The sequence below is a fragment of the Streptomyces sp. Act143 genome (genome assembly GCF_003143935.1).
In the GTDB taxonomy this organism is placed as follows: domain Bacteria; phylum Actinomycetota; class Actinomycetes; order Streptomycetales; family Streptomycetaceae; genus Streptomyces.
In genome coordinates, this window is record NZ_QFRX01000001.1 from 6,708,977 (window position 1) to 6,766,647 (window position 57,671).

At 71.2% G+C, this 57,671-nt stretch carries 45 protein-coding genes and 1 other RNA gene (1 of these 46 cut by a window edge); 22 read left to right on the plus strand and 24 right to left on the minus strand.

All coding sequences use genetic code 11. From position 1 onward, the window contains the following. Positions 1-239: 239 nt before the first annotated feature. From DI272_RS30735 to DI272_RS30750, 4 genes are all read right to left on the minus strand, one after another. Complete coding sequence (locus DI272_RS30735; RefSeq protein WP_109498446.1) at positions 240-1,109, minus strand: IS5 family transposase; 870 nt, start codon at positions 1,107-1,109, stop codon at positions 240-242. A gap of 54 nt (positions 1,110-1,163) precedes the next feature. Then, on the minus strand, positions 1,164-2,144 hold the full coding sequence (galE, locus tag DI272_RS30740; RefSeq protein WP_109498447.1) for a UDP-glucose 4-epimerase GalE: 981 nt from the start codon (positions 2,142-2,144) through the stop codon (positions 1,164-1,166). Between the two features lie 87 nt (positions 2,145-2,231). Next, complete coding sequence (locus tag DI272_RS30745; protein ID WP_109501135.1) at positions 2,232-3,491, minus strand: glycosyltransferase family 87 protein; 1,260 nt, start codon at positions 3,489-3,491, stop codon at positions 2,232-2,234. Between the two features lie 84 nt (positions 3,492-3,575). Beyond that, positions 3,576-4,052 (minus strand): MarR family winged helix-turn-helix transcriptional regulator, encoded by a 477-nt coding sequence (locus DI272_RS30750; protein ID WP_109498448.1) that lies wholly within the window; start codon positions 4,050-4,052, stop codon positions 3,576-3,578. 114 nt (positions 4,053-4,166) lie between these two features. Here DI272_RS30750 and DI272_RS30755 point away from each other — a divergent pair, with 114 nt between their 5' ends. Then, positions 4,167-4,580: an organic hydroperoxide resistance protein gene (locus tag DI272_RS30755; protein ID WP_109498449.1), complete on the plus strand. Its 414-nt coding sequence runs from the start codon at positions 4,167-4,169 to the stop codon at positions 4,578-4,580. A gap of 294 nt (positions 4,581-4,874) precedes the next feature. Here the strand turns inward: DI272_RS30755 and DI272_RS30760 are convergent, their stop codons facing one another. The 5 genes from DI272_RS30760 to DI272_RS30780 all read right to left on the minus strand — a co-directional run bounded on the left by DI272_RS30760 (position 4,875) and on the right by DI272_RS30780 (position 15,083). Next, a complete protein-coding gene (locus DI272_RS30760; protein WP_109498450.1) occupies positions 4,875-7,139 on the minus strand; it encodes a bifunctional glycosyltransferase family 2 protein/CDP-glycerol:glycerophosphate glycerophosphotransferase in 2,265 nt (754 codons plus the stop codon). Positions 7,140-7,305: 166 nt separating this feature from the next. Next, complete coding sequence (locus DI272_RS30765; protein WP_109498451.1) at positions 7,306-8,187, minus strand: carbohydrate ABC transporter permease; 882 nt, start codon at positions 8,185-8,187, stop codon at positions 7,306-7,308. Next, positions 8,184-9,464, minus strand: coding sequence for a carbohydrate ABC transporter permease (locus DI272_RS30770; RefSeq protein ID WP_375138080.1), 1,281 nt, complete (start codon positions 9,462-9,464; stop codon positions 8,184-8,186). Before DI272_RS30770 ends, DI272_RS30765 begins: the two co-directional genes overlap by 4 nt. Before the next feature lie 77 nt (positions 9,465-9,541). Next, positions 9,542-10,915 carry an ABC transporter substrate-binding protein gene (locus tag DI272_RS30775; protein WP_109498453.1) on the minus strand — a complete coding sequence of 458 codons (1,374 nt, stop codon included), beginning with the start codon at positions 10,913-10,915 and terminating at the stop codon, positions 9,542-9,544. Between the two features lie 223 nt (positions 10,916-11,138). Continuing rightward, on the minus strand, positions 11,139-15,083 hold the full coding sequence (locus DI272_RS30780; protein WP_109501136.1) for an FHA domain-containing protein: 3,945 nt from the start codon (positions 15,081-15,083) through the stop codon (positions 11,139-11,141). 378 nt (positions 15,084-15,461) lie between these two features. Here DI272_RS30780 and DI272_RS30785 point away from each other — a divergent pair, with 378 nt between their 5' ends. From DI272_RS30785 to DI272_RS30800, 4 genes are all read left to right on the plus strand, one after another. Further along, the gene (locus DI272_RS30785) at positions 15,462-17,117 is read left to right on the plus strand and encodes a serine/threonine-protein kinase (protein WP_109498454.1); all 1,656 of its coding nucleotides are present in this window, start codon (positions 15,462-15,464) and stop codon (positions 17,115-17,117) included. Positions 17,118-17,250: 133 nt separating this feature from the next. Then, positions 17,251-18,489, plus strand: a complete 1,239-nt coding sequence (locus DI272_RS30790; RefSeq protein ID WP_109498455.1) for a serine/threonine-protein kinase — start codon at positions 17,251-17,253, stop codon at positions 18,487-18,489. 70 nt (positions 18,490-18,559) lie between these two features. Further along, positions 18,560-19,663 (plus strand): peptide chain release factor 2, encoded by a 1,104-nt coding sequence (gene prfB / locus DI272_RS30795; protein ID WP_109498456.1) that lies wholly within the window; start codon positions 18,560-18,562, stop codon positions 19,661-19,663. 310 nt (positions 19,664-19,973) lie between these two features. Further along, positions 19,974-20,615: a hypothetical protein gene (locus DI272_RS30800; RefSeq protein WP_109498457.1), complete on the plus strand. Its 642-nt coding sequence runs from the start codon at positions 19,974-19,976 to the stop codon at positions 20,613-20,615. 96 nt (positions 20,616-20,711) lie between these two features. Here DI272_RS30800 and DI272_RS30805 read toward each other — a convergent pair whose 3' ends face one another. After that, positions 20,712-20,903: a hypothetical protein gene (locus DI272_RS30805; protein WP_059192144.1), complete on the minus strand. Its 192-nt coding sequence runs from the start codon at positions 20,901-20,903 to the stop codon at positions 20,712-20,714. A 231-nt stretch (positions 20,904-21,134) separates the two neighbouring features. On the opposite strand from DI272_RS30805, the gene ftsE reads away from it, so the two are divergent. The 7 genes from ftsE (at position 21,135) to DI272_RS30840 (ending at position 27,649) form a co-directional block, all read left to right on the plus strand. After that, positions 21,135-21,824 carry a cell division ATP-binding protein FtsE gene (ftsE, locus tag DI272_RS30810; RefSeq protein WP_059192143.1) on the plus strand — a complete coding sequence of 230 codons (690 nt, stop codon included), beginning with the start codon at positions 21,135-21,137 and terminating at the stop codon, positions 21,822-21,824. Positions 21,825-21,860: 36 nt separating this feature from the next. Then, positions 21,861-22,778, plus strand: a complete 918-nt coding sequence (gene ftsX / locus DI272_RS30815; RefSeq protein ID WP_059192142.1) for a permease-like cell division protein FtsX — start codon at positions 21,861-21,863, stop codon at positions 22,776-22,778. 67 nt (positions 22,779-22,845) lie between these two features. Continuing rightward, positions 22,846-24,015, plus strand: coding sequence for a S41 family peptidase (locus DI272_RS30820; protein WP_109498458.1), 1,170 nt, complete (start codon positions 22,846-22,848; stop codon positions 24,013-24,015). 81 nt (positions 24,016-24,096) lie between these two features. Beyond that, a complete protein-coding gene (gene smpB / locus DI272_RS30825) occupies positions 24,097-24,639 on the plus strand; it encodes an SsrA-binding protein SmpB (protein ID WP_109498459.1) in 543 nt (180 codons plus the stop codon). Between the two features lie 122 nt (positions 24,640-24,761). After that, positions 24,762-25,167: a transfer-messenger RNA gene (gene ssrA, locus DI272_RS30830) on the plus strand. 93 nt (positions 25,168-25,260) lie between these two features. Next, complete coding sequence (locus DI272_RS30835; protein ID WP_109498460.1) at positions 25,261-26,568, plus strand: hypothetical protein; 1,308 nt, start codon at positions 25,261-25,263, stop codon at positions 26,566-26,568. 67 nt (positions 26,569-26,635) lie between these two features. Beyond that, complete coding sequence (locus tag DI272_RS30840; RefSeq protein WP_109498461.1) at positions 26,636-27,649, plus strand: DUF4232 domain-containing protein; 1,014 nt, start codon at positions 26,636-26,638, stop codon at positions 27,647-27,649. On the opposite strand, the gene DI272_RS30845 is transcribed toward DI272_RS30840, so the two are convergent. The 6 genes from DI272_RS30845 to DI272_RS30870 are packed head-to-tail and all read right to left on the minus strand — an operon-like array spanning position 27,636 to position 36,913. Then, a complete protein-coding gene (locus DI272_RS30845; RefSeq protein ID WP_109498462.1) occupies positions 27,636-30,536 on the minus strand; it encodes a glycoside hydrolase family 3 protein in 2,901 nt (966 codons plus the stop codon). The genes DI272_RS30840 and DI272_RS30845 overlap by 14 nt on opposite strands. Before the next feature lie 44 nt (positions 30,537-30,580). Next, complete coding sequence (locus DI272_RS30850; RefSeq protein ID WP_181387368.1) at positions 30,581-31,591, minus strand: LacI family DNA-binding transcriptional regulator; 1,011 nt, start codon at positions 31,589-31,591, stop codon at positions 30,581-30,583. Next, positions 31,591-33,840, minus strand: coding sequence for an alpha-xylosidase (gene yicI, locus DI272_RS30855; protein WP_109498463.1), 2,250 nt, complete (start codon positions 33,838-33,840; stop codon positions 31,591-31,593). The genes DI272_RS30850 and yicI overlap by 1 nt, the downstream gene beginning before the upstream one ends. Positions 33,841-33,852: 12 nt before the next feature. Beyond that, entirely contained in the window at positions 33,853-34,677 is an 825-nt protein-coding gene (locus DI272_RS30860) for a carbohydrate ABC transporter permease (protein ID WP_109498464.1), read from the minus strand. Further along, positions 34,674-35,621, minus strand: a complete 948-nt coding sequence (locus tag DI272_RS30865; protein WP_109498465.1) for a carbohydrate ABC transporter permease — start codon at positions 35,619-35,621, stop codon at positions 34,674-34,676. Before DI272_RS30865 ends, DI272_RS30860 begins: the two co-directional genes overlap by 4 nt. Then, on the minus strand, positions 35,618-36,913 hold the full coding sequence (locus tag DI272_RS30870) for an extracellular solute-binding protein (protein ID WP_181387369.1): 1,296 nt from the start codon (positions 36,911-36,913) through the stop codon (positions 35,618-35,620). Before DI272_RS30870 ends, DI272_RS30865 begins: the two co-directional genes overlap by 4 nt. Positions 36,914-37,089: 176 nt before the next feature. Between DI272_RS30870 and DI272_RS30875 the strand changes: the two genes are divergently transcribed. Next, positions 37,090-38,457, plus strand: coding sequence for a cytochrome P450 (locus DI272_RS30875; protein ID WP_109498466.1), 1,368 nt, complete (start codon positions 37,090-37,092; stop codon positions 38,455-38,457). On the opposite strand, the gene DI272_RS30880 is transcribed toward DI272_RS30875, so the two are convergent. After that, positions 38,441-39,787: an MFS transporter gene (locus DI272_RS30880; RefSeq protein ID WP_109498467.1), complete on the minus strand. Its 1,347-nt coding sequence runs from the start codon at positions 39,785-39,787 to the stop codon at positions 38,441-38,443. The genes DI272_RS30875 and DI272_RS30880 overlap by 17 nt on opposite strands. 102 nt (positions 39,788-39,889) lie before the next feature. Between DI272_RS30880 and DI272_RS30885 the strand changes: the two genes are divergently transcribed. The 5 genes from DI272_RS30885 (at position 39,890) to DI272_RS30905 (ending at position 48,125) form a co-directional block, all read left to right on the plus strand. After that, positions 39,890-40,861 carry a LysR family transcriptional regulator gene (locus DI272_RS30885; protein ID WP_109498468.1) on the plus strand — a complete coding sequence of 324 codons (972 nt, stop codon included), beginning with the start codon at positions 39,890-39,892 and terminating at the stop codon, positions 40,859-40,861. 220 nt (positions 40,862-41,081) lie between these two features. After that, positions 41,082-42,002, plus strand: a complete 921-nt coding sequence (locus DI272_RS30890; RefSeq protein ID WP_258314733.1) for a hypothetical protein — start codon at positions 41,082-41,084, stop codon at positions 42,000-42,002. Continuing rightward, positions 42,002-44,191 (plus strand): glycosyltransferase, encoded by a 2,190-nt coding sequence (locus DI272_RS30895; RefSeq protein ID WP_109498470.1) that lies wholly within the window; start codon positions 42,002-42,004, stop codon positions 44,189-44,191. The genes DI272_RS30890 and DI272_RS30895 overlap by 1 nt, the downstream gene beginning before the upstream one ends. A gap of 62 nt (positions 44,192-44,253) precedes the next feature. After that, positions 44,254-45,498, plus strand: coding sequence for an acyltransferase (locus tag DI272_RS30900; RefSeq protein WP_109501139.1), 1,245 nt, complete (start codon positions 44,254-44,256; stop codon positions 45,496-45,498). A 254-nt stretch (positions 45,499-45,752) separates the two neighbouring features. Further along, positions 45,753-48,125 (plus strand): proprotein convertase P-domain-containing protein, encoded by a 2,373-nt coding sequence (locus DI272_RS30905; protein ID WP_109498471.1) that lies wholly within the window; start codon positions 45,753-45,755, stop codon positions 48,123-48,125. Positions 48,126-48,194: 69 nt separating this feature from the next. Here DI272_RS30905 and DI272_RS30910 read toward each other — a convergent pair whose 3' ends face one another. The 5 genes from DI272_RS30910 to DI272_RS46045 all read right to left on the minus strand — a co-directional run bounded on the left by DI272_RS30910 (position 48,195) and on the right by DI272_RS46045 (position 53,366). Then, on the minus strand, positions 48,195-48,737 hold the full coding sequence (locus DI272_RS30910; protein WP_109498472.1) for a GNAT family N-acetyltransferase: 543 nt from the start codon (positions 48,735-48,737) through the stop codon (positions 48,195-48,197). A 126-nt stretch (positions 48,738-48,863) separates the two neighbouring features. After that, a complete protein-coding gene (locus tag DI272_RS30915; RefSeq protein ID WP_146238406.1) occupies positions 48,864-49,610 on the minus strand; it encodes a hypothetical protein in 747 nt (248 codons plus the stop codon). Positions 49,611-49,981: 371 nt separating this feature from the next. Further along, entirely contained in the window at positions 49,982-50,215 is a 234-nt protein-coding gene (locus tag DI272_RS30920) for a helix-turn-helix transcriptional regulator (RefSeq protein ID WP_109498474.1), read from the minus strand. Beyond that, entirely contained in the window at positions 50,215-50,829 is a 615-nt protein-coding gene (locus DI272_RS30925) for a hypothetical protein (protein ID WP_109498475.1), read from the minus strand. The genes DI272_RS30920 and DI272_RS30925 overlap by 1 nt, the downstream gene beginning before the upstream one ends. A gap of 134 nt (positions 50,830-50,963) precedes the next feature. Continuing rightward, complete coding sequence (locus DI272_RS46045; RefSeq protein WP_109498476.1) at positions 50,964-53,366, minus strand: proprotein convertase P-domain-containing protein; 2,403 nt, start codon at positions 53,364-53,366, stop codon at positions 50,964-50,966. 522 nt (positions 53,367-53,888) lie between these two features. Here DI272_RS46045 and DI272_RS30935 point away from each other — a divergent pair. The 4 genes from DI272_RS30935 to DI272_RS46050 are packed head-to-tail and all read left to right on the plus strand — an operon-like array spanning position 53,889 to position 56,833. Continuing rightward, positions 53,889-54,545 (plus strand): hypothetical protein, encoded by a 657-nt coding sequence (locus DI272_RS30935; protein WP_146238407.1) that lies wholly within the window; start codon positions 53,889-53,891, stop codon positions 54,543-54,545. Continuing rightward, a complete protein-coding gene (locus DI272_RS30940; protein WP_109498478.1) occupies positions 54,530-54,832 on the plus strand; it encodes a hypothetical protein in 303 nt (100 codons plus the stop codon). The genes DI272_RS30935 and DI272_RS30940 overlap by 16 nt, the downstream gene beginning before the upstream one ends. A gap of 19 nt (positions 54,833-54,851) precedes the next feature. Next, complete coding sequence (locus DI272_RS30945) at positions 54,852-56,243, plus strand: hypothetical protein (RefSeq protein ID WP_109498479.1); 1,392 nt, start codon at positions 54,852-54,854, stop codon at positions 56,241-56,243. 5 nt (positions 56,244-56,248) lie between these two features. Continuing rightward, positions 56,249-56,833, plus strand: coding sequence for a hypothetical protein (locus DI272_RS46050; protein WP_109498480.1), 585 nt, complete (start codon positions 56,249-56,251; stop codon positions 56,831-56,833). Here DI272_RS46050 and DI272_RS30955 read toward each other — a convergent pair. Both DI272_RS30955 and DI272_RS30960 read right to left on the minus strand, forming a co-directional pair. Then, on the minus strand, positions 56,816-57,346 hold the full coding sequence (locus DI272_RS30955) for a hypothetical protein (RefSeq protein WP_109498481.1): 531 nt from the start codon (positions 57,344-57,346) through the stop codon (positions 56,816-56,818). The genes DI272_RS46050 and DI272_RS30955 overlap by 18 nt on opposite strands. Before the next feature lie 60 nt (positions 57,347-57,406). Beyond that, a protein-coding gene (locus DI272_RS30960; protein ID WP_109498482.1) for a DNRLRE domain-containing protein crosses the window boundary here: on the minus strand, positions 57,407-57,671 show its 3' end. It continues 3,200 nt past the right edge of the window; the window shows 265 of its 3,465 coding nt (coding positions 3,201-3,465); its start codon lies beyond the right edge, outside the window; its stop codon occupies positions 57,407-57,409.

Sequence of the window (57,671 nt, forward strand, 5' to 3'; positions counted from 1 at the left end):
GACGGCCACGGAGGCGAACCAGACAGGATCGTCCTCGTCCGGCTGGACGACCACGAACGTGTTGTCGGAGTCGTTGAGGTCGCTGATCATCATGAACAGCGCGTCCTCGGAGGGGTCGTCGATGCGGTCGCCGTTCTCGCTGTCGGCGCCGTAGTACTGAGCCCCCATCGTTGCCTCTCCCTCACCCTGAGCACCTGGTCGCGGTCAGCATGGCACGTGGCACCGACGGTTCAGGCCGGTCATAACCATTCGCCGATGGCGGCGATCAGAACGGTGGCTTCGAAGCGGACGGCGAGTTTGTCGAACCTGGTGGCGACCGCGCGGTTGCGCTTGAGCCGGTTGATTCCGCACTCGACCGCGTGCCGGGCTTTGTAGTCCTCGCGGTCGAACGCTGGAGGCCGCCCGCCGGCTTTGCCGCGCCGTCTGCGGTTGGCGGCCTGGTCGGCGGGCTCCGGGATCGTGCAGCGGATTCCGCGCTTTCGAAGGTAGGCCCGGTTGGCGCGGGAGGAGTACGCCTTGTCGCCCCGTACCCGCAGCGGCCGGACACGAGGACGGCCGGGTCTGGTGCGGGGCACCCGGATGCCTTCCAGGACGGCGGCGAACTGAGGACTGTCACCACGCTGACCGGCGGTGACCAGCAACGACAGCGGCCGTTGGCCTTGCTCGCAGGCCAGATGGATCTTGGTGGTGAAGCCTCCCCGTGACCGGCCCAGACCGTGGTCGTCGGGCTCGGGGCGGGTTCCGCCCGGCGGTTCCTTCTGGGCCTGTCCGTCACGGCGGGCGCCTGCGGCGTGTTGATGGGCTCGGCAGATCGTGGAGTCCACGTTGACCTCCCACGTGATCAGCCCGTCCGCATCCGCCCGGGCCTGCAGCCGGGTCAGCAGTTCGGGCCAGGTGCCGTCACGTTGCCAGCGGCGAAAGAGCCCGTAGACGGTCTGCCACGGCCCGTACTCCGACGGCAGATCCCGCCACGGAGCACCGGTCCGCACCCGCCAACGGATCCCGTCGATCAGTCTCCGCCGACCCAACGATGGCCGCCCCAGCACCGCGACCGGCAACAGCGGCTCCAGCACAGCCCACTGCCCGTCAGAAAGATCCCCTCGCCCCACACCGCGATCATCACGGCACAGGGCAAGGGGCGAGGCCCACTTCTAAAACACGGCCTAGTCGCGTGCCGCCTCCGGATGCAGGCGTACCCAGCCCTCCCACGCCGACGTGATCATGTCCTGGACGTCGTGCTTGGCCTTCCAGCCGAGTTCCGTGGCGATGCGGTCGGCGGCGGCGACGACCCGGGCCGGGTCGCCCGGGCGGCGCGGGGTGACGGTCGGGGGGCGGTCGTGACCGGTGACGGCGTTGATGCGGTCGATCATCTCGCGGACGGAGACTCCTTCGCCGCGGCCGATGTTGAGGGTGAGGTCGCGGCCGGGGGCGGAGCGCAGGGCGCGGGCCGCCGCCACGTGCGCCTCCGCCAGGTCGACCACGTGGATGTAGTCGCGGACGCAGGTGCCGTCGGGGGTCGGGTAGTCGTCGCCGAAGATGCGCGGGGGCGCGTTCTCGGTGAGCTTCTCGAAGACCATGGGGATCAGGTTGAACACGCCCGTGTCGGCGAGGGCGGGGGCCGCCGCGCCCGCCACGTTGAAGTAGCGGAGCGAGGCCGTGGCGAGGCCCGTGGCCCGGCCGGTGGCACGGACCAGCCACTCCCCGGCCAGCTTCGTCTCGCCGTACGGCGACATGGGCACGCACGGCGTCTCCTCCGTCACCAGCTCCACGTCCGGCATGCCGTACACCGCCGCCGACGACGAGAACACGAAGGACGGCACCCCGGCCGCGGTCACCTGCTCCAGCAGGACGCGCAGGCCCTCCACGTTCTCCCGGTAGTAGTGCAGCGGCCGGTCGACCGACTCGCCCACCTGCTTCTTCGCCGCCAGATGCACGACCCCGCTGATCCGGTGGTCGGCCAGGGCGCGCGCCACCCGCTCGGCGTCCAGCGTGGAACCGACCACCAGCGGCACCCCGTCCGGCACGCGCTCGGCGATGCCCGTGGACAGGTCGTCGTACACCACCGCGTGCTCGCCCGCCTCGGTCAGCGCCCGTACGACGTGCGCCCCGATGTATCCGGCGCCGCCGGTGATCAGCCAGGTCATCTACGGCCGTCCCCTCGTGAGGTGGAGCGTGGTGGTGCGTCCGGCGCTGCTCGGACAGCGGCATCAGCTGCTGCTCGGACAGCGGTATCAGTCAATCAGGCGGCGCAGCCCACCGGGGACAGTCAGGGCGGCGTCCTGCGCGCGGGCCGGGGCGGGAAGTGGCTCCGGGCGGGCGCCCGTCGTGCGCCACAGGCGCGTGAAGGACAGCGCCGCCGCCGTCGCCAGCAGGCCGTTGCGTACGAGCATCAGCGCGCAGCCCGTCCAGGTCGCGGCCGCCACCTCGGCGTACAGCACCGGGTACACCACCGCGCTGACCGCCGTCGCGGCCACGATCAGCGCGGCCACCGGGCGTTGCGCGGTGTGCCGGGAGGTCAGGCACATCGCGGCCAGGCCCAGCAGCCAGATCATGTACTGCGGGCTGATCACCCGGCTGGTCGCCGTGAAGAGGAGGACGGCCGTCAGGGCCGCGTCGTACGCGGTCGCCGGCGTCCGGTGCCGGGCCCGCACCCGCCACCACAGCAGGAGCCCGAAGGCGACCGCCGTGGCGGCCAGCGAGGCGTGGGCGACCAGGGACACGTACGGGCCCGTGTACTCCAGCGCGCCGTACTGGTAGCGGACCGTGCCCGGCCAGCCGGCGTGGGTCGCCAGACCCAGTGCCGTGCCGCCGAGGGACTCGATCTGCACACCCCGGCCGCCCTGCTGGCGCAGGAACGCGAAGGGGTGGTCGAAGAGGGCCGCCAGGACGGCGAGGGCCGCCGTCGCCGTCAGCGCCGCTCCCGTCCATGCCGAGCGGGTCGCGCGGCCCCGTGCCACGCCCAGCAGCACCAGCACCGGCCACCCCTTCACCAGCGCGCCCAGGGCCGCGAACGCGCCGCACGCGCGCGTGGAGCGCTCCGACGTCAACAGGGCGATGACGGCCAGGGCGGTGGCCTGCACGTCGTAGCGTGCGAGCGGCACGTGCAGGAGGAGCGGGAGCCCGCCGGTCCACAGGGCCGCGCCGCGCAGGCTGCGGCCTGGGCGGCTGCCCGCGCGGGACAGCGCGTACGTGATCGCCGCGTCGGCGAGCAGGGTCAGGGCCACGAACGCCCGGAAGTACGTCAGGCCCGGCAGCAGCGCGGGGGACAGCAGGACCGGGGCCGCGCCCGGCGGGTACTGCCAGAGCGGGTCGTCGGCGGGAAAGGCGCCGGCCGACAGGACGCCGTACCAGTGGGCGTACAGCCGCCACACCTCACGGGCGACGCCGCCTCCGCCCAGCGGCGGCAGCGTGTCGTGGGCGAGCAGCCACAGCATCAGGGCGCGGGTGGTGAGCCAGGCGGCGGCCACCAGGAGGAGCGGACGTCGTGTCATCACGGCGGATCGTAAGGGGTGCGAATGCCGTGTTTCTCGTTCAAAAATGCCGTGTTTCTCGTTCAAAGGGGGTGTGCCGGGCGGTTACTCCTCCGTCGCCGCCCGGGAGGCCGCCAGGTCCAGCGCCGTCGTCAGCTCGTCCAGCCGGGTCCGCAGCTCCCGGATCTCGTCGACGTCGAACCCGGTCGCGGCGGCGATGCGCCGGGGCACCTGGAGCGCGGCCTCGCGCAGGGCCGTGCCCTCCTCGGTGAGCCGCACCTCCACGGACCGCTCGTCGCGCGCGCTGCGCTCCCGGCGCACCAGGCCGGCCGCCTCCAGGCGCTTGAGCAGCGGGGAGAGCGTGCCGGAGTCGAGGCGCAGGTGCTCCCCCAGCTTCTTGACCGGCAGGTCGCCCTGTTCCCAGAGGACCAGCATCACCAGGTACTGGGGGTACGTGAGCCCCAGGTCCTTGAGGATCACGCGGTAGACGCCGTTGAAGGCGCGGGACGCGGCGTGCAGGGAGAAGCAGATCTGCTGGTCCAGGCGGAGCCAGTCGCTCGTGGGGCTCGTGGGCGTGGTCATGGTCCCAGGGTAGCTCGTGAAGGCAATTTAGTTGTGCACAACTTAATTGTGTGCTCTACTTGTGGTCATCGGGTTCACGACCCGAGTCACGACCTCCGAGAGGACTGGTTTTCCATGGACGCGCTCTACACCGCAGTCGCCACCGCCACCCACGGCCGCGAGGGTCGCGCCGTCTCCAACGACGGCAAGATCGACCTCCCGCTGAGCTTCCCGGTGGAGATGGGCGGCAACGGTCAGGGCACCAACCCCGAGCAGCTCTTCGCCGCCGGTTACGCCGCCTGTTTCGGCAGCGCCCTCGGGCTGGTCGGCCGCCAGGCCAAGGTCGACGTCAGCGACGCCGCGGTGACCGCCGAGGTCGGCATAGGCAAGCAGGGCGAGGGCTTCGCGCTCGCCGTCACCCTCCGCGTCGAGCTGCCGGACAGCGTCGACGAGGCCACCGGCCGCAAGCTCGTCGAGGCCGCCCACCAGGTCTGCCCGTACTCCAACGCCACCCGCGGCAACGTCCCGGTCGAACTCGTCATCGAGTAGGCGTCAGTCGTCGGACCGTTGTCACCCATCGGCGGACCGTCGTCACACAGGGGCGAAGGCCGGTGCTTCCCGCACCGGCCTTCGCCCCTGCTCGTGCGTGCGGGAGCGGTCAGCGGCCGGGGCGCCCGGCCGGACGCCAGGTGGACGGGCGGGTCGGGGTGGGCCGGGACGGGCTGGACGGCATGCGGACTCCGGGGGCGAGGGCGCGGCGGTGGGGGGGGTGCTGACCAGGGTTCGGTGGCGAGGGCGCGGCGGTGGGGGGTTGCTGACCAGGGTTCGGTGGCGAGGCTTTGGTCAGATGCTTTCGACGGCAGGGGCCGCGGGCGACGCGGGAGCCGCCGGTCGCGGCACCGTGGCCAGCGGGGAGTGCGCGAGGGCCGCCGCCGCGGACGGCACCGGGAACCGCTCGGCGAGCGGCACCACCGGCGGCAGCTCGGTCTCGCCCAGCACCACACGGCGTACGACCCGCTCGGCGGCGCGGCCGTCGTCGTACGGGCAGAAACGCTCACGGAACGCCGAGCGCAGCTGGGTGGAGCGGGAGCCGCGCCAGTGGCCGGTGGCGAAGATGTCGATCAGCTCGTCCTCGCTGCGCGCGACCGCGCCCGGCGGGAAGGAGCGCAGGTCGAAGTAGGTGCCGCGGGCCGCCTCGTACGCCGCGTGGTCGTCGTCGGCGGCGTGGATCACGATCGGCCGGTCCAGGTTGGCGTAGTCGAACATCAGGGACGAGTAGTCGGTGACCAGGGCGTCCGAGGCGAGGCAGAGCGACTCCACGCTCGGGTGGTCGGTGACGTCGACGACCCGGGCCGAACCGGAGGCGAGCGGACCCCCGTGCCGGTGGTGGGCGCGGGCGAGGACGACGAAGCGCGGGCCCAGGCGGCGCAGGACGCGGTCCAGGTCGAGCGCGGAGCGCTGGGTGCGGCGGTAGTCGCGGTGGGTCGGCGCGTACAGGATCGCCACCGTCCCCTCCGGGATGCCGAGTTGCTCGCGGTGTCGCCGCACGTCCTCCGAAGTGGCCCGCAGGAACACGTCGTTGCGGGGACTGCCGTACGGGAGCGTGGTGTAGCCGCCGGGGAGGGCCCGCTCCCAGGTCAGGGTGGCGTGACGGTTGGCGGACAGGACGTAGTCCCATTTGTCGACGTCGTCGAGGAGCGCCGCGAAGTCCAGGTCGCGGGCGGCGGCGGGGCGTTCGAGGAGGTCCAGGCCCATGTGCTTGAGCGGAGTGCCGTGCTGGGTCTGGACGAGGACCTGGCCGGGGCGCTTGACCAGGCGGCGGTCGAACTCGACGTTGCTGACGAGGTACTTGGAGCGGGCCAGCGCCGTCCAGTGGGCGGCGGTGCCGGGGCGCAGTCGGCGGGTCGCGGTGGGGATCGTGTGGTGGTGCTCGGGGGCGGCGATCCACGCCGTGCGGATGTGCGGGGCGAGGTCGCGGAATGCCGCCTCCAGGGCGCCCGGGTGGCAGCCGTGGCCGCGGTCCCGGTACGCGGCGAAGACCGCGCGGTCCTCGTGCAGGGGGAGGCGCAGCTGGACGCGGTAGTGGAGGCGCAGGGCGACCGTGTGCAGGGAGCCGGCCAGGCGGGCGGCGAGGGCCTTGGTCCGGCGGCCGAGCCGCTTGGCCCACTCCAGCGCGCGGTACGTGCGCGGCAGGTTCAGGCGGACCAGCGTGTGGCGCAGGCGGGAGCGCAGCGGGACCGGGTGGCCCGGGGTGCGGTACCGGCGGTAGTGGTCACGGGTCCGGCGCAGGAACTCGGCGTGCGTGCCCCGCGGCAGCCGGTGCCGCTCGGTGAACACCGTGGTCAGGCAGTCGACCATGCGGCGGAACAACTCCGGCCGCCACCGCGCGAGTTCGGGGTGCTGGTCGAGGAACGCGAAGAGCCGGTCGTACTGGTCGAAGACATCGAAGGGGCGGAAGGTGCCGGTGCCGCGGCGCTGCCGGTGGTGCACGCTCACCCGGTCCAGCGTCGCGATCGTGTCCGCCGTCATCAGCACCTGGTACGTCCAAGGGGCGTCCGCGCGGGAGCCGGGCGGGAAGCGGAAGCCCGCGCGCTCCACGAACTCCCGGCGGTACGCCTTGTCCCACGCCGCTGTGGGTGACCGCAGCAGTCCGGGGCGGTCCTCCAGTCGGAACGGCGCCGGTCCCTGCTCGGTGAGCTGCGGGGCGAAGGGGTTGGGGGCGGCGTCGCCCCGCCAGTCGGTGCGCGCGTGGCCGTAGACCAGCACGTCCGGCTCGCCCGTCTCCTTCAGCCGGTCGGCGATCGCCTGGAGCGCGTCCGCGGTGAGGGTGTCGTCGCCGTCCAGGAACACCACGTAGTCGCCCGTCGCCGCCGCGAGACCGGCGTTGCGGGCCGGGCCGAGCCCCCGGTTCTCCGCCAGGTGCACCGGCCGCACCCGGGGGTCGCGGGCGGCGAACTCGTCGACGATCGCCCCGCAGGCGTCCGGCGAGCAGTCGTCGACGGCGATCAGTTCCAGGTCCGGACACGACTGGGAGAGCACCGACTCCAGGCACTCGTGCAGATACGCCTGAACCTGGTACGCGGGGACGATGACACTGAACCTGGGCAAGGCACATCCATGGGGGAGGGGTCGGCGCGGGCGTTCGGCCCGGCAACGGCCGGTGGAGTGACTTGGTTACGTCGCTTACGGCATACGGGGGATTCCAGGCGGACCCGAGGGGACGGACCGCCCTCGGCCCGCCCCCTCGGAAGCGCCAATCCCCTTGCCGTAAGCGCTACTTGACCGCGCCCGCCATCACGCCGGACACGAACTGCCGCTGGAACGCGAAGAACACGATCAGCGGGATGACCATCGAGATGAAGGCGCCGGTCGCCAGGATCTCGATGTTGCTGCCGAACTGCCGTACCTGCTGCTGCAGGGCGACCGTCAGCGGCTGCGAGTCGGCGTTGGTGAACACCAGCGCCACCAGCATGTCGTTCCACACCCACAGGAACTGGAAGATGCCCAGCGAGGCGAGTGCGGGTGCCGCGAGGGGGAGCACCACCGTCGCGAACAGCCGTGCCTCGTTCGCCCCGTCGAGACGCGCCGCCTCCAGGAGCTCCCGGGGGATCTCCGCGAAGAAGTTGCGCAACAGGAAGATTGCGAACGGCAGTCCGAAGCCGACGTGGAACAGGACCGCGGCGATGATGTCGCCGAAGATCCCGAGCTCCCGGAACAGCACCGTCAGCGGGATCAGCGCCACCTGCACCGGCACCACCAGCAGCCCCACCACGACCATGAACCAGGCGTCGCGGCCCTTGAAGTCCATCCACGCGAAGGCGTAGCCCGCCATCGCGCCGATGAGCACCACCAGCACGGTCGCCGGGACCGTGATCCAGACGGTGTTGAACAGGGAGTCGGTGATCGTCTCGTTCTTCAGGAGCGTGTCGTAGCTGTGCGCGGTCAGCTGGCCCGGCGCGCTGAACACCTTCCACCAGCCCGAGGCGGCGATGTCGGTCGGGTCGCGGAACGACGAGACCAGCAGCCCGAAGGTCGGCACCAGCCAGACCAGCGCGACGACGATCAGGAAGACCCGCAGGACGCCGCCGCCCGCCGCGCTCGCCACCCGGGCTGGGAGGGAGCGCCTGGCGCGCACGGTCGTGTCGAGAGTGGTCACCGCTCACGCTCCTTCCGCAGCCGGCGCAGATTGACCCACATCACCGGCAGTACGAGCAGCAGCAGGATGACGCCGATCGCGCTGCCGATGCCGTAGCTGGCGCCGCCGCCGAAGGACGACTGGAACAGTTGGAGCGCCAGCACGTTGGCGTCGTCCATGGTGGGCTGCGGGGCGATGATGTAGACCAGGTCGAAGATCTTCATCACGTTGATCATCAGCGTGACGAGGACGACGACCAGGACCGGCGCCAGCATCGGCACCGTGACCTTTCTGAACACCTGCCACTCGTTGGCGCCGTCCACCCGGGCCGCCTCCAGGAGATTGCGGTCCACGCCCGCGAGACCGGCCGCGATCAGGATCATCGCGAAACCCGCCCACATCCACACGTACGCCCCGATGATCGCCGGGGTGACCAGGGTCGGGCCCAGCCAGTCGATGCCGTTGTAGGCAGCCGCGAAGTTCGAGCCGGGCAACCGGAGTTGGGCCCCGTCCGCCTCGCCGGGCAGATGGAAGGTGCCGTCGGCGCCGCTCTTCGTCGAGGCGACGACCTCGCCGTCCTTCACCGCCTCGATCTTGACGCCCTTCAGCGCCTTCTCACCGGCGTCGATCTGACCCTTCGTACCGCCGCCGCCCAGCTTGAAGTCCAGCCACACCGTGCCGTCGATGCCCGCGCCGGTGGCCGCCTTGGCGTCCTCGGGGGTGCCGGGGAGCCGGTTCGGGGCGATGCCGACCAGCGGCAGCAGGGCCGGGGTGCCCGCGTGCACGGTGCCGGTCGACGTGAACGAGCCGCCGCCCGAGGGCTTCAGATCGCTCACCGCCGCGTTCGGCCGGGCCTTCGGATACACCGAGGAGTCCACGAACGCGTCGTGCACGCTCGTCACCACCGCGTTCGCGACACCCTGATCCGGGTCCGCCGCGTACACCAGCCGGAAGATGATGCCCGCGGCCAGCATCGAGATCGCCATCGGCATGAAGACGATCAGCTTGAACGCCGTGCCCCAGCGCACCCGTTCGGTCAGCACCGCGAAGATCAGACCCAGCGCGGTGACCACGGCCGGGGCGACCGCCACCCAGATCGCGGTGTTGCGCACGGCGGTCAGCGTGGCGTCATTGCTGAAGATGTCGCCGTAGTTGTCCAGGCCGACGAAGTGCGAGCCGTCGGCGTCGTAGAGGCTGCGCCAGATCGAGTACCCGATCGGGTAGACCACGAGCGCGCCGAGCAGGACCAGCGCGGGCAGCAGGAACAGCGCCGCCACCCACAGTCTGGTCCGCGTCACGCTCTTGTGCGGAGACGCGGAGGGCGTCGGCAGTGCGCCGGCGCCCTCCGTCGAGTTCGCCACCGAGGCCATCGGTGTCAGCTCGACCCGTACGCCTTGGCCGCGTCGGCCTCCAGCTTCTGCTGGGCGCCGGCCACATCACTCGGGTTGCTCAGGAAGTCCTGGAGGTCCTTCCACTCACCGGTGCCCTGCGTGCCGCCGAACGCCGCCGGGGCCTGGTCGGACATGTCGAACCGGAAGTCGTCACCGGCGGCGATCAGCGCCTTGGCGATCTGCCCCGTCACATCGTCCTTGTACTTCGCCTGGTCCATCTCCTTGTTCGGGGAGATGAAGCCGCCCTGCGCCGCCCAGATCTCGGCCGCGTCGGTCGAGGCGAGGAACGTCAGCAGCGCCTGGGCGCCCTTGCCGTCCTTGAGCGCCACGGCCACGTCACCGCCGCTGACCACGGGGGAGTCGGAGCCGACCGCCGGGAACGGGAAGACCTTGGCGTCCGTGCCCACCTTCGCCTTGGTGTCGGCGTTGATGTTCGCGGTGACGAAGTCGCCCTCGTAGACCATCGCGGCCGGGGTGTCACCGGTGAAGGCCTGGGTGACCGACTTCGGGAAGTCCGTGTCCAGTGCGCCCTTGCGTCCGCCCGCGAGCAACTCGTCCCTGCCCCACAGCTCGGCGAGGGTGGTGAGGGCCTGCTTGACCGAGGGATCCGTCCACTTGATCTTGTGCTGGGCCAACTGGTCGTACTTCTCCGGGCCCGCCTGGGACAGATAGACGTTCTCGAACCAGTCCGTGAGCGTCCAGCCGTCGGCGCCGCCGACGGAGACGGCGGGCGAACCGGCGTCGGACAGGGTCTGCGCGGTGGAGATGAACTCCTTCCACGTCTTCGGCGTGTCCGTGATCCCGGCCGCGTCGAAGGCCGCGGTGTTGTACCAGATCAGGGACTTGTTGGCGGCCTTCGCGTACACGCCGTACTGCTGGCCGCCGACCGCCCCCAGGTCACGCCACCCCTGCGAGAAGTTCTTGTCCAACTGGGCCTTGGCCTCCGGCCCGAGGGGCTTGAGCCACTTCTTCTCCGCGAACTGCTTGAGCACGCCGACCTGCGGCAGGAACGCCACGTCCGGTGGCTGACCGCCCTCGATCTTGGCGCCGAGGAAGGTGGAGGTGTTGTTGCCGGTCGGCACGAACTTGACCTTGGCGCCGGTGCGTTTGGTGAACTCCTTCAGGACCTGGGTGAAGTTCTCCTGCTCCGCCCCGGTCCAGACGGCGGCGACCTCCAGGGTCTGGCCGTCGAGCTTGGGAAGGGTCACGGAGGTGCCGGTCCCCGTGCCCTTGCTCTCGTTGTCGCTTGCGTTGTCGTCGTCTCCGCCGCACGCGGTGAGCACGAGTGCTCCCGCGAGGAGGGCGGCGGTCGCCGCGGCGGTCCTGCGTGTCCGGTGTGTGCTGCTCGTGCTGCGCATCACTGCCCCGTTCTTCGTCCTCGTCGAACGTCGAGCGCTGTCCCGTGGGCTCTGGTCTACGCCGGGGGCATGGGGTCGGCAAGACCGCGTGCGGTGTCAACCGGACGATCGTTGCGGCGTCGTAACGCTGCGTCCAGGACAGGGCCACAGCCCAAGCCGTGACGCAACGGCTTCGGCCCCAGGGCCTGTTGCGAAAGTCCCGCCTGCCCCGCGACGCCCGGCACTAGAGGAGAGAGGGCACCTCGGTGGCCGCGACCTCGCGTGCCGCCCGCTCCAACGCGCTCGCCAGCAACGCCAAGTCCGTCGGCCCGTTGCCCAGTTCGCGTACCGGACGGCGGGCCGGCGGGTCGCCCATCCGCTCCCAGTCCAACGGCACCACCGTCGGCCGCAGCGTCGCCGTCCGCGGGATGCGGCCGGTGACCCGGCCGCCCTGGAACGCGGTCGTCCGGCCGTCCGCCCACGTCAACCGCCCACGCCCCGGCGCCGGTTCGTCAGGTCCCGCCGCCACCGCGTCCAGCACGACCCGCAGCGTCGCCCGCCGGGCGGCCTCCGACTCCGCCGTACGGCCGCCGGAGGTCGCCGCGGCGACCAGATGGACGCCCAGCCGCTCGCCCTCCCGCGCCACGGCCTCCAGCGCGCGCACGACCGAGCCCGCCGACGGTCTGCCGGGGGAACCCAGCGGCGGCTGCACCAGCGCGTCCAGGTCGTCGACGACCACGACGAGACGCGGCAACGGCGGCGCCGGCTCCGTCCGCTGACGGGCCGCACCGGGGCGCAGCCGCATGGTCGAGCTGGGCGGGGAGTCGAGGTCGCCGGTCCCGGCGGCACCCCGCTGGGCGACCATACGCCCCGACAGCTCACGGCCCGTGTGCCACTCGGCGAAGTCGGACCGGCCCAGCAGCTCCGCCCGGCGCTTCAGCTCGGCGCTCAGGGATTGCGCGAACTCCCGCATCCGGACCGGGTCGTTGGCGGCGAGATGGGTGGTCACATGCGGTACGTCCGTACACACCCGCAGGCCCTCGCCGTGGCCGCCGGCGCCCGCGCCCACGCTGTCCCGGCCGTCCATCAGCACGACGCTCAGCCGGTCGGGCCGCTCGGCCGCCGCCAGCGAGGCGACGACCGCCCGCAGCAGTTCCGTACGGCCGCTGCCCGCGGGCCCCTCGATCAGCAGGTGCGGACCGTCGGCCACCAGGTCCGCGCCGACCGGCCCGCGCGGCCCGGCGCCGAGCACCGCCCACGCCCGGCCGCCGAGCGCCTCGGTGTCGTCCGCCGCGTCCGCCCACCGCGCCATCAGCGACGCCGGGGTGGCCCTGGCCAGCCCCAACTCGTCCAGCAACCGGGCCATCTGGGGCAGCGGCGCCGACACGCGCGCGAGCCGGTCCGCTGCCGTGCCGTCCGTGCGCATCGGCGCGAGCGCCCGCGCGAACCGCTCCGCCCAGGCGGGGGAGACGGCGTCCACGGCGGCCACGGTGCCGTGACCGACGGGGCCGGAGGGGGTCTCGCTGACGGGGGCGAGGTCGCCGGTGCCTCCGCCGGGCGCCCGCGCCACCCGCAGCAGCCGCAGCGCCGTCGCCACGTCACCGCTGAGCAGCGCGACCGCACCGCACGCGCGGAACGTCGGCGCCGCCGTGCACGCGGCCTCGTACGTCTCCGTCACCGGCGAGGCGGGCGAGGCCGGTGACGTCTCGGCGAGACACACCACATGGATGCCGGCCCGCGGCCCCTCCCACGCCAGCCGCGCCACCGCCTCGCGCACATCGGCGCCGCCGGGGTCGCCGTCCACGACGAGGACCGTGTACGGCCCGGCGAAGGGGGACGCGTCGGCGGTGCCGTCGTCCTGCGCCCAGGAGGGCCGCCGGGCTGCCGCCGCCGTGGGCTGCGCGGGCGGTGCGTCCTCCAGCCTTCTGAGCAGCTCCTCCGTACGCGCCGTCGCCTGTTCACGGTCGTAGGCGAGGAGCAGACGGCAGTCCTGGCCGTGGCCCGGGCGCAGATGCGGGAGCCAGCCCAGCCAGGACCACTCGGCGGTGCGCTCCGCGGCCGGGCGCGAGCGGTCCGCGCTGATCAGGACTATTTCCAGGGTGTCGGGGGAGTGCAGCGCGGCGAGCTGGGCCAGCACCGCGCGGGCCAGCCCGGACAGCCGCGCGCGCGGCCCGGCCAGCCCCAGGGCGCCTGCCTCCCGCAGGTCGGCGGTCACCGGGACCGCGGGCAGCAGACCCGAGCCGTCGGGCGCCGCCCGGTCGGCCGTGCCCAGCCGCACGGTCAGCGCTTCCGGGTGCCCCGGCCCGCGCTCCCACAGCCGGGGCCCGGGCCCGAGCGCCGTCAGCAGCAGCGCCGCCGGGTCCGGCCAGGTCTCCGGCACCTGGGGCGCATCGGCCGCGGGTTCCGTGGCCGGGACGGCCGTCTCCTCGCCGTACGCCTCGCTCCGGTCCGACGCGGGGCCCTGCTCACCGCGTCCACCGGTCAGCCGCCGCGCCCACGCGCCGAGCCCGCCGCGTCTGCGCAGGCCCTGCGGTACGTCGGTGCCGCGCAGCGGCGTGCCTTTGCGGCGCCCGCTGTCCGGAACGTCCGCGGCGTCGCCGGCGCGGGCGTGCTCGTCGGACGCATCGCCGCGCGCCGGGGCGCGGCCGGAGGGGGCGCTCTGCGGGGGGCCGGGGGGAGCGCTTTGCGGAGAGCTGGAGGGAGTGCCTTGCGGGGGATCGGTGCGGGCGGAGGGTGTGTGCGGGGAGTTGGCGGAGGGCGTGTGCGGGGAGTCGGCGTAGGACGCGGTGCCGCCGACGGGGCTGTCCTGGGCCGGGTCGGCTGAAGTCCGCCCGCGAGCCGGGGAGTTGCCGGACGCGGCGTGACCTCCTCGCGTGCCCCCGAGGTCCGCGCCTCCGTGGCCCGCGATCCCGAGGTCCGCGCCCCGCGAAGACTCACCCCGCGAAGACTCACCCCGCGAGGAGTCGCCCCGCGAGGAGTCACCCCGCGAACCGGCACCCCTCGAAAGGTCGCCCCGCGCAAGGTCACCGCGCGAGGAGTAGCCGTCCGGATGGTCGCCGTGCGCGAGGGCGTGCCCCGCCTGTCCCGCGCCCAGCCGTCCCGCGTGTGTCTGCTCACTGTCCCCGGCGCCCGCGCGGGACGCCTCCGCTCCGGAACCCGAGGCGCCTGTGCCCGCGCCACCGCGTGCCGACCCCGCGACGCCCGAACCTGAGTTGCCCGCGCCAACGCGTGTGGCCCCCGCGACGCCCGAACCTGCGGCGCCTGTGCCCGCGCCGCCCCGTGTCGCCCCCGCCACGCCGGACACCCGGCGTCGGGAACCGGTGGTCCGGGTGTCGTGGGTCCGGGCGGCCTGGCTCTCGATGCGGGGTGCGCCGCCCTGGCCCGGCACGACGGGTTCCTCGGGGCCGGTGCGGCTTCGACCCTGTCCTGGCGCCGCCCACCCGGCCGTGCCGGTGGTGTGGCCGGTCGGGCCGGAGGGTGTGCCGGGGCCGCCACCGACGCCGGGGTCGTCGTCCGTGGGCGCGGGCACGCGTACGTGCCCCTCGCCGTCCGGGGCGGTGCGCAGCCGGAACCCGGGGCCGCCGGGGGGAGCCAGGCGCAGGGCCGACTCGCCGATGCGGAGCAGGGCGCCCGGGGGAAAGCGGACCGGACGGGCGCCCACGCGGGTGCCGTCCAGGACCGTGCCGTTCGTGGAGTCGAGGTCGGCGACCGAGACGCGGCCGTCGGCGGCGACCGTGACCGCGCAGTGCAGGCGGGAGACGTCCGGGTCGTCGAGCGGGACGTCGGCGGCGGCGGAGCGGCCGATCTCGATGCGGCCGCCGTGCAGCAGGTGGACGCCGCCCGCGTCCGGACCGGCGACCACGTCGAGGCGGGCCGGGGCGTCGTCGACCTCGGGGTGCGGCTCGGGGTCGGTGGGGGCGCCGAGGGACAGCACCGCGCCGTCGGTCAGCGGGGGCTCGCCGAGGGTGCAGCGCTGGACGTCGAGCCGCTCGGCACCGGCGTACAGCACGGGCTGGCCGGAGGCGGGGGCGCCGCCGTCGCCGGAGACCGCGGAGGCGAGCGCGGAGGCTATCGACGCCAGGGCCGTCCCCGCGGGAGCCGTGACCAGCAGGTCACAGCTCGGGGTGCGGCCCCGGGCCGCCTCGGCGGGCGGGGCCAGCGGGTCTACGACGGTCAGCCGGATCTGCATCGCCGTCAGCGGTCCCTTCTGCCCGGGCGCGGACAGTCCCCCACCCCACACGAGCACATCGGCCAGTACTGCAGGCATCCTCGCACCTGCCACTGACAGTCTGCCCGCCCACCGACGGCAAGTGATCTTGATTGGTCAGCTCTGCCCCCAAAAGTGCCTGACCAGTGCCGCGCCGTTGATCACTTGAGATCGGTCACGTCCGGCTCCGGCAACCAGTCGACCGGGTCGCGCGTCTTTCCTTCGAACAATTACGGGAACCAGTACCGAACAACCTTGGGAACCGGTACGTAAGACGCACAGACGGACGACAGGCCGCCGTCAGGGGAGGCGGCACTACAGTGGACCGGAACACAGGCAAGCAAGCAGGGAGCGCATGACGTGCGGCCGGTAGGCAGCAAGTACCTCCTCGAGGAGCCGCTCGGACGCGGCGCGACGGGGACCGTCTGGCGAGCCCGCCAGCGCGAGGCCGCGGGCGCCGAGGCGGCCGTCCAGGGCCAGCCCGGTGAGACCGTCGCGATCAAGGTCCTCAAGGAGGAGCTCGCGAGCGATCCGGACATCGTGATGCGGTTCCTGCGGGAGCGCTCCGTCCTGCTCCGGCTCACCCACCCCAACATCGTCCGGGTGCGCGACCTGGTCGTCGAGGGTGATCTGCTGGCGCTGGTCATGGACCTGGTCGACGGTCCCGACCTGCACCGCTACCTCCGTGAGAACGGCCCCTTCAGCCCCGTCGGCGCCGCCCTGCTCACCGCGCAGATCGCCGACGCGCTCGCCGCCAGCCACGCCGACGGCGTCGTCCACCGCGACCTGAAGCCCGCCAACGTCCTGCTCCAGCAGAACGGCGGCCAGATGCACCCGATGCTGACGGACTTCGGCATCGCCCGCCTCGCCGACTCCCCGGGGCTGACCCGCACCCACGAGTTCGTGGGCACGCCCGCGTACGTCGCCCCCGAGTCCGCCGAGGGCCGCCCGCAGACCTCCGCCGTCGACATCTACGGCGCCGGCATCCTGCTGTACGAGCTGGTCACCGGCCGCCCGCCGTTCTCCGGCGGCTCGGCCCTCGAAGTGCTCCACCAGCACCTCAGCTCCGAGCCGCGCCGCCCCTCCACGGTCCCCGACCCGCTGTGGACGGTCATCGAGCGCTGTCTGCGCAAGAACCCCGACGACCGGCCCAGCGCCGAGAACCTCGCACGCGGCCTGCGGGTCGTCGCCCAGGGCATCGGGGTGCACGCGAACTCCGCGCAGATCGCCGCCGCCGAGAACGTCGGCGCCCTCCTCGCGCCCGACCCGGCCCCGGCCGCCGTACCGGGTTCCGCCGACCCCACGCAGGTGCTGCCGCACGGCGGCGCGGGGGCCTACGACCCGAACGCCGCGACCAACGTCCTGCCGCACGTGGGCGCCGCCGACCCCACCGCCGTGCTCCCGAACCGCGGCGCGGCCGACCCGACGGCCGTCCTGCCGCCGGTGCCGCAGGGCCAGCCCGGCCAGCAGCCCGGCGGACCCGGCCCCGAGGACCCGCACCCCTGGCAGAACCAGCTGCGCGCCGCCCGGGACCGCAACGAACAGACGCAGGTCCAGTACCTCGACCCCAACCAGGACCCGCTGCGCCGCCGCCCCCAGCGGCAGGTCCAGCGCCCGCAGCAGCAGCCGCGCCCCCAGCAGCAGCCGCAGCAGGGCTACGGCTATCCGCAGCAGCAACAGCCCCAGCGGTACGCCCCGCCGCCGCACCCCCAGCCGCAGCCCCAGCGCTACGCGCCGCCACCCCAGCAGCCCCAGCAGCCCCAGCAGCCCCAGCGGGAGCCCCGGCAGCCGCGGCAGCGCAGTGCCAATCCGATGAAGATCCCCGGGCTCGGCTGCCTCAAGGGGTGCCTGTTCACGATCGTCATCCTGTTCGTCGCGGGCTGGCTGATCTGGGAACTGAGCCCCCTTCAGGACTGGATCGGCACCGGCAAGAGCTACTGGGACCAGATCGGGGACTGGATCGGGACGGTCTCCGGGTGGATCGGCGACCTCGGGGGCGGTTCGTCCGGGCAGTAGCGCTTCGGACCGCCCCCGGCAGGGGCGAGTCTGTTGATTTGTCGACACCTGGCGGGTGATTTCCGCCTCCGTGGTGAAGGTCGGCTCGTCGGACGCGTAGTTTTATCGCCAACACGCGTCTGTAGGAGCAGCCTTGGCACGGAAGATCGGCAGCCGGTACACCGCCCACCAGATCCTCGGGCGGGGCAGCGCCGGCACGGTGTGGCTGGGCGAGGGGCCCGAGGGGCCCGTCGCCATCAAGCTGCTGCGCGAGGACCTCGCCTCCGACGAGGAGCTCGTCGGACGGTTCGTGCAGGAGCGCACGGCGCTGCTCGGCCTGGAGCACCCCAACGTCGTCTCGGTCCGCGACCTGGTCGTCGACGGCAACGACCTGGCCCTGGTCATGGACCTGGTCCGCGGCACCGATCTGCGCACCCGCCTCGACCGCGACCGGCGCCTCGCGCCCGAGGCCGCGGTGGCGATCGTCGCCGACGTCGCCGACGGGCTCGCGGCCGCGCACGCGGCGGGCGTCGTGCACCGGGACGTCAAGCCGGAGAACGTGCTCCTCGACATGCAGGGCCCGCTGGGCCCCGGCGGCTCGCACCGCGCGCTGCTCACCGACTTCGGGGTCGCCAAGCTCATCGACACTCCGCGCCGGACCCGGGCCACGAAGATCATCGGCACGCCGGACTATCTGGCGCCGGAGATCGTCGAGGGCCTGCCGCCGCGCGCGGCGGTCGACATCTACGCGCTGGCGACGGTGCTGTACGAGCTGCTCGCGGGCTTCACGCCCTTCGGCGGCGGCCACCCGGGCGCGGTGCTGCGCCGCCACGTCACGGAGACGGTGGCGCCTCTGCCCGGCATCCCCGACGAGCTGTGGCAGCTGATCGTGCAGTGTCTCGCCAAGGCACCGGCCTCCCGGCTGCGCGCCTCCGAGCTGGGGGCGCGGCTGCGGGAGCTGCTGCCGATGCTGGCCGGGATGCCGCCGCTGGACGTGGACGAGCCGGACGCGGAGGCGGAGGACGACGAGGAGACCGCCCTCCCGGCCGAGCCGGCGCCCGCTTCCGCCGCGCCGGTGCGGCGGGGAGCGGTGCCGCTGGTGCCGGGGGCGAAGCCGGCCGACTCCAACCGGGACACGCACACGTCGATGAGGGTGCCGGCGCCGGACGAGCTGGCGGGCGGTGCGCGGGGGACGGCGCGGGTGCCGCGCGCCTCGGGTGCCCCGCGTCCGGGTTCCGCCCGCAACCGGGTGGCCGCGCGGCGCCGGAAGGTGGCGTTGGGGGCGGCGGCGGTGGCGTTGGCGGCGGCGGCCGGGGTGGGGGTGTGGGCGGCGACGTCCGACGACGGGGCGACGCCCTCGGACTCGTCCAGCTCGGCACCGGCGTCCCCGTGACCGTCCCGGGGGAGGACGGAGCCCCCGGGGACGCGCACCCCCCACTCTGCGGAGCCGTTACGCTGGAGGCGTGGCAGTCGTCGATGTATCCGAAGAGCTCAAGTCCCTCTCCTCGACCATGGAGTCGATCGAGGCCGTTCTGGACCTCGACAAGCTGAGGGCAGACATCGCCGTGCTCGAGGAGCAGGCGGCCGCGCCGTCCCTGTGGGACAACCCGGACGAGGCGCAGAAGATCACCAGCAAGCTGTCCCACCTCCAGGCGGAGGTGCGGAAGGCCGAGGCCCTGCGCGGACGGATCGACGATCTCGCCGTGCTCTTCGAGATGGCCGAGGAGGAGGACGACCCGGACACCCGTGCCGAGGCGGAGTCCGAGCTGGCCTCCGTGAAGAAGGCGCTGGACGAGATGGAGGTCCGCACCCTCCTCAGCGGTGAGTACGACGCCCGTGAGGCGCTCGTCAACATCCGCGCCGAGGCTGGTGGCGTCGACGCCGCCGACTTCGCCGAGCAGCTCCAGCGCATGTACCTGCGCTGGGCCGAGCGGCACGGCTACAAGACCGAGGTCTACGAGACGTCGTACGCCGAAGAGGCCGGCATCAAGTCGACCACCTTCGCCGTGCAGGTGCCGTACGCCTACGGCCAGCTCTCCGTCGAGCAGGGCACCCACCGGCTGGTCCGGATCTCGCCCTTCGACAACCAGGGGCGCCGGCAGACGTCCTTCGCGGGTGTCGAGGTGCTCCCGGTCGTCGAGCAGACCGACCACATCGACATCGACGAGTCGGACCTGCGCATCGACGTCTACCGGTCCTCCGGCCCCGGCGGCCAGGGCGTCAACACGACCGACTCGGCCGTGCGCATCACGCACCTGCCGACCGGGATCGTCGTCTCCTGTCAGAACGAGCGCTCGCAGATCCAGAACAAGGCCACGGCCATGAACGTCCTCCAGGCGAAGCTGCTGGAGCGGCAGCGCCAGGAGGAGCGGGCCAAGATGGACGCCCTCAAGGACGGCGGCAGTTCCTGGGGCAACCAGATGCGTTCCTACGTCCTGCACCCGTACCAGATGGTCAAGGACCTGCGGACGGAATTCGAGGTCGGCAACCCGCAGGCCGTGCTCGACGGCGAGATCGACGGGTTCCTCGAAGCCGGAATTCGCTGGCGCAAGCAGCAGGAGAAGTAACCGACAGAGACCGACAGGGATTTGTCGACAAGGCAACTGCCGCCCCAGTGGCGGCAGTTGCCTTTTGTGTGGCCGGATGTCTGGGTTTTACATCACACTCACAGGCTCCAACCCCCGGCAAAGAACCCGTACCTGGACATCGCGTACGCAACGGCCTTGACGTTGCTTTGAAAAATGGGAAGGGTAAAGCGTGGCATGCGTATCTCTGGGGCGCATGTGAACCGGGGGAGAGTCGAGTACCGCCACCCCCCGTTGATCACGGCCCCGAGCGCCGCCTCACTGACGATGAGCTACTGGGGGTAGCAACCATATGACCAAGAAGACGCGGATCCGGATCGCGCGCATAGCCGCCGGTGCCGTGATCGCGGCCGGGGCCTCGCTGACCGCCGCCGGCGCCGCTTCCGCGCTGGACATCGGCGTGAACGTGGACGAGAGCGGCGTCGGCGTCAACGTCGACACCGGCCTCGGCGACGACGAGCCCACCGATCCCGCCACCGAGCTGCCGACGGACCCGGCCACCGAGCTGCCGACGGACCCGGCCACCGAAGAGCCGCCGATCACCGAGGAGCCGACGGAGGAGCCCACCGAGCCCACCGAGGAGCCGACCGAGGACCCGACGGACGAGCCGACCGCGGAGCCGACCGACGACGGCAACAACGGCGGCGGCAACGGCAACGGAAACGGCAACGGCAACGGAAACGGCAACGGGACCGGCGGCAACAACGCCGACCCCGACGGCGGCTCCGACGCCTCCGCGCAGGAGGAGGGCTCCTCCGCCCTCACCGACACCGGCTCCGACACCTCCGCCCAGGGCGGCGGCGGCGAGCTCGCCGAGACCGGTGCCGCGCAGACCACCTTCCTGCTCGTGGGTGCCGCCACGATGATCGCCGGTGGCATCGGCTTCCGTGTCCTGCCGCGCCTCATGGGCGGCCGCGGCGGCGCTGCCGCCTGACGGTGACCACACGCCCACGGGGCGTGTGCGTGACGTACGACGAGAGGCCCGGAGCGAGCAGTCGCTCCGGGCCTCTCGGGCGTTTCCGTACCGGCGCTAGGCGGTCTGGTGCGCCAGCAGTGCCACCGCCGCGATCAGTACCGCGAGCAGGGCGATCAGCGTCATGGGGTTGAGCTGCGCGAACGGGTTCTCCTGCGAGAGTCGCTCGCGGTTGGCGCGGCACACGGGGCAGCGGCCCTCATTGACGGGCGCCGCGCAGTTCGCGCACACCAGCCGGTCGTACGTCATGCGCTCGCCCTCCTCATACCGGTTCTCTCCACAGAACGCTCCCGGGCCGCAGAACGTTCCCCCTCCACTGTGCCAGGTTCCCCCGGAATCGGCTCGGCGCTCCCGGAGAGGACCCCCTGGGCAGGTACACAAAAGGCACATCCAGCACGCAACCGCAACCGGTGCCTGCGCTCGCGCACCCCGGTCGCGTATGGTCACGCTCATCTACCCCCGGCGACCCGTGGTGCATCCGTGATCCGATTCGACAACGTCTCCAAGGTCTACCCCAAGCAGACCCGGCCCGCACTCAGGGATGTCTCCCTGGAAGTGGAGAAGGGCGAGTTCGTCTTCCTCGTCGGGTCCTCCGGCTCCGGGAAGTCCACCTTCCTGCGGCTGATCCTCCGCGAGGAGCGGTGCAGCCACGGCCAGGTGCACGTCCTGGGCAAGGACCTCGCGCGCGTCTCCAACTGGAAGGTGCCGCAGATCCGGCGCCAGCTGGGGACGGTCTTCCAGGACTTCCGCCTGCTGCCGAACAAGACGGTCGCGGAGAACGTGGCCTTCGCGCAGGAGGTCATCGGCAAGTCCAAGGGCGAGATCCGCAAGTCCGTGCCGCAGGTGCTCGACCTCGTCGGGCTCGGCGGCAAGGAGGAGCGGATGCCGGGCGAACTGTCCGGTGGTGAGCAGCAGCGCGTGGCCATCGCGCGGGCCTTCGTCAACCGGCCCAAGCTGCTGATCTGCGACGAGCCCACGGGCAACCTGGACCCGCAGACCTCCGTCGGCATCATGAAGCTGCTCGACCGGATCAACCGGACGGGCACGACCGTGGTGATGGCGACGCACGACCAGAACATCGTGGACCAGATGCGCAAGCGCGTCATCGAGCTGGAACAGGGCCGCCTCGTCCGAGACCAGGCGCGCGGCGTCTACGGCTACCAGCACTGACCGCGACCGTCCACGGAAAGGCCTGATCTACCCGCCATGCGCGCCCAGTTCGTACTCTCCGAGATCGGTGTCGGTCTCCGCCGCAACCTGACGATGACGTTCGCCGTCATCGTCTCCGTCGCCCTGTCGCTGGCCCTCTTCGGTGCCTCGCTGCTCATGAGCGACCAGGTCAGCACCATGAAGGGCTACTGGTACGACAAGGTCAACGTCTCGGTCTTCCTCTGCAACAAGAGCGACGCCGAGTCCGACCCCAACTGCGCCAAGGGCGCGGTCACCGACGACCAGAAGAAGCAGATCCTCGCCGACCTGGACAAGATGTCGGTCGTCGAGAAGGTCACGTACGAGTCCCAGGACCAGGCGTACAAGCACTACAAGGAGCAGTTCGGCGACTCCCCGCTGGCCGCCTCCCTCACGCCGGACCAGATGCAGGAGTCGTACCGGATCAAGCTCAAGGACCCGGAGAAGTACCAGGTCGTCGCGACCGCCTTCGACGGCCGGGACGGCGTGCAGTCGGTGCAGGACCAGAAGGGCATCCTCGACAACCTCTTCGGCCTGCTGAACGGCATGAACTGGGCCGCGCGCGCGGTCATGGCGCTGATGCTCGTCGTCGCGCTGATGCTGATCGTCAACACCGTGCGCGTCTCCGCCTTCAGCCGGCGGCGCGAGACCGGCATCATGCGCCTGGTCGGCGCCTCGGGCTTCTACATCCAGGCGCCGTTCATCATGGAGGCCGCGGTCGCCGGTCTCATCGGCGGCGGCGTCGCCTGCGCCTTCCTGGTGGTCTCGCGCTACTTCATCATCGACCACGGCCTGGCCCTGTCCGAGAAGCTGAACCTGATCAACTTCATCGGCTGGGACGCCGTACTGACGAAGCTGCCGCTCATCCTGGCGACCAGCCTGCTGATGCCGGCCCTGGCGGCGTTCTTCGCCCTGCGCAAGTACCTGAAGGTGTGACACATGCCAAGAGGGCCGTCCGGTCAACCGACCGTGCGGCCCTTTCTGTTGTCCTAGACTCACCCGCATGTCAGGCCGTGACCTGTTCTGTCAGCCCCGCCGTATCGGCCGCGGGGCGGCTCTGACGTTGGTGTTCGCGAGTGTGCTGGTCGCGGGGGCGGCGACGGGGTCGCTGCCGGGGCCCGACCGGAAATCCACGCCCGACGCGGCCCGTTCGGCCGCGCCCGCCGGACACCACGAGGAGGTCGCGAAGGCCGCCGAGGAGGCCATGGCCTCCGGCAAGTCGCCCATGGAGGCCGCCGAGCGGGCCGTCAGCCGCAGCGGGGACCGCTGGGGGGCCGTGTACTCCCGCGGGGAGTACGAGGAGTTCGAGGAGGCCCTCGACGGCGAGTACACCGGTGTCGGGCTGTGGGCGCGGCGGGAGCGCGACGGGCGGATCGAGGTGACCAGGGTGCGGGCCGGATCGCCCGCCGCCGGGGCCGGAATCCGCGCCGGGGACCTGCTGCGCAGTGTCGACGGGGCCGACGTCGACGGGCGGCCCGTCACCGAGGTCGTCTCCTTGCTGCGCGGCGACGCCGAGGACGCGGACGCCGGAACCGCCGTCACCCTCGGCCTGGAGCGCGGCACGCGCGCGTGGAGCCTCACGTTGCGCCGCGCGCGGCTGTCCACCGACTCGGTCACCGTCCGAAGGCTCGCCGACGGCACCACCGTCATCAGGATCGACTCCTTCACCAAGGGCGCGGGGGACGACGTACGCACCGCCGTACGGCAGGCCCCCGCCGGTTCCGGGATCGTCCTCGACCTGCGCGGCAACTCCGGTGGGCTCGTCACCGAGGCCGTCACCGCCGCCTCCGCCTTCCTCGACGGCGGCCTCGTCGCCACCTACGACGTCGACGGCGAGCAGCGCGTCCTGCACGCCGACCCCGGCGGCGACACCACCAGACCCCTGGTCGCGCTCGTCGACGGCGGCACGATGAGCGCGGCCGAGCTGCTCACCGGCGCGTTGCAGGACCGGGGGCGGGCCGTGGTCGTGGGCTCCCGGACCTTCGGCAAGGGCTCGGTGCAGATGCCGAGCCGGCTGCCCGACGGGTCGGTCGCGGAGCTGACCGTCGGCCACTACCGCACCCCCTCGGGGCGGGGCGTCGACGGCAAGGGCATCACCCCGGACCTGGAAGCCGACCAGCAGGTCATCGAGCGGGCGGAGACGGTCCTCAGCGGTCTTGGCCCCGAGTCGTAGCCGACCCTCGTCCCGAGCGGTAAACGACTTCCCTCACACCCCCCGCGTAGTGCGAAAATGGACGGCACTATGAGCAAGGGAATGTACGTACCGAAGGAGTCCCAGCCCAAGCAGGGCGGGGCGGCCGCCAAGGGCAGGGACGGCGAGAAGGGCGGCAAGAAGAAGATCGTCGCCCAGAACAAGAAGGCCCGGCACGACTACGCGATCATCGACACCTACGAGGCCGGCATCGTGCTGACCGGCACCGAGGTGAAGTCGCTGCGCCAGGGGCGGACCTCCCTGACCGACGGCTTCGTCCAGATCGACGGCGGCGAGGCCTGGCTGCACAACGCCCACATCCCCGAGTACGCCCAGGGCACCTGGACCAACCACTCCGCGCGCCGCAAGCGCAAGCTGCTGCTGCACCGCGAGGAGATCGACAAGCTGGAGTCCAAGTCCCAGGAGACGGGTCACACGATCGTGCCCCTCGCCGTGTACTTCAAGGACGGCCGGGCGAAGGCCGAGATCGCGCTCGCGCGCGGCAAGAAGGAGTACGACAAGCGCCAGACCCTGCGGGAGAAGCAGGACCGGCGGGAGTCGGACCGGGCGATCGCGGCGGCCAAGCGGCGGCAGCGCGGCCAGTAGGGCTCCAGCAGGGCGGCCACCAGGGGGAAGCCCCCGGGAATACGGTGGCATCGGCGTGCGTTGGTCACGTACGATGGAACCAGCACCGGCCACCACCGGTGCGCACATTGAAAAAACAACATGGGGATGATCGGTTTCGACAGCGGATGTCGAAGCAGGGGAAGCGTGTCGAGGAAGCGGCCATGATCTCGTAAACCACAGGCCGAAAAAAATAATCGCCACTATCAAGAGCGATTCTCCCAAGGCGACGCAGTTCGCCCTCGCTGCCTGATCTCAGGTAACTAGGCAACTGCCCCTTACTTAAGGGAGTGTCAGCCCGGGGCTGTTCCCGACCCGGATCCTGGCATCAGCTAGGGGACTAAACCTTGATCCCGGTCACGGGGTGAAGAGGGAAATCAAACAGTGACTGGGCCCGTTCCGGACTTGTCTGGGTGATCCGGAGGGCCGAGAAACTCGTACCAGACTGCACACGGAGAAGTCCTGATTCCGCACCGTTGGACGCGGGTTCGATTCCCGCCATCTCCACAATTCCCATGTGGGCCAAGCCCCGTCGCTCCCGAGCGGCGGGGCTTTGTCATGCCCTACTGGGACATGCCGTACGGCGGAAGAGGGCGGGGGACGATGACGCGGCCGGACGAGCCGTACTACGTCATGTACGACGCGGATTTCGGGCTCAGCGGACTCGCCGGGCGGCCGGAGCGTGAGCCGGTGTCCGTGCCGTTGCCGGGCGGCGGTGCCGACGGGGACGAGCAGATCGGGGTGGACGCCCGGAGCCTGCTGGCGTCGGGGCTGCCGGAGCCGGTGATCCGGACGCTGTGGCTGGCCGCCGACCGGGGGCGGTTCGATCCGGCCGGACCGGGCGGGACCGTACGGTCCTGGCTGACCGCCTGGTCCGAGGCGTATCCGCCGCCGGCGCCCAAGAAGCGCCCGCAGGGCGGCACGTACATCAGCGCCGTCACGCCCTACTTCTACCCCCGTCCCGTGCTGGTGGAGGCGGAGCTGCGCGCCGCCGTGCTCGCCGAGATCGATCTGCTCGCGGCGGACCTCGCACGGGCGGTGCCGGTGCCGGGCGCGGTCGGGGCACTGCGGTCGGCGGTCGCCGAGGCCGGGGCGGATCTGGGCCTCCGGCTGCTGCTGCGGACCCTGAAGGCGCACTCGGTGCGGGTGGACAAGGCGTGCCACGACCGGTTCGTCGCGCTCGGCGACACCTTCGAGTACTGCTTCGCGGTGATCACCGACGGCCTCGACGTCGACTGGCCGCCCCTGGACGTCGACCGCCGCGACAGCGCCTGGGACTTCGGCCTGTCCGCCCTCGCCGAGCGGTTCGCCGGGGACTGGCACGACCGCACGGCGCGGGAGACCGTCCGGCTGGCGGCCGACTCCGACGGCGTCGGCCAGACGCCGGGCAGCGCGGCCGCCCTCCTGCTGGCGGACGTCACACGGCTGCTCGGCTCGCCGCTGTCCCCCGACACGCTCGGCACGCTGTGGCTGGCGGCGTGCGACGGCGGCTACCGGATCGACCGGTTCAGCATCGACGTACGGCACTGGCTGGAGCTGGTCGCCGACGTCTGCCGGGAGCACCTGCGGGAGGTCGCCCCGGGTCACCGGGCCGGCGCCCCGCCCGCGCCGCCGGGGCCGGTGGCCGAGGTGCTGCGGGAACTGCGGGATCTCGCACCCGAGTTGGCGGACCGGAGCGTGCAGCCGATGTGGCACCCCGTGCCCGGCGCGGCCGTGGTGCGGGCCCTGGAGGAGGTGGTGGCCGAGGTGGACCCCGACCTGGGCTTCCGGTTGTTCCTGCGGGCCCTGGTGGCGATGGCGGTGCCCTTGAGCGAGGAGCGCTACGCGCGACTGCTGGCGCTCGGGGAGCGGTTCGGGTACGGCGAGTTCCATGTGAGCCAGGTCGACGGCTTCGTCCAGCGGGACCTGTGACACCGCTGTGACCGGAAGTGTGGCTTCCGCCACTGCCGGCCGGACCGGCCGCTGGTGAGGTGGGCGGATGCCTACCGCCTCGCGGGCCGTGCCCGCCGCCGTCGCCAGTGTCCTGCTGCTCGCCGCGTGCGGTTCCGAGCGGGCCGGGCAGGAAGACGCCGCCGTCGACGGGCCGGTCAGTGCCGAGTCGTTGTGTCCGGGAGACTACGCGCAGTACGGCGCGACGCCGGCGTCCGCCGCACCGGCCGTGACCCCGTCCGGTACGCCGACGCCGCTTCCGGTGCCCTCCGTCAGCGGGCCCGGTGACAACGGCGTGAGGATCACCGGCCTGTATGCCTGGGGGGCGGGGAGCAAGTGCGCGAGCGCCGACTGGTCCGCCGCCTTCGAGCTCACCAACCAGGGGACCCGGAAGGCGACTTACACGGTCACCTTCGGATTCCTCGCCGCGTCCGGCGGCTCGGTCGACAACGTCGCGCGGACCGTCGAGGCGGTCGCGCCCGGGGCCACCGTCAAGGACGTCGTGGCCATGAGGACAATGACGGCCGCGCACCCGCCCGAGGTGACGGGCGTGCGGGTGATCAAGGTGCGCAGTGTGCCCGCCGCCGAGGCGCCGTCCGCCTCGGGCCCCTGCCCGGCGTCCGGGGTGCACGTGTACGCCGATCAGGGCGACGCCGCCATGGGGCTGCGGGTGGTCGGCCTGCACCTGGTCAACTGCGGCACCGACACCTACGAGCTCAACGGATACCCCGGGCTCGAGATCCTCGACGAGGACCACGAGCGGCCCGACGGCGTGCGCATCCTGCGGGGCACCGACGGGATCAGCCCCGCCGCGGGTGGTGGCGGCAGCCCGCGCCCCCTCGCCCTGCGGCCGGGCCAGGCCGCCCGCACGACGCTGGCCTGGCGCAACACCACCCAGGCGGGCGACCCGGTGAACGCCCCGTACGTGCGCGTCCGCCCGAAGCCCGACGCCGCCCCGGTGACGGTGACACCGGAGCTGGACCTCGGGACGACGGGCGAACTGGGCGTGGGCCCCTGGGAGTTGGACGATTCCGCGGAATCGGGTCAGGTCAGGCCAGGCTGAACGTCGACAGGCGCAGCCCCTCCCCCTTGAGCACCAGATACACATCGGTACGGCCCCTCGCCGCCCGGGACAGGTCGGCGGTCACCGTCTCGTAGGTGTACGGCGACGCGGTGCCGTCGAAGGCCGCCGTGCCGACGAGGGTGCCGGTCGGGGAGCCGAGCCGTATCTCGACCGTGCCGGACGGTCCGGCCACCCGTGCGGTGAACGTGGTCGCCCGCGACTCGAGCCGGGAGTCCGCGAACTTCAGCCACGCCCCCTCGGACGCCGCCGACACCGCCGTACCGCGCTCCTTGGACTCGTCGACGAGGCGGGTGCCGTTGTAGTCGTCGAAGTTCTCGGCGCGGGTCGTACGGGTCAGATCGCGGGCCGGGATGGTCTCGCCGGCCACCTGCCAGGTGGTGCGGGTGCGGATGTCCGCGGAGGAGGCGCCGGCCAGGATGTCGTACGTGCCCTTCTCCGTCACCCACTTGGAACGGGTGACGTCCCAGTGGGCGAGGTCCTTCGCCGACAGCTTCAACCGGACCGTCCTCGTCTCGCCCGGCTTCAGCGCGACCCGCTGGAAGGCCTTGAGCTGCTTCAGCGGCTGCTTGTCGCGGGAGACGCGCTGGTGGACGTAGAGCTGGACGACCTCGTCGCCCGCGCGGCTGCCGGTGTTGGTGACCTTCACCTCGTAGCCGCTGCCGGTCCTCCTCAACTGGCCGTAGCGGAACGACGTGTAGGACAGGCCGTGGCCGAAGGGGTAGAGGGCCTCGCCCTTGAAGTACTGGTAGGTGCGGTCGGACTTGATGATGTCGTAGTCGAGGATCGAGGGGAGGTCGGACTCGGCGCGGTACCAGGTCTGGGTGAGGCGGCCGGAGGGGTTGGCGTCGCCGTACAGCAGGTCCGCCAGGGCGTTGCCGGTCTCCTGGCCCGCGTGGGAGGTCCACAGGAGGGCCGGGATGTCCTGCTGCACCGAGCCGAGCGTGGTCGGGTAGCTGTTCTCGACCACCACGACCGTGTGCGGGTTGGCCTTGCGGACCGCCCTGACCAGGGCCTCCTGCGCCGGGGCCAGCCCCATGTCGGTGCGGTCGTGGGCCTCACGGCCGTTGATCGACGGGTTGGAGCCGACGACCACGACCGCCGCGTCCTTGCCCCGGACGGCGGCCACGGCCGCCTCGGTGCCGTCGCGGACGACGTCCTTGGTGTAGTGGGCTGCCTGCTCCTTGGGCACCAGGCCGAGCGTGCCGTCGGCGCCGGTCGGGCCGACGTAGACCGGGTTGCTCCACCAGGACTCCTCGGTCTCGTAGCCCGCGTAGCGCAGCAGGTAGCCGCCGTCGGGCTGCCGCTCCAGCTTGAACTGCTGCTGGACGTACCAGCCGCCCGGCTGGGTCTGGTCGTCGGCGAACCCGGACCAGTTGTAGCCGACGTACTTGCCGTTGACCGCCGAGCGCAGGGCGACCACGCCCCCGCCCCAGTCGAAGACGTCGAACTGGGTCGGTGCGGTGGGGGTCTGGGCGCTCTCCTTCAGCAGGGCGCCGCCGGTGGTGATGTACTTGCCGGTCGCCGTGTTCTTCAGGGCGATGCGGTCGACGCCCTCGCTGGTCGCGACGTCGGTGCCGAGCTTGGCCGCGATGCCCTCGGCCGGGGTGACGGCGTAGGGGAGGGTGCCGGAGTACCAGTCGGTGTAGAGGGTGTCGGCGAGGGGGCCGACGACGGCCACGTTCTTCTGCGACTTCTTCAGCGGCAGCGCGCCCGCCTGGTTCTTGAGCAGCACCGCGCCCTCGGTCGCCGCCGTGCGCGCCAGCCGCTGGTGGGCCGGGCTGTTGATGACGGACTTGTCGATCGCGCCGTACCTGCCGCCGCCCGGGTCGAACTCGCCGAGCCGGACGCGGACGGACAGGATGTGCCCGGCGGCCTCGTCCACGTCCGCTTCCTTCAGCAGGCCCTGTGCCAGCGCCGACTTGACGGCGCCGGTCGTCACCGAGGAGTCCGCGTCGTTGTCCGTGAAGCTGTCGATGCCGGCCTTGATCGCCGCCGCGTCTCCCTCGGTCACGTTCGGGTAGTACTGCTGGTCGCCGTGGAGGTTGCCCGGTGCGAAGGCGTCGGTGACGTTGAGGAGGTCGTAGGAGGACCACGTGCGCACGACCTCGTCCAGGTCCGGACTGACCGTGTTGGGGCGGCCGTTGACGAGGTTGTAGGACGACATCACACCCGTCGCCGCGTCCGCCTCGATCGCGGGCTTGAACGCCGCCTCGTCGTACTCCTTCGCCACCCGCGGGCGCAGGTCGGAGGAGGTCGTGGTGCGGTGCCACTCGTTGTTGTTGGCGAGGTAGTGCTTGATGGTGGGGGCCGTCTTGAGGTGGTCCGGGTCGCCGCCGGTCAGGCCCTCGCCGTACGCCGTCGACAGCGCGCCGGTCAGTGCGGGGTCCTCGCTGTAGCCCTCCTCGTTGCGGCCCCAGCGGGGGTCGCGGAGCAGGTTCACCACCGGCGCCCACAGGTTGAGGCCCCAGCCGGCGGGGCGTTCCTGCTGGAAGCCGCGGGCCTCGTCGCCGACCGCCGAGCCGACCTGCTCCATCAGGGCCGGGTCCCAGCTGGAGGCCAGCCCTATGGCCTGCGGGAAGACGGTGGTCTCGCCGAGCCAGGCGACGCCGTGCAGGGCCTCGGTGCCGGTGCGGAAGGACTGGATGCCGAGGCGGGGGACCGCCGCCTGGTACTGGTGCAGCAGGGAGATCTTCTCGTCGAGGGTGAGGCGGTCGAGGAGGTCGTCGACGCGCCGGTCCACGGAGAGGGACGGGTCGCGGAAGGGGTACGCGGGGTCTTCGGCGTGCGCGGGGAGGGCGGCGGCGAGGCCCGCCACCAGGGCCAGCGCCACCGCGAGCGTGGATCTACGTCTCTTGCTGCCTCTCATCGATCGGCTCCTTCAGATAGGGCCTTGCATCAACAGGGGTCATCTCAGGGCGTGTTGCGCGGGGCGGTGCTCGCGCGTTCCGTCATCCGCGGCGGCAGCAGCGTGGCCTCGGGCACGGTCTTGGCGTCGAGCTTGCGTATCAGCAGCTCCACGGCCCGTTCCCCCACCTCGGCGGAGGGCAGGGCGACCGAGGTGACGGGGACGCGGAGGTTCGCGGCGAGTTCGTCGGGGCAGATCGCGGTGATCGACAGATCGGCGGGGACCCGCAGGCCGAGCTGCTCGAAGGCGTCGACGAGCGGTTCCAGGACCGCCTCGTTGTGGACGACGATTCCCGTCAACGCGGGGTGCTCGCGCAGCAGTTGCTCGGCGACCTCGCGGGCGGCGGCGGGTGTGGCCTCGCAGGGGTGGACGGAGGAGGCGAGGCGGCCCCGGTCCGCGGCGGCGGTGAAGCCCTGGACCACCCGCTGGGCGAACGCGGTCTGGCGGACGTAGACCTCGGGAGGTGAGCCGACGAGGGCCACCACCCGGTGCCCGAGCCGGGCCAGATGCTCCACGCACGCCTCGCCGGCCGCCGCGAAGTCGAGGTCGATGCAGGTGAGGCCGTCGGCGTCGGCGGGGAAGCCGATCATCACCGAGGGGCGGTCCAGGGAGCGCAGCAACGGCAGCCGGGGGTCGTCGAGTTGGACGTCCATGACGACGAACGCGTCCACCAGCGCGGTGTCGGCGACCCGCCGCAGCCCGTCCTCGCCCTCCTCCTGGGTGAGGAGCAGCACGTCGTGGTCGTGGCGCCGGGCCGTGGTCACCACCGACACCGCGAACTGCATGACGACCGGGACGTGGATGCCGGTCCGTAAGGGCACGACGAGGGCCAGCACATTGGATCTGCTGCTGGCCAGGGCGCGGGCGCCCGCGTGCGGGCGGTAGCCGAGCTCGCGGATGGACGCCTCGACGCGCTGCCGGGTCTCCTCGGAGATGGGGCGCTTGCCGCTGAGGGCGTAGGACACGGTGCTGGGGGAGACGCCCGCGTGCCGGGCCACATCGGTGATCTTCACCATCAGTCCAGCTCCAGCGAGAGGAAGCCGGTGCCCGCCGCGGCCCGCGCGGTGCGCTCCCCGGCGGCCAGCCCCCACGGCGCCTTCGGGTCGGCGCACGATGCCCGCAGGGTGTCCCCTTCGCGTACGACGGTGAAGGCGGCCTCCCCGACCCGCACCGTCACCTGCGCGCCCCGCTCCAGTCCGTAGGCCCGCAGGGTCACCCCGTCGGCGTGGTCGTAGTCGGGCCGGTCGGCCACCGCGCCCACCGGGACGACCGCGCCCGGCCGGACCAGCAGCGGCACGCTCATGAAGTCGTGCCGCTCCTTCACCCAGCGCGGCCCGGTCACCGTCTCGCCGGTCACGTAGTGGGTCCAGGTGCCCTCGGGCACGTAGTACGCCACCTCCCCGTCGTCGGAGAACACGGGCGCCACCAGCAGGTCGGGCCCGAGCATGTACTGCCGCTCCAGGTGCGCGCACCCGGGGTCGTCCGGGAACTCCAGGACCATGGCCCGCATGACGGGGGTGCCCTCGGCGTGGGCGGTGCGGGCGGCCTCGTAGAGGTAGGGCATGAGGCCGAGCTTGAGGCGGGTGAAGTGCCGCAGGACGTCCACCGACTCCTCGTCGAAGAGCCACGGCACCCGGTAGGAGGAGCTGCCGTGCAGCCGGCTGTGCGAGGACAGCAGGCCGAAGGCCAGCCACCGTTTGAACAGGGCGGGGCTCGGCGTGCCCTCGAAGCCGCCGATGTCGTGGCTCCAGAAGCCGAAGCCGGACAGCCCGAGGGAGAGGCCGCCGCGGAGCGACTCGGCCATCGACTCGTACGTCGCCTCGCAGTCGCCGCCCCAGTGCACCGGGAACTTCTGGCTGCCGGCCGTCGCCGAGCGGGCGAAGACGACCGCCTCCTCCTCGCCCCGGTGCTTGCGCAGCACGTCGAAGACCGTGCGGTTGTAGAGGTACGTGTAGTAGTTGTGCATCCGCTCGGGGTCCGAGCCGTCGGCCCAGGCCACGTCCGTCGGCACCCGCTCGCCGAAGTCCGTCTTGAAGCAGTCCACGCCCTGCGCGAGCAGCGCCTCCAGCTTGCCCGCGTACCAGTCGCGGGCGGCCGGGGAGGTGAAGTCGACCAGCGCCATGCCCGGTTGCCACAGGTCCCACTGCCACACGCTGCCGTCGGGCCGCTTCAGCAGATGCCCGAGCGCCTTGCCCTCCGCGAACAGCGGGGAGCGCTGGGCGATGTACGGATTGATCCAGACGCTGACCCGCAGGTCCCGGTCGTGCAGCCGGGACAGCATGCCCGCCGGGTCGGGGAAGACCCGCGGGTCCCACTGGAAGTCGCACCAGTTGAACTCGCGCATCCAGAAGCAGTCGAAGTGGAAGACGGACAGCGGCAGTTCGCGCTCCCGCATGCCCTCGATGAACGACGTCACCGTCTCCTCGTCGTACGACGTCGTGAAGGACGTCGACAGCCACAGCCCGAACGACCAGGCGGGCGGCAGCGCCGGGCGGCCGGTGAGGGCGGTGTACTTGCGGAGGACGTCCTTCGGCTCCGGGCCGTAGATGACGTAGTACGTCAACTGCTGGGTCTCGGCGCTGAACTGGACCCTCGAGACCGTCTCCGAGCCGACCTCGAAGGAGACCTTGCCCGGGTGGTCGACGAAGACGCCGTAGCCCGCGTCGGTGAGGTAGAACGGCACGTTCTTGTAGGCCTGTTCGGTGGCCGTGCCGCCGTCGGCGTTCCAGATGTCGACGACCTGGCCGTTCTTGACGAGCGGGCCGAAGCGTTCACCGAGGCCGTAGACGGAGGTGCCGACGCCGAGGTTGAGCTGCTCGCGCAGGTAGTGGGCGCCGTCCGCGTCGCGCATGATGCCCATGCCCTTGGTGCCGCTGGAGGTGAGCGTGCGGCCCTGGGCCAGGAAGTCGACGTGCCAGGGGCCCGTGCGGGCCACCCGGACCGACAGGGCGCCGGAGGTGAGGGTGGCGTGCTCCTCGTCGTACTCGGTGTGCACCCCGGACTCGTCCTTCGTCACCTCGAACTGGGGGCCGCGCGGCTGTTCGCCCTCGAAGTGGGTGAAGGTGAGGCCGATGACGTCGGGCATCGGGGAGTGGGCGCTGATCGTCACGACCGGTCCCTTCAGCAGGTCGCCGCGGTGGCGGATGGGCTGCGTGGGCGCGTGGATCTCCAGCGCGCTCTCGGCGGCGGTGACGTCGAGGACCTCGACCGGGTGGGCCGCGGTGACGCCCTCGCGCAGCAGCCAGTAGCCGTCGGTGAACTTCATGTGGGGGTGTCCTTACTTCACGGCTCCCACGGCGATGCCGCGGGTGAGCGTGCGCTGGAAGAGGAGGAAGAACACGATCGCGGGCAGCACGCCGAGCAGGGCCGCCGCGTTGGTCATGGTGGCGTCCATCAGACGCTGGCCCTGGAGGACGCCGAGGGCCACCGACACCGTCTGGTTGTCGTTGGAGATCAGCATGACCAGGGGGAGCAGGAACTCGTTCCAGGTCCAGATGAAGAAGAACACCGCCAGCACGCCGAGGGTCGGGCGGCTGACCGGGACGACGATCCGCCACAGGATCTGCCACTTGTTCGCGCCGTCGATCCGGGCCGCCTCGATGATCTCGCGGGGGAACTCGCCCAGCACGGAGGAGAGCAGATACGTGCCGAACGCCGCCTGGATGACGGTGAACACGATGATCACGCTCAGCCTCGTGTCGTAGAGGCCGGCCTCCTTGCTCAGGTAGTAGATCGGGTAGACCAGCGCCTCCTGCGGCAGCAGGTTCGCCAGCACGAAGAAGGCGAGGACCCAGGTGCGGCCCTTGACGCGGCCGATGCCGATCGCGTACGCGTTGAGGACCGACAAGGCCACGGCCAGGATCGCGACGAAGCCGCTGATCAGCAGGGAGTTGAACAGCTTCTGGCTGTAGTCGACGCGCTCCCAGAAATCCTTCAGGCCGTCGACGTAGAAGCCGTCGGGGAGGCTCAGCGGGCCGTTCTGGCTGTACTCCGCCGGGGACTTGAAGGCGTTGAGCGTGACGATCAGGAACGGCACGATCATGAACAGGGCGGCGACGCACAGGGCGATGAGGACGGGGTAACGCCGGAGCGCGGTGCTCATGCTCTCTCCTCCGCGCGGGTCTGGAGTTTCAGGCCGATCAGGGAGAGCGCCAGGATGATCACCGTGAGCACGGTGGAGATCGCGGCGCCGTAGCCGACCTGTGTCTTCTCGAAGAACGTGGTGAAGGAGAAGTAGGAGGGGACGTTCGTCGCCCCGCCCGGGCCGCCCTTGGTCAGGACGTACACCGCCCCGAACACCTTCAGCGCGGCGACCGTGCACCAGGTCAGCACGACGTAGATCTCCGGGCGGATCTGCGGCAGCGTGACGTGCCAGAAGCGCCGCCACCAGCCGGCCCCGTCCAGCTCGGCCGCCTCGTGCAACTGCGGGTCCACGCGCTGGAGTCCGGCCATGAAGACGACCAGCGGGAAGCCGATCTGCACCCACACCATCACGCCCATCACGCTGTAGAGCGCGATGTCGGGGTCGCCGAGCCAGTCCTGCTGCCAGGACCCGAGGCCGATGGCCTTGAGCAGTGCGTTGAGCGAGCCGTTGTCGGGGGCGAGGATCCAGCTCCACACGATGCCCGCGACCGCGATCGGCAGCACCTGCGGAAGGTAGAAGCACGCGCGCAGGACGGCCACGACCTTCGAGCCGAAGTGCTTGCCGATGTAGTCGAACAGCGCGGCGGCCAGGACCAGTCCGACCGCCGTCGGCACGGCCGCCATCGCGACGACCATGAACAGGCTGTGCCGGAACGACGCCCAGAACTCGGAGTCGTCCATCAGCTCGCGGTAGTTGGCGAGCCCGGTCCAGCTGGGGGAGCCCACGCCCTGCCAGTCGGTGAAGCCGACGTACGTGTTCATCAGGAACGGGGCGATGATCACGGCCAGGAAGGCGAGGACACCGGGCAGCAGGAACAGGGCGTAGGAGTCGCGGGGGCGGCGGGGGCGACCGGCCGGTGCCGCCTTGCCGGTCACCCCGCGCTTCTCGACGGTCACCGTCATTGCTTCGGCGCGCCCTTGTCGTAGGCGTCCTGGAGGGCGTCCAGATAGCCGTCCGGCTTCTCGCTGTCGGTGATCAGCTTCTGCGTCTGGGAGACCAGGACGTCGTAGTAGCCGGGCACCGGCCAGTCCGGGTAGAAGGCCAGGCCGTCACGCTGGGAGAGCGTGTTGAAGTTGTCGATGAGCTCCTTCGCCTTCGGTTCGGTGATGGCGCTCGCGTCGGCCGCGACCGGGACACCGCCCTTGTTGCCGAGCAGGTTCTGGATCTTCTTCGACATGGTGATGTCGATGAAGTCGTAGGCGAGCTCCTTGTTCTTGGCGCCCTTGGGGACGACCCAGATGTTGCCGCCGGAGCCGGGGCTGAGGTTTGTGCCGGGCCACAGGAAGGTGTCCCAGTCGAACTTCACCTCGTCGACGAACCGGCCGTACCACCAGCTGCCGGAGAAGAAGATCGGCGACTTGCCCTGGATGAAGGAGACGCCCGCGTCCTCGGCCTTGGTGCTGCTGGAGGTCTTGGCGATGTAGCCCTTCTTCACCCAGTCGGCGAAGGTCTCGGCGGCGTAGGTCCAGGCGGGGCCGTGGAAGTCGGTCTTGCCCTTGTAGAGCTGGTAGGAGTCGACCCAGGCGCGGTCGGCCTTCGACAGGGCGAGCTGGTAGAGGTACTGCTGGGCCGGGTACTCGGCGCCGGCGTTGGCCAGCGGGGTGATCTTGTGCTGGACGAACTTGTCCATCGCGGCGGTCAGTTCGTCGAACGTCTTCGGTACGGCGATCCCGTACTTCTTGAAGAGGTCCTTGTTGTAGTACACCATCGTGTACTCGGCGTAGTTGGGCACGCCGTACCACTTGCCGGAGCCCATGATCCCGTTGGTGTCGTACACGCTGGTGGTGCGGACGCTCGCGCTGAGCTTCTTGTCCCAGCCGCGCTTGGTGGCCTCCGCGGTGAGGTCGGTGAGCAGCCCCTGCTTGGACAGCAGGCCGGCGGACGCGTTGCCCTTGAGGTACTCCATGACGTCAGGGGCGTCGGAGGAGTTGAGGACCATCGGGGCGGTCTTCTGGATCTGTTCGAAGCCCTTCTCCTCGAACTCCACCTTCACACCAGGGTGCTTGGCCTTGAACTCCTTGATCGCTTCGTTCCAGGCCTGGCCCATCGCGCTGTTCGGGCCCTCGTAGTGCCAGAGCTTGAGTGTCTTGCCGTCTCCTGAGGACCCGCTGCCGGAGTCCCCGCAGGAGGTCAGGAGCAGTGCTCCGGCGGTCAGTACCGCCGTCGCCACCACACGCCTTCGTGTCGTCAACATCCCGTGCCTCCAGGGGAGTCGGAGCCGGATGGTTCGCGGGTCGTTCTCACATGTCGAATCGTTTCGACGATTTATGTCGAAGCGCTTCGACGATGGAAGGTATGCGCGGGCTGTGGACGAGTCAATGGATCGCGCGAGAATTGCCGGGACCGCGATCGACGGGAGCGGAAGACGACATGACGATGACGGCAAGGGTGCGCGAGGCGCCGATCGTGACCGCGAACCCGTTACTGGGTTCGATGAACGACCTGCTCAACGACCCGCTCGGCACGTATGAGCGGGCCCGCCGCGACCACGGTGACGTGGTGCGCTTCCGGGCCGGGCCGCCCGGGCTGCGGGCGGATATTTACGCCGTCTTCTCGGCGGAGGGAGCGCAGCAGGTACTGGCCGGGCAGGCCGCGAACTTCCGCAAGGACAACGTTTTCTACGAGGAGCTGCGGCAGTCCATCGGCAACGGGCTGCTCACCAGCCAGGACGAGACGTATCTGCGGCAACGCAGGCTGGTGCAGCCGTTGTTCACGCGGCGCCGGGTGGACGGGTACGCGGCACAGGTGGCCGCGGAGGCCGGGACACTGGCCGCGGAGTGGCGCGCGCGGCACGGCGGAACCGTCGAACTGGTCGACGAGATGCACCGGTTCGCGCTGCGCATGGTCGGCCGCATCCTGTTCGGCACGGACATGGAGAAGGCATTCGACGTCGTCCGGCGCACCCTGCCGCCGCTCCAGGGCTACTCCCTCAACCGCGGCCTCTCCCCGGTCAAGCCGCCCCGCGCCTGGCCCACCCCGGCCAACCGCCGCGCCGCCCGCCTCCAGGGCGAGCTGTTCGCCCTGTGCGACGAGATCGTCGACAGCCGCCGGGACGGCTCGGGTGCCTCGGCGGACCTCGCCAGTCTCCTCGTGCACGCCGAGAACGCCGAGGACGGCCGCCTCGACGCCGCCGAACTCCGCGAACAGGTCCTGATCTTCCTGGTGGCCGGCCATGAGACGACCGCCACGGCGCTCGCCTTCACCCTGCACCTCCTGGCCCGGCACCCGGAGGAGCAGCGGCGCGTGCAGGAGGAGGTCGACGGCGTGCTGGGCGGTGGCCGGGCGCCCACCGCGGCGGACATGCAGGCGCTGCCGCGGCTCACCAGGGTGCTCAAGGAGGCGATGCGGTTGTATCCCTCCGCGCCCGTGATCGGCCGCCGCGCCGTGGCCGGCGCGGACATCGACGGCGTCCGCATACCGGCCGGCGCCGACGTGATCGTCTGCCCCTGGGTCACCCACCGGCATCCCGCGTACTGGTCCGAGCCGGATCGCTTCGACCCGGACCGGTTCACGCCCGAGGCGGAGGCCGAGCGGCCGCGGTACGCCTGGTTCCCCTTCGGCGGCGGCCCGCGGGCCTGTATCGGGCAGCACCTGTCGATGCTGGAGTCGGTGCTGGGGCTGGCGGTGCTGCTCCGGGACTTCGCGTTCGAGGACGCGGCGGGGGCGGTGCGGGTGGGGGCGGGCGTGACGTTGATGGCGGAAGGTCCGGCAAGGGCGAGGATCAGGCCGCGGGGGTGACCGCGGTCTTTCCGGTGCGGCGCCCTCGTGACCGGCCGCGCGGCTCCCCGCGCCCCCGCGGGGGCGTCGCAGTGAGCGAGATCAGCAACGCCAGGGCCGCTGCCGTGACCGGCACGCCGTATCCGGCTGTCGCCGAGCTGTGTTCCGTGACCCAGCCGCCCACCGCGCTGCCCCCTGCTATGCCGCCCAGCAGGCCCGTCACTGCGAGGGTCATGCCCTCGTTGAGGCGGCCCGCGGGGGTGCGTTCCTGGACCAGGGTCATGGTGGTGACCATCGTCGGAGCTGTCGCCATCCCGGCGATCAGCAGGGCTCCGGACAGCAGCAGGAGGGAACCGGCGGCACCCGCCGCCAGCAGCGGCAGCGTCAGCAGCGCGGTCATCGCGGCCAGGCACCACGGGTGGCGGTCCTCGGCCCGGCCGCCCAGCCGGAGCGCGCCGTACACCAGACCCGCCCCGCACGAGCCCGCCGCCTGCAGACCGAGGACGGCACCGGCCGCCGACGCATGCCCGCGCGCGTCCGCGAACGCGATCGTGACGACCTCCATCGAGCCGAACACCGCGCCCGTCGCCAGGCAGGCCAGGAGCAGCGGGGGCATCCCCGGCGCCCGCAGCGGTGCCTTCGCCTGACCGTGCCGCACGACCGGCGGCTCGGTCCTGCGCTGGGCTGTGAACAGCAGCATCCCCGTCACCAGCAGCCCGGCCCCGACCAGCGTGCCCGCCTCCGGGAAGAGCGTGCCGCACAGCAGGGCCGCGAGCACCGGGCCCAGCATGAAGCACAGCTCGTCGGCGGCCTGCTCGAAGGAGTTCGCGGTGTGCAGCGCCTCGGCGTCGCCCTTGAGCAGATGCGCCCAGCGGGCCCGGGACATGCCGCCGATGTTGGGGGTCGTGGCGGTGGCGGCGTACGCGGCGAACAAGGTCCAGGCCGGGGCGTCGTACCGCACGCAGAGCAGCAGCGCGAGCGAGCCGAGAGCGGCGAGGAGCGTGGCCGGTACGGCGACGCGGGCCTGCCCGTGCCGGTCGACGAGCCGCGCGGTGAAGGGGGCCAGCAGGGCCGTCGCCGCCAGGCCGGTCGCGGAGACGGCGCCGGCGAGGGCGTACGACCCGCGGGTCCCGGCGATCATGATGACCGCGCTCACGCTGAACATGCCCATGGGCAGCCGGGCCAGCAGGTTGCCGACGGTGAAGGCGCGGGTGCCGGGGCGGGTGAAGAGCCGGCGGTACGGGCCGGGTGCGCGGGGCGGGCGGGGCGGGCGCGGGGTGAAGTCGGCGATGACCAGCGTCTCGCCGGTGGTGGTGAACAGGGGGGCGGGGCGCGGGGTCGGCTGCGGCATGGATCAACGGTCGCCCGTGGGGGAGCGCGCGGTCCAACACCTGCCGCGCGGCGATTGACGCACCTCTGTTGTCAATCGCCGTCGCCGTTGTAGGTTCACCGGATGCCCGCCCCGACCCATCTCGACCCCCGCCTGCTGCGCGCCTTCCTCGCCGTCGCCGAGGAGCTCCACTTCACCCGCGCCGCGGCCCGGCTGTACGTCGCCCAGCAGGCGCTCAGCCGTGACGTACGGCGGCTGGAGCGGGAGCTGGGCGCCGAGCTCTTCGTACGGACCACCCGGCAGGTGACGCTGACCGGCGACGGGGAGCGGCTGGTGCCGCACGCCCGGCGGGTGCTCGCGGCGCAGGACGAGCTGATCGCGGCCTTCGGACAGGCCCGGCCGCTGCTCGTCGACGTCAACTCGCCGGGGCTCGGCACCGGTGGCCGGGTGCTGCTGCGGGCCCGTGAACTCGCCCCCGAGCACGAGCTGATGGCCCGCTATGAGAGCGGTCTGACCGGCGCGGCCGGTGAGATCCTCGGCGGGCGCCTCGACGCCTCCTTCGGCCGGTTCGCCGGCCTGGACCCGGCCCTGCGGTCGGGCCTGGACCACCAGCTCGTCCGCCTCGAACCCATGGCGGTCGTGCTGCCCGAGGACCACCGGCTGGCGGCGCTGGAGGCCGTGCCACTGGGCGAGCTGGCCGGCGAGGAGGTGTACGCGGGAGCCGGGAATCCCCGTACACCCGAGTGGACCGACCTCGCGCGCCGCCTGTTCGAGGGACGCGGGATCGAGGTGGCGTCACCCGCGCCGATGGCCGTCGGTCACGAGGAGTTCCAAAGGATCATGGCCAAGACACGGAACCCGATTCTCGCCGTGGTGGACTTTCCGGCCATGCCGTCGACGGTGCTGCGCCCGCTGGTCGATCCCGTGCCCCTGTCGCCTGTGTCCCTGGTGTGGCGGAAGGGGCTGGTGCACCCCGGTTTCGACGCTCTTCGGCGCGCGGCGGCCGAGTTGTCGGCGGCGCAGGGGTGGCTCAATCGGCCCGTCGAAGGATGGATTCCGGCCATCGACATAGAGATCGAAAATGTCCACAAGTGACACACGGCAAACACGTCAGCCTCGTGTGCGCTACATTCGTGCCCTGAGCACCATGTGATAAAGGGGGCGCTCGGACCGGGTGGGGGCCTGGTTCGGTCGACGGGTGCCCGGAGTCGGATGCGCACCCAGAACTGTCCCGTGGGGGGATTGCGTGCGCGAGAACAATTGGCGGGAAGACACCCAACCGGAGTGGCCCGATGTGGCATCCGGGACGCGGGACTTGCCTGCGCGGAGAGGGCGCACTCAGGCGTTCCCGGAGACGAGAGGAACCGAGGTCCTCGCGCCGGCGGACGAGACCGAGGCACTGCCGAAGATCCCGTCGCCGTCCGTGCCCGGCTCCACCGCCGAGGCCGCCGGCCTCCCCGGTGCCGCCGCCACCGGCACCCCCGCCTTCCGCGACCCGTGGGACCCGCAGGGCACCACCGGCGCCCCCGGCGGCAACACCCACGACCCGCACGAGGTGACCGTCCAGCTGGACGCCGTCTCCCTGCGGGCCGACCACCGTCTCGTCGGCCAGGCCGACGCCGGCCGGGGCGCCGCCGATGGCTCCGACGGGCCGGTGTTCGTCGACGAGTCGGGCCGCCGCAGCCGCAGATTCCGCCGCATCGGCATCTTCGTCGGCATCGCCTGCGCGATCTACGCCGTAGTCATCGTCGCCACCATGCTGTCCGGCAACTCCAACGCGCCCTGGCTCCCCGTGCCGGGACAGGAGGGCAAGGAGGCCGGGCAGGTGGAGACCACCCCGCTGCCCGCCGACCCCGCCGCGCCCACCGACGCCACCGGCGGCACGCCCGGCGCCTCGCCGGCCCCCGGTGACGGCACGACACCGTCCCCGGGCGTCACCGCCACCGCTCCCGGCGCCTCCGCCACCGCCACCACCCCCGGCGCGTCCGCCGACCCGAAGCCGACGGCGACCAGGACCAGCGGCAATCCGGTGGCCAACCCCTCCACGGACCCCAAGCCCACCGCCACGCCCACCACCAGCTCCCCCGACCCGTCGGTCCCGCCGACGACCAGCTCACCCGGCCCGTCCGACCCCCCTCCCGGTGACAGTGCCGGCACCGGTACGGGCAGCCTCGCCGACGGCGTGGACACCGCGCCCGGCCTCGCCACCGCACCGTCCCCGGAGAACACCCTCTGATGGCATCCCGCTCAAGCCGTCCCGGGCCCGCGACCGGAGCCCGTGACGGCTCCCGTCGCCGTCTGCCCCTGCGCCTGCTGCTGCCCCTGCTCGTCCTCGTCGCGATGATGGCGATGCTGATGCTGCGCGGCTACGTCCACAGCGAGATCCTCGCCGACTACCGGGTGGCGCCCGCCACGGCCAACGACAAGGTGCCGCAGGACATCCTCAAGGGCGGCCCGGTCATCGACACCCGCAGCGGCCGGAGCACCAGCATGACCGTGCCGGACGACAGCGTCGTGCTCACCTTCGACGACGGTCCGGACCCCACCTGGACCCCGAAGGTCCTCGACACCCTGAAGAAGAACCACGCGCACGCGGTCTTCTTCATCACCGGCACCATGGCCTCCCGCTACCCGGACCTGGTCCAGCGCATGGTCGACGAGGGCCACGAGATCGGGCTGCACACCTTCAACCACCCCGATCTGTCCTACCAGTCGAAGAAGCGCATCGACTGGGAGCTGTCCCAGAACCAGCTCGCCCTCGCGGGCTCGGTGGGCATCCGCAGCTCGCTGTTCCGGCCGCCGTACTCCTCCAAGGCCGCGAACATGGACAACAACTCCTGGCCGGTCACCGAGTACATCGGCAGCCGCGGCTACATCACGATCGTCAACGACACCGACAGCGAGGACTGGCGCAAGCCGGGTGTCGAGGAGATCATCCGCAACTCCACGCCCAAGCCCGGGCACGGCGGGATCGTCCTCATGCACGACTCCGGCGGCGACCGTCACCAGACGGTCCAGGCGCTGGAGCAGCTCCTCCCGCAGCTCAAGGCGAAGGGCTACAAGTTCCAGAACCTCACCGAGGCCCTGCACGCCCCGAGCGCGCACACCCCGGTCACCGGTCTGGAACTGTGGAAGGGCAGGGCCTGGATCTTCCTCGTCGACGCCTCCGACAACATCACCGCCGTCCTCGTCGTCTGCCTGGCGGTCATCGGTTTCCTCGTCTTCGCCCGCTTCGGGCTGATGCTGCTGCTGTCCGGCCTCCACGCCCGCCGCACCCGCCGCCGCGACTTCCGCTGGGGCCCGCTGCCGGTCACCGAACCGGTGTCGGTGCTGGTGCCCGCGTACAACGAGGCCAAGTGCATCGAGAACACCGTGCGTTCCCTGATGCGCAGCGAGCACCCCATCGAAATCATCGTCATCGACGACGGCTCCAGCGACGGCACGGCCCGGCTGGTGGAAGGGCTCGCCCTGCCCGGCGTACGCGTCATCCGGCAGCTCAACGCGGGCAAGCCCGCCGCCCTCAACCGCGGCCTCGCCAACGCCCGTCACGACCTGATCGTGATGATGGACGGCGACACCGTCTTCGAACCGGCCACCGTCCGCGAACTCGTCCAGCCCTTCGCCGACCCGCGCGTCGGCGCGGTCGCCGGCAACGCCAAGGTCGGCAACAAGGACACCCTCATCGGCGCCTGGCAGCACATCGAGTACGTGATGGGCTTCAACCTCGACCGCCGGATGTACGACGTCCTCCAGTGCATGCCCACCATTCCCGGCGCCGTCGGCGCGTTCCGCCGCTCCGCCCTGGAACGGGTCGGCGGCATGAGCGACGACACCCTCGCCGAGGACACCGACATCACCATGGCGATGCACCGGGACGGCTGGCGGGTCGTCTACGCCGAGAAGGCCCGCGCCTGGACCGAGGCACCGGAATCCGTGCAGCAGCTGTGGTCCCAGCGCTACCGGTGGTCGTACGGCACCATGCAGGCGATCTGGAAGCACCGCAAGGCGCTGGTGGAACGCGGCCCCTCGGGGCGCTTCGGCCGCGTCGGGCTGCCGCTCGTCTCCCTCTTCATGGTCCTCGCGCCGCTGCTGGCGCCGCTGATCGACGTGTTCCTCGTCTACGGCCTGGTCTTCGGGCCCACCGACAAGACGATCCTCGCCTGGTTCGGCGTCCTCGCCATCCAACTGGTGTGCGCCGCCTACGCGTTCATCCTCGACCGGGAACGCCTGACCCCGCTGATCTCGCTGCCGCTCCAGCAGATCCTCTACCGCCAGCTGATGTACGTCGTGCTGCTCCAGTCCTGGATCACGGCGCTCACCGGCGGTCGGCTGCGCTGGCAGAAGCTGCGCCGCAAGGGCGGCGTCTCCGCCCCGCCGACCGCGCCCGCGGGACGGCAGCAGGCCGTGGGCGGGAGGGCCGTCTGATGAGCACGCCGTACCTTCCCCCTTCGCCGCAGACCTCGCCGCAGACCTCGCCGCAGAAAGACATGAACGTGACCGCACCCTTCGTGCCGCCGGGTGCGGCCGCACCGGCCCCGCAGACAGCCCCGCAGACGCCGCTGCCCGAACAGCGGACGAAGCCGAAGGGCCCGGTCCGTGACCGCTACTTCGACCTGCTGCGGGCCCTCGCCCTGTTCCGCGTGGTCCTCTACCACCTGACGGGCTGGGCGTGGCTGCCCCTGGTGTTCCCCTCCATGGGCGTGATGTTCGCCCTGGCCGGCAACCTGATGGCACGCTCGCTCAAGCGCCCGGCCGTCCAGGTCATCAAGAGCCGCGTCCGCCGGCTGCTGCCGCCGCTGTGGGTGCTGGGCGTCGTGGGTGTCACCGGCATGGTCGTCCAGGGCTGGAGCCCGTCGGAGGACGGCCACCCGGGCTGGTGGTGGCTCCATCTCACCTTCTGGGTCCTGCCGTTGAGCGACCCGCCGTACGCCGAGGGCCTGCCCGGCATCCACGGCTACCTGGCCGACAACTGGGCCGTGGACCTCGCCGGACCGCTCTGGTACATCCGCGCCTACCTCTGGTACGTCATGCTGTCGCCGTTCCTGCTGAAGGCGCTGCGCGCCCTGCCGGTCGCCACGGTCCTCGCGCCGATCGCACTGTCCGCCGCCTTCGAGTTCGGCTACATCACCCTGCCCGGCGAGCGCATCCCCTCCGCTCTCACCGACTTCAGCACCTTCGGCGCCTGCTGGATCCTCGGCATGGCCCACCAGGAAGGCGTCCTGAAGAAACTGCCGCGCTACGTCGTCCCGTCCGTCGCCCCCGCGATCGCCCTGCTGGGCCTGTGGTACGCGACGAAGCACGACTTCTCCCAGGGCAACGACCTCGACAGCATGCCCTTCGCGCAGGCCCTGTGGTCCCTCGGCACGGTCATGATCCTGCTGCACGTCAGCCCCTCCTGGTCCGAGTGGCCGAAGCGGCTGCGGCGCTTCGACCGGCCGATCACGCTCCTCAACTCCCGTGCCGTGACGATCTATCTGTGGCACAACACCTGCATCGTCGTCGCGATGACGATCTGGGACCGGCTGTGGGGCATCGACCTGATGTGGCAGCACTTCTCCTGGCTGCTGGAGAGCCCGTGGCCGGTGCTGGTCTTCGCCTGGATCCTCATCGGCAGCTGCATCGTCTGGTTCGGCTGGGCGGAGGACCTCGCCGCCAAGCGCAAGCCGCAGCTGTGGCCGGACGGCTCGCAGGGGAAGCGGACCCGCTCCAAGTCACGCGCGCACCGCGCCTGATGACGGTCCCTCAATCGAGGCTCAAATAAACCCTCAATTGAAGCTCAAGAATGCGGATCAGCCTCAATTGAAGCTCAGAAGACCTGAGCAGCTCTCGCTCGCGGCCGTGAGCCCGTGGAAGGATCATGGCTGCGCGGCACCGCCGAAGGGGAAAGGCGGAACCGTGTCCTGGCCCAATGCCGGGGTGCTGCACGGTAATTCGCCTTTTCTATTCGGCCGCATGCTGAGTCATGCCTGCTCGGTTCGAGAGTGACATGAAGAGACAGATATGGACGACGGTCGCCATTGTGCTGGCGACCGTGAGCCTCGGTGCAATTCCCGCACACGCCACCGAGATATCGACCACGGTGACGGAAAGCGATCCGATCGACCCGCCGCTCTACGACGAGACCGCCGACGGCGGCACCGTACGCGTCAATGTCGTCACCGAGAACCGCGACGACCTTTCCGGCGCGGCGAGCGCCGGTGAGACGCTGCTGTCCTACAAGACCCTGCCGCTGGTCACGCTCGAAGTGGACAAGAGCGGCCTGGACGACCTGGCCGCCCAGCCGGGAGTCGTCAGCGTCACCGAGGACGAACTGGTCGCGCCGTCGCTGGACGAGAGCGTCCCGCTCATCGGCGGCGACAAGGCCGTCGCGGCCGGAAAGACCGGCAAGGGCAGCGCGATCGCGGTCCTGGACACCGGCGTCGCCACCAACCACCCGTTCCTCAAGGGCCGGGTCACCGCCGAGGCATGCTTCTCGCCGGTCGACGCCAACTACGGCGCCACCAGCCTGTGCGGGAACGGCGCGGCCACCCAGGAGGGCACCGGCGCCGCCAACTCCGCGAGCGTGTGCGCGGACATCGCCGAGTGCGACCACGGCACCCACGTGGCGGGCATCGCCGCGGGTGACGGCACCGGCCTGAGCGGGGCCCCCGCCCGCGGTGTAGCCCCGGGCGCCGACATCGTCGCCGTCCAGGTCTTCTCCCGCCTCGACTCCACCAAGTACTGCGGCACCACCACCCCCTGCATCCGCAGCTTCACCAGCGCCCAGATAGCGGGCCTGGAGAAGGTGCTGGCGCTCAAGCAGGCCGGTATGCCCATCGTCGCCGCCAACCTCAGCCTGGGCTCGGCGAGTTACAGCACCGCCTGCACCAAGGACGCCCGCAAGACCGTCATCGACAGCCTCTACGAGGCCGGGGTCGCCACCGTCGTCGCGGCCGGCAACAACGGCAGCGCGACCGCCGTCACCGCCCCCGCCTGCGTCCCCGGCGCCGTCTCCGTCGGCGCCACCACGGACGACGACGAGATCGCCTCCTTCTCCAACCACGGCCCGCTCCTCGACGTCCTCGCCCCCGGCAACGGCATCGTCTCCTCCGTCCTGAGCGGCTACGACTCCAAGAGCGGCACCTCCATGGCGGCCCCGCACGTCGCCGGCGCCTTCGCCGTGCTGCGGCAGGCCCACCCCGACAAGACCCTCGCGGAGCGGGAGGCGCTGCTGAAGTCCACCGGCACCCCGGTCACCGACGAGGCGGGCGTGACCGTACCCCGCATCGACGTCGGCAAGGCGGTCGGCGCCGCGACGCCCGCGCCGGACCCGGAGCCCGCCGACACCACCCGCCGTACGAAGATCCTCAACGACGCCCCGTACGCCATCCCGGACCTGGGCACCGTCCAGTCCCCGATCACGGTCTCCGGCGTCACCGGCAACGCGCCCAAGACCCTCCAGGTCTCCGTCGACGTCACCCACGACTGGCTCGGCGAGGTGAAGATCGACCTGGTCGCCCCGGACGGTCAGACGTACGCGCTGAAGGCGACCAACGGCACCGACCCGGGTGGCACGCTCAGCAGGACGTACACCGTCGACGCGAGCGTCTCCCCGGCGAGCGGCACCTGGAAGCTCCAGGTCGCCGACAAGTCGGCGGGCGGCACGGGCACCGTCGACGACTGGGCGCTGACGTTCCCGACCCCGTTCGCGAGGACGGCCCCCGCCGCCATCCCGGACGCGGCCACCCTCACCTCCGAGATCACGGTGGACGGCGTCACCGGCAACGCCTCCGGCGCGCTCCAGGCCTCCGTGAACGTCACCCACCAGTGGCTCGGCGAGGTGAAGATCGACCTGGTCGCCCCGGACGGTCAGACGTACGCGCTGAAGGCGACCAACGGCACCGACCCGGGTGGCACGCTCAGCAGGACATACACCGTCGACGCGAGCGCCACCGCGGCGAACGGCACCTGGAAGCTCCTGGTCGCCGACAAGTCCTCCGGCGGCACGGGAACCCTGGACGGCTGGTCCCTGACGTTCCCGTCGATCGAGAGCCAGTCCACGTACGCCGTCCCCGACGCGGGCACCCTCCAGGCGCCGATCACCGTCACCGGCGTCTCCGGCAACGCGCCGAAGACCCTGAAGGTCTCCCTCCGCCTCACCCACGACTGGCTCGGCGAGGTCAAGATCGACCTGATCGCCCCCAACGGCCTGGTCTACGCCGTGAAGGCCACCAACGGCACCGACCCGGGCGGCACGCTCGACAAGGTCTACACGGTCGACGCGAGCGCCTCGCCGATCGAGGGCACGTGGAAGCTTCAGGTCGCCGACAAGTCGACGGGCGGCACGGGAACGCTCGACGACTGGGCGCTGACCTTCTGACGCGCCTTTCCTGACGGAAACGCCCGGCCGGGATCATCCCGGCCGGGCGTCTTTCTGCGTGGCCGCGCGCTACTCCTGCCCGCCGCGCTTCCATTCCTCGGCGAGCAGCCCGAGCACCACCTCGTCCATGAACTCGCCCAGCACCCAGGCCGAGGAGCGCAGCACACCCTCGCGGACGAAGCCGTTGCGCTCGGCGGAGCGCAGCATCGCGGTGTTGTCCGTCAGCGTCTCGATCTGCAGCCGTTGCAGGCCGCGCACGACGAACCCGTAGTGGCACAGCACGGCGACCACGTCGGTGCCGTAGCCCTTGCCGCGGGCGGACGGCAGCAGGCCGAGGCCGACGTGCGCGCACCGGTGGTGGGTGTCGATGCCCCACAGCGTGGCGGCGCCGACCAACTCGCCGCTCTCCAGGTCCACCACGGAGAACGGGAGGTTGTCCTGGTCGGTGGGGTCCACCACGAACTTCCCGCCGGGGATGCCGGGCGGGATCGGCCGCCACGGTCTGCCGTCCGCCCGCGAGGTGTTGACCACGTCGTCGTAGAGCTCGGCCTGAAGAACCGGGATGTCGTCCTCGTGCCGGGCCCGGAGCCCGACCCTGTTGCCTCTGAGCATGCAGGCTTCCTATCGGGCCGGACCGGCCGGCGGCAAACACTTTTGCGCGCGGAAAACCGGCAGAGCCGGCCGCGCCGAGCGAGATGCTCGACACGACCGGCTCTGCCGGTACGGGGGACGGGGCGCTTACTTGAGGTAGCCGCCCTTGAAGCCGCTCTGGTCGGCCCAGATGCGCTCACGGGCGTCCCAGGAGAACCCGGCCCACTTGCCCTGCCAGATGGTCTGGGCGGTGGCGTTGTTCGCCGGGTCGGAGGAGATCCACGTGCTGACCGGGCTGTTGGAGAACTCGGAGAACGGTACGAAGTTGCGGTGCGAGGCCCAGCCGCCGTAGACCTTCACGACGCGGGACGAGGTCGTGCGGTAGTTGACGCCGATCTTCACGGTCGTCACCTTCACGCCGAAGATGGTGTCGGAGACGGAGTACCAGGCGCTGCGGTCGTAGTACCGGGCGCTCGGGTCGGAGAGCTCCTCGTCGGTGGTCGGCGGCGTCTCGGTCTCCTCGACACCGAGGGTCGCCTCCAGGACGACATCGCCGCCCGCGGCTTCCTTCCTCAGCTCGGTGGTGTAGTTCTCCTCGTCGATCGACTCGATGTCGGAGACGTCGGAGATGAAGTCGCCCAGCTCCTGGCCGCGCTGCGGGTCGTTCAGCAGGTCGACGAACTGTGCCTTGTCGCCGTCGGACAGCGCCGAGTACTGGTCCAGGGTCTCCTGGGCGTCCGTGTCGCCGAGTTCCACCTGCTCCACCAGGTAGGCCTCGTAGGCCTCGGGGGTGGTGCCGGTGGTGTCCTCGGCGAACGCGGAGCCCGGCAGGGCCGCCATCGTGATCGCCGCCGCCGTGGCGACGGCCATCCCGACGAGTCTCTGGCGGTTCATCTTCGCCGACTTACGCATATCTACTGCCTCCGTTACGTGGATGAGTACACGAACTGAAAAAAGCAGCAGGGAAAGCGCGGAAATTCGCCCCCCTACAAGCGGTTCCGCCTTTCCCCTTCGGCGTTCCCGCTTGTGTTTGATCCTTCCACAAGGAATAGGGGGGTGGGGAGCTCAAATAGCCTTCTCTGAGCATCAATTGAGGTTACGGGGAACTCAAGTCCTTTTATTTGAGCCTCAATTGAGCTTTTCCGTGGGCTACTTCTTCGTGAGCCACCGGCCGAGCAGGATCACGCCGGTGATGAGGACGGCCGCGACGACGGCGATCACTATCTTCATGCTGGTGTCCATGGCGCCGAACATCTCTGTCTCCCTTATGACTTGGGCCGGTAGCTGAGCAGGTCGCCCGGCTGGCACTGGAGGGCCTCGCAGATCCGGGTGAGGGTGGTGAAGCGGATCGCCTTGGCGCGTCCGTTCTTGAGGACGGACAGGTTGACGTTGGTGACGCCCACGCGGTGGGCGAGTTCGGTGACGGTCATCCCGCGCTCGCTGAGGAGCTTGTCGAGATGCACCTCGATGTCATGACCCTCGTGCTCGTCGTCGGCCATCAGACGACCCCTTCGAGGTCCTCGCGCATGGCGGCGCCGGCGCTGGTGATACGGGCGAAGGTGAGGAGGCCGAGGCCGGTGAGGACGAGCAGGTAGGGGGTCGACCACTGGCCCAGCCATGAGGTGGCCGTGAAGTCGTGGTTGTCGGCGAGCTTCGCGAGCAGCGCCGCCTTGAGGTTGGACTCGACAAGTTCGGCGACCACGCTGCCGAGCAGCACCCATCGGCCCAGCAGCCGGAGCCGTGAGGCCGTGCGGGCCGTGTGGATGCCGTCCCGGGCTGCGCCCTTGAGTAGCTGGTGCAGCAGGAAGAGACCGCCGATCAGCAGCAGCGCCGAGGGCAATGCGCTGAACTCGTCCAGGAGGTGCAGGGATGCGCCGGGGTGGTCGGCGCAGTAGTGGGGGATCGCGTCGACCGCGACCCCCTTCTCGGGGTAGAAGCGGCCGGCGTCGACGGAGCCGGTGACCGAGTCGTCGGTCATACAGACGAGGTTCCTGCCCCAGCCCCCGTGGACGGTTCTGAAGACGACCCCCAGCGTCACCAGCGCCAGCAGCACCCGCAGCGCGAGTGACACCACCGTCGCCATCGGCTCCAGCATCTTGCGGTCCTCGGACATGATCCCCCGCCTCGCTTATCGTTTTTCGATGTATCGAGTTTCGATGTTATCGAGAAACGATAAGGCGTGCAAGCGGCTGCGCCCCCGCACCGGGACAGGTGCGGGGGCGCAGGCGCGGGCCGGCCGGGCAGGCGTCAGAACCTCACGACGAAGTTCCTGACCGTGCCGGTGTCACCGGTGGCCACGTCGTCGACGCGGAGCTTCCACCAGCCGTTGACCGGCAGGTCGGTGGCGTCGACCGTGTAGACCTTCCGGAGCCTCCCGCCCGGCTCCTCGCCGTTGTCCTTGAGCAGGTGCAGGGAGCCGTCCGGCGCGATCAGGTCGATCTTGAGGTCGCCGAGGTACTCGTGCTCGACGTCCACGTACACCTGGAGCTTGGCGGAGCCGACCCCGGACAGACCGTCGGCCTTGGTCCAGATCTCCGTGTAGTTCTTGTCCGGGACGGCCTTCACGGTCTGGTTCTCGTACGACGGGAAGCCGAGCGACCAGCCGGTCAGGGTGCCGGTGGAACCGGTGGCGGAGTCGGTGACCTTCAGCGTCCAGGTGCCGTTGGCGACCGCGTCGGTGGCGTCGACGCCGTAGGTGGTCTGGAGCGTGCCGCCGGCCTCGGAGCCGTAGGGCTTGAGGGTGTACGACTTGCCGTCCGGGCTGGTCAGGACGAGCTTCAGGTCACCGATCCTGCTGTGGGTGAGGTTCGTGTAGACCTGGAGCGGCCCGGCGGCGTTGCCGTCGATCTCCGAGACGGCGATGGTGGAGCCGAGGGTGCCGGAGTCCGGGATGGTCTGGGCGGTGGTGTTCTCGAACGGCGTCGGGAAGATCAGCGACCAGGTGGTCAGCGTGCCGGCGTCCCCGTCGTCGGTGTCGGTCATCCGCAGCTTCCACTCGCCGTCGGCGACCGAGGCGGAGGCGTCCACGGTGTACGTGGCGATGATGTCGTCGGCGCCGTCGGAGGTGCTCGCGGCCTTCAGCAGGTGGGTCGTGCCGTTCGGCGCGACGAGCTCCAGCTGCACGTCACCGCGGTAGGCGTGGGTGATGTTGACGTACGCCTTGAGGTTCTTCGGCGCGTTGCCCGGGTATCCGGCGACGGTGATCGGCGAGGTCACCGCGGTGCCCGTGCCGCCGGTCGGCGCGTCCGGGATGGCGATGTCCTTGTCGTTGTCGACCTGGAAGGCGCGCGGCTTCTTGTCCGCCTCGGGCTTCGGCTCGACCGCGGCGACCGCCTTGGCCACGTCGATGCGCGGTACGGTCACGCCCGCCTCGTCGGTGACCGGCTTGCCGGTGGTGGCGAGCAGTGAGATCAGGCTGGCCAGCCCCTCGGTGGGGTAGGTCTGGCGCAGGACGGCGAGGGCGCCGGCGACGTGCGGGGTCGCCATGGAGGTGCCGCTCATGGAGTCGTAACCGCCGCCGGGGACCGAGGAGATGATGCCGTTGCCCGGGGCGAATACGTCGAGCAGCGGGCCGTGGTTGGAGAACGAGGCGATCGAGTCGTCGTCGGTCGTGGCGCCGACGGAGACCGCGTTGGGCACGCAGGCCGGGGCGGTGACGGCGGTCGCGCTGCCGTTGTTGCCGGCCGCGACGACGGTGGCGACCCCGGCGGCGTAGAGCTTGTCGATGGCCGCGGCGCGGGCGTCCTTGGCGCAGGCGGTGCTGTAACTTGCCGAGCCCAGGCTGAGGTTGGCGGCGATGATCGGCATACCGCCCTGCTGGAGCTGCCAGACCTTCTCCAGCGCGGCGATCTGGGCGCTGGTGAAGCTGCGGATGCAGGGCGTACTGGCGGCGGCACCGCAGTACTTGGTGGAGTCGAACTTGGAGAAGACCTGCATGGCGACGATGCCGGCGTCGGGCGCGACACCGGCGGCGGGGGCTCCGCTCAGCCCGGTGCCGTCACCCGCGGCGATACCGGCGACATGGGTGCCGTGGTCACAGCCGTCGAGGGTGGCGCAGGGACCGCTTGCGGCGTTGGCGGCGCCGGTGCCCTCCTGGGTGGCCTGGCCGTTGCCGCACAGGCTGGTGGCGCCGTAGGTGGCGTCGATCGGCGAGAAGCAGGCCTCGGCGACGATCCGGTCCTTGAGGAACGGGTGGTTGGTGGCGACACCGGTGTCGATGATCGCGATGTCGCTGCCCGCGCCGGTCTTGCCTGCCTTGTGCGCGGTGTCCGCGCCGATGACGGGGACGCTCTCGTCCAGCGAGGGGGCGGACAGCCCGTCCTCGGTGACGCTGACGACGCCCGGCTGGGCGGCCAGGTCGTCCAGCCCCGACTTGTCGACGCGCAGCGTGACGAGGGGCAGGGTGTCGAAGGACTGCAGCGTGTCACCGACGCTCGCGGCACCGGAGAGATCGGCGCGGGTCTCGGTGACGACGTTCACGCGGACGGTGTCGCCGCCGGCGGTCTGGTCGTAGAGGGGCGGGTCGATCGGGTCGTCGGCCGCGGTCGTGGTGGTGGCGGTCGTCGTGGAGTCGGTCGCGTGGGCGGGTATCGCGCTGAGGGTGGCGGCCATCACGGACGTGATGACGGCAGCCCAGATCCGTCTGTTCATGTCGCTCTCGAAGTCAGCAGGGCATGGCTGAGCATGCGGGGGTGGGAGAGGAGGAAAGAGGTCATACCGGCGCGCAGCAGGCAATGGGAGCCCACGGGAGCCGGATGAGAAAAGAGCTGAAACGCTGAAACGTGTCCTGCCTGCGGGCATCACGCACGAGGCGTGTTCCGTCGGAAGGCCGTAGGGGAAAGCGGCGGCGAGGCCGACCGCAGCGGCGGAGAAAGACGGATCCGCTTGATCACCGCAGACCCTAGGGGAGCCGTGATCACGGCCGCAAGACCCGATCATCCGGACCCGACGACTCCGTACGGTTGCTCCGGTGAAGGCGTGACCGTCCGCGCGCCTCTCTCAACTGGGCCACGGCTCGGGAGAGTTGCTCCCGTCCGCAAAACGGAAGCCGGGCACACCACTTTCTCCCGCGCCCCGGAACGCCCCAGGCACCCCACCGCTCGCTCTGGTGCCCGCTCCCGGGGCCCCGCTACCGTAGCGCTGCCGCGCACCACCACCGAGAGACCGAAGACATTGAGCCAGGAACCCGCCACCGCCCCGCCCGCCGGACGCGCACCGGCGCCTGGGCGCGCACCGGTGTTCGGGCTGGTCACGCCCGTGGACTGGTACCGCATGCCGCTCCAGCCGCAGGACCGCCGCGAGGCGTCCGTCGCCGCGCTGATCAGACGGCAGTTCGCCGGCGTGGACGACCAGCCCGTGCTGCGCCGCAAGGCGGAGGAACAACTGCGCGGCACCGCCGAGGCCGGGGTCGAGCAGGGCGGCGTCGTGCTGTACCTGTCCTTCCTGGAGGCCGGCGGCATCCCGCTGTCCGCCTCGCTGCTCGTCTCCCACCTGCACCAGCGGTTCGACGCGCTCGACGCCGTCGCCGCGCTCGCCGGCTCCGGCGAGGTCGGGCTGACGAAGCTGCCCGCCGCGGGGCGGGCGGCCCGGCTGGTGCGGCGGGAGCAGTCGAAGCAGTCCCGGAAGCTGGGGTCGGAGTTCCAGGACACGGTCGTCGAGTACTTCGTACCGGTCCCCGGCCGCGACGAGGTGCTGATGCTCACCTTCAGCACCCCGCTGGAGCCGATCGCCGACGCCATGGTGGAGCTGTTCGACGCGGTGGCCGCGACGCTGCGCTGGCAGCGGGAGGACGACAGGACGGGGAACGGCGAGGCATGGGCGAGAGACTGAGGGTCTCCACGGACGACCTGGAGACGGCCGGCACCGGTCTGCGGACGGTGGCCACCGAACTCGAAGGACTCGACAAGCTGATGGACCAGTACGACCGCCGTACCGTCGGCCACCAGCAACTGCACGAGCGGCTCCAGGACTTCTCCGACGGCTGGGACGACAACCGCAAGAAGATGATCGAGGAGATCCAGGGCCTCGGGAAGGTCGCCCACGAGTCCGGCAAGGCGTACAAGGAACTCGACACCGCGCTCTACAACGCGCTCATCGGCAAGGGGAAGAAGAAGTGACCGGCGAGGGGAAGAAGAGATGACGCGCCCCGCCGACCACCGCTGGGAGGTGCTGGGCGAGAGCGGCGACCCGGTCCCCGGCGACGTCACCGATCTCAAGGCCCTCTCCCGCCGCTTCGAGGCCACCGCGAAGACCATCACCGAGACCGCGGCCGCGCTGCGCCGCCTCGGCAACCAGGAGAGCTGGGACTCCGACGCCGGCCGCGCCTTCGCCGACAAGGCGAACGACACCGCGAAGACGGTGAGCAAGGCGCACGACCGCTACGCCGACGCCGCGTCCGCGCTGAAGACGTACTACACCGACCTGGAGACCATCCAGGAGGACGCCGACAAGCTGCTGCGGGACGCGGAGACGAAGGCCGGCGACCTGGCCAAGGCCAAGGCCGGTGCGCAGAACCCGCCCGAGGGCACCGAGGACGCCGACCGGAAGAAGCTCGACAAGAAGGTCACCGACATCCAGGGCGGCCTCGACGACCTGCGCGGTCAGCTCGCGGACGTCAAGAAGCGGCACCAGGACGCCGGCGACAAGGCGGCCAAGAAGATCCACGACACCACCGAGGGCGACGGCCTCAACGACTCGTGGCTGGACGACCTGCGCGACGCCCTGAAGATCATCAGCGACATCACGGGGGCGATCGCCGCGGTCTGCGGCATCCTCGCGCTGCTCGTCGGCTGGATCCCGGTCATCGGCCAGGCGCTGGCGGGTGTGCTCGGCACGATCGCGCTGGTCATGACCGTGATCTCCCTGGTCTGCCACGTCCTGCTGGCCATCAACGGCGACGGCTCCTGGGGCGACGTGGCCATGGACGCCCTGGGCCTCGCCACCTTCGGTATCGGCCGGGTCTTCTCCGCGGGTTCCAAGCTCGCCGCCACGGTCGGGCGCAGCCGCGTCTGGCAGGCCGCCGACGACTACGTCCGCGCCTGGAACCGGGGCATGAACTCCGCCGCCCGCCGCCGCCTCGTCGAGGCGATGGTCGGCCCGCGCGCCGGGGCGAACGGCGCCGGCGCCCTGCCCGACGTCTCCCTCGCCGCCGCCTTCAAGGGCCTGCCCCGCTCCTTCGCCGACGACCTCGGCACCATTCGCAGCAACTGGCGGGACCTGTTCAAGGTCGGCGACAACCTCACCGCCGCCCGCAACGCCTACAACACCGCCGGCGCCCGCGGCCTGGCCAGCATGTACGTCGGCCCCGGCATGGTCGACGAACTCGGCCGCATGAAGAACATCGACCCGACCGACCTGAACTTCATCGGCACGCCCGACGCCTTCAAACAGGCCATCTCCTACAACTCCTGGGCCCTCGGCGCCACCGGCACCGGCGCGGGCTCCGACACCAACAGCTTCATCGGCCTGTTCGGCGGCGACGAGGAGATCGACGTTACGGGCCCGGACGCATCGCTGGCGGGGCGGTGACCCGCATGGCGACCGACTGGAGCGAGTGCCGCGTGGAGCTGCCCGCCCCGCACAACTGGCTGGTGCTGGACCTGCGCACCGAGGACCCGGAAACCTGGGCGCGCGAGATCGCCGACGAGCACCTGGCGGGGGACTCACGGCCGGAGCTGTACGACGCCTTCGCCACGGACATCCTCTGGTACTGGGGAGCGGCCCGCCGCCAGAACGCCCTGTGCGCGTCCCTGCTCACCCCGCCGGACGCCCCGGTCCTGGCGAGCTACACGGTCCGGGAGATCCGCGGTCTGCCCGAGACGGCGACGGTCGCGTCCCTGCGCGCGGAGGTGGGGGAGGCAGAGGGTCCCTTCTTCGGAACCCAGCTGCTGGAGGAGGTGGACCTCCCCCTGGGCCCGGCGCTCCGCGTCCAGCGCATGGAGCCCACGGCTCCGGAGTCCTCGTCCGGCGAGATCGTGGAAGGCGTGGCCCACTACGTGCTGCCCACCCGTTTCCCGGGGACGGCCCTGGAGTGCCGCCTGTTGTGGAGCTCCCCGGGCCTGGGCGAGGCGCTGGCCAAGATGGCCGACGAACTGGCGGAGTCACTCCGCCTGACGTGACCGCCGCCTGATCGGAGACTCCCCGAGCCCGAGCCGCTCCCACGGCAGCATGGCGAGAGGCATCCAGCTGAAGCCGACGGCGAAGACGCCGAGGATGTTGACGAGCTGCTTGGGCAGCACCCAGCCGAGCTGGCTGACCAGCAGGGCCACGACCAGCAGATACACATCGAAGACGAGCACGGCGAGAATCTTCCGCAGGGCGGCCCCGAGACCGACCCGGGCCTCGCCCCCCTTGAACATCCCGAAGACGATCACCGGCACCATCAGTCCGGTGACGCCGCCGACGGCGATCCCGCCGATGACCAAGGCGATCCGCCCGTCCTCCGGCACGACATCGGACAACGGCGCCCGATCCACCGCCTCCCCGAGCAGGGCCACGGCCGCGTACACGCCGAGCGCCATCGCCGCGAGCACGAGGACGACGCCCACGCCGAAGGCGACATTTCCGGCAACCGAGCGCCGCTCATCGTGCTGCGTCGCGTTCGGCCCCTCGGCCCTCGACTCGGCGGACATGGACTCTCCCATTCCTCTGCGGGGTCCGGTAGAGGATAGCCGCGCCGAGGCCTGTCGACATCAGCCGATACCGATGCGCTTCTGCCAGTAGTCGTTGGCCCCGACGACCTCCGTTCCGGAGCCCGTCACCGCGGTCTTGCTGCCCACGTAGAACCGTACGGAGCCATTGGGTCGTACGGCCCAGATGTCGGGAGTGCCGTCGCTGTTGGCGTCAGGCGTGCCCATGAGCAGCGGAATGTCAGCACTGAACCAGCCGCTGGCGCCGTACTCGGTGTCGGCGCCGCCCGAGGAATTCGCCGCGGACGCCAGCGAGCCGAGATCGGTC

What these genes read in the sequence shown, in the direction of transcription:
- galE (WP_109498447.1), bottom strand. Translation starts at nt 2,144, where the DNA reads ATGACCTGGCTGATCACCGGCGGCGCCGGATACATCGGGGCGCACGTC.
- DI272_RS30745 (WP_109501135.1), bottom strand. Translation starts at nt 3,491, where the DNA reads ATGACACGACGTCCGCTCCTCCTGGTGGCCGCCGCCTGGCTCACCACC.
- DI272_RS30750 (WP_109498448.1), bottom strand. Translation starts at nt 4,052, where the DNA reads ATGACCACGCCCACGAGCCCCACGAGCGACTGGCTCCGCCTGGACCAG.
- DI272_RS30755 (WP_109498449.1), top strand. Translation starts at nt 4,167, where the DNA reads ATGGACGCGCTCTACACCGCAGTCGCCACCGCCACCCACGGCCGCGAG.
- DI272_RS30775 (WP_109498453.1), bottom strand. Translation starts at nt 10,915, where the DNA reads ATGCGCAGCACGAGCAGCACACACCGGACACGCAGGACCGCCGCGGCG.
- DI272_RS30780 (WP_109501136.1), bottom strand. Translation starts at nt 15,083, where the DNA reads ATGCAGATCCGGCTGACCGTCGTAGACCCGCTGGCCCCGCCCGCCGAG.
- DI272_RS30800 (WP_109498457.1), top strand. Translation starts at nt 19,974, where the DNA reads ATGACCAAGAAGACGCGGATCCGGATCGCGCGCATAGCCGCCGGTGCC.
- DI272_RS30805 (WP_059192144.1), bottom strand. Translation starts at nt 20,903, where the DNA reads ATGACGTACGACCGGCTGGTGTGCGCGAACTGCGCGGCGCCCGTCAAT.
- ftsX (WP_059192142.1), top strand. Translation starts at nt 21,861, where the DNA reads ATGCGCGCCCAGTTCGTACTCTCCGAGATCGGTGTCGGTCTCCGCCGC.
- DI272_RS30820 (WP_109498458.1), top strand. Translation starts at nt 22,846, where the DNA reads ATGTCAGGCCGTGACCTGTTCTGTCAGCCCCGCCGTATCGGCCGCGGG.
- smpB (WP_109498459.1), top strand. Translation starts at nt 24,097, where the DNA reads ATGTACGTACCGAAGGAGTCCCAGCCCAAGCAGGGCGGGGCGGCCGCC.
- DI272_RS30835 (WP_109498460.1), top strand. Translation starts at nt 25,261, where the DNA reads ATGACGCGGCCGGACGAGCCGTACTACGTCATGTACGACGCGGATTTC.
- DI272_RS30840 (WP_109498461.1), top strand. Translation starts at nt 26,636, where the DNA reads ATGCCTACCGCCTCGCGGGCCGTGCCCGCCGCCGTCGCCAGTGTCCTG.
- DI272_RS30845 (WP_109498462.1), bottom strand. Translation starts at nt 30,536, where the DNA reads ATGAGAGGCAGCAAGAGACGTAGATCCACGCTCGCGGTGGCGCTGGCC.
- DI272_RS30850 (WP_181387368.1), bottom strand. Translation starts at nt 31,591, where the DNA reads ATGGTGAAGATCACCGATGTGGCCCGGCACGCGGGCGTCTCCCCCAGC.
- yicI (WP_109498463.1), bottom strand. Translation starts at nt 33,840, where the DNA reads ATGAAGTTCACCGACGGCTACTGGCTGCTGCGCGAGGGCGTCACCGCG.
- DI272_RS30860 (WP_109498464.1), bottom strand. Translation starts at nt 34,677, where the DNA reads ATGAGCACCGCGCTCCGGCGTTACCCCGTCCTCATCGCCCTGTGCGTC.
- DI272_RS30865 (WP_109498465.1), bottom strand. Translation starts at nt 35,621, where the DNA reads ATGACGGTGACCGTCGAGAAGCGCGGGGTGACCGGCAAGGCGGCACCG.
- DI272_RS30870 (WP_181387369.1), bottom strand. Translation starts at nt 36,913, where the DNA reads ATGTTGACGACACGAAGGCGTGTGGTGGCGACGGCGGTACTGACCGCC.
- DI272_RS30875 (WP_109498466.1), top strand. Translation starts at nt 37,090, where the DNA reads ATGACGATGACGGCAAGGGTGCGCGAGGCGCCGATCGTGACCGCGAAC.
- DI272_RS30880 (WP_109498467.1), bottom strand. Translation starts at nt 39,787, where the DNA reads ATGCCGCAGCCGACCCCGCGCCCCGCCCCCCTGTTCACCACCACCGGC.
- DI272_RS30885 (WP_109498468.1), top strand. Translation starts at nt 39,890, where the DNA reads ATGCCCGCCCCGACCCATCTCGACCCCCGCCTGCTGCGCGCCTTCCTC.
- DI272_RS30895 (WP_109498470.1), top strand. Translation starts at nt 42,002, where the DNA reads ATGGCATCCCGCTCAAGCCGTCCCGGGCCCGCGACCGGAGCCCGTGAC.
- DI272_RS30900 (WP_109501139.1), top strand. Translation starts at nt 44,254, where the DNA reads ATGAACGTGACCGCACCCTTCGTGCCGCCGGGTGCGGCCGCACCGGCC.
- DI272_RS30905 (WP_109498471.1), top strand. Translation starts at nt 45,753, where the DNA reads ATGAAGAGACAGATATGGACGACGGTCGCCATTGTGCTGGCGACCGTG.
- DI272_RS30910 (WP_109498472.1), bottom strand. Translation starts at nt 48,737, where the DNA reads ATGCTCAGAGGCAACAGGGTCGGGCTCCGGGCCCGGCACGAGGACGAC.
- DI272_RS30915 (WP_146238406.1), bottom strand. Translation starts at nt 49,610, where the DNA reads ATGAACCGCCAGAGACTCGTCGGGATGGCCGTCGCCACGGCGGCGGCG.
- DI272_RS30920 (WP_109498474.1), bottom strand. Translation starts at nt 50,215, where the DNA reads ATGGCCGACGACGAGCACGAGGGTCATGACATCGAGGTGCATCTCGAC.
- DI272_RS30925 (WP_109498475.1), bottom strand. Translation starts at nt 50,829, where the DNA reads ATGTCCGAGGACCGCAAGATGCTGGAGCCGATGGCGACGGTGGTGTCA.
- DI272_RS46045 (WP_109498476.1), bottom strand. Translation starts at nt 53,366, where the DNA reads ATGAACAGACGGATCTGGGCTGCCGTCATCACGTCCGTGATGGCCGCC.
- DI272_RS30940 (WP_109498478.1), top strand. Translation starts at nt 54,530, where the DNA reads ATGGGCGAGAGACTGAGGGTCTCCACGGACGACCTGGAGACGGCCGGC.
- DI272_RS30945 (WP_109498479.1), top strand. Translation starts at nt 54,852, where the DNA reads ATGACGCGCCCCGCCGACCACCGCTGGGAGGTGCTGGGCGAGAGCGGC.
- DI272_RS46050 (WP_109498480.1), top strand. Translation starts at nt 56,249, where the DNA reads ATGGCGACCGACTGGAGCGAGTGCCGCGTGGAGCTGCCCGCCCCGCAC.
- DI272_RS30955 (WP_109498481.1), bottom strand. Translation starts at nt 57,346, where the DNA reads ATGTCCGCCGAGTCGAGGGCCGAGGGGCCGAACGCGACGCAGCACGAT.